Source organism: Tabrizicola sp. TH137 (assembly GCF_002855575.1).
Taxonomy (GTDB): domain Bacteria; phylum Pseudomonadota; class Alphaproteobacteria; order Rhodobacterales; family Rhodobacteraceae; genus Paragemmobacter.
Genome location: NZ_PKRQ01000002.1, coordinates 338,555 through 393,008, shown reverse-complemented (window position 1 = coordinate 393,008; position 54,454 = coordinate 338,555). Strand labels below are relative to the sequence as shown.

The window sequence follows — 54,454 nt, the reverse complement described above, 5'->3', positions numbered from 1 at the left end:
GATCCTCTGCCGTGATCCCGACGAGGATTGAGCGGGGCGACGGCAGGTCTGGACATTCCCGCGCCCGGGATGAACTGTCCTCGGCATGACGACACATCGCCCCATCGCCGCAGCGCTCTGGATGACAGGTTCCATCGTTTCCTTCACGGCCATGGCGATTGCTGCGCGGTCGGTGTCGGGGGTGCATGACACGTTCGAGATCATGATGTGGCGGTCGGTGGTGGGCCTGTCGCTTGTCCTGGTCATTGGCGGGATGCTGGGCCGCCTGGCAGAGATTCGGCGCGACCGGCTGGGCCAGCATCTGGTGCGGAATGCCATCCATTTCACCGGGCAGAACCTGTGGTTCTGGGCCCTGACGATGATCCCGCTGGCGCAGGTCTTCGCGCTGGAATTCACCTCGCCCGTCTGGGTCATCCTGCTGTCGCCACTGGTTCTTGGGGAAAGGCTGACACGACCGCGCCTGCTTGCGGCGGTGATGGGGTTCATCGGCATCCTGCTGGTGGCCCGCCCGGATTTCAGCGACCTTGATCCCGGCGTCCTGGCCGCGGCGGCGAGCGCGGTCTGCTTTGCCGCGACGAACATCCTGACGAAGAAGCTGACGCAGGGCGAAAGCATCGTGTCGATCCTGTTCTGGTTGACCGTGATGCAGTTTGTCTTCGGTCTGGTGACGGCCGGCTGGGACGGGATGATCCACCTGCCCACGGCAGAGACCCTGCCCTGGCTCCTGCTGATCGGCTTCTGCGGCGTCCTCGCGCATCTGTGCCTGACCACGGCCCTGTCGCTGGCCCCGGCAAGCTTTGTGATGCCGATCGACTTTGCCCGCCTGCCGGTGATCGCAGCCGTGGGGATGCTGTTCTATGCCGAACCGCTGGATCCCCTTGTCCTGCTGGGCGCGGCGATCATCTTCCTTGGCAACTGGGCCAATATCCGGGCCGAGACGCGCAAGCCTGCAACAGTGCCACCAGTCACAAATCCGTGACGTGGCGTCATGAATTGACCGTAATTCCGCCCGCACATACCGTTATCCCGAGGACGCTCATGGGGATGAGCGCGGGAGGAGTAAAGGGATCATGGTGATGATGAAAACAATGCTGGGGGCAACCACCGCGCTGGTGGTTGGAACCCTGACGGCGCAGGCAGGCGGCATCGACCGGTCGCGGATTGCTTACTCTGCCCTGTTCGAGGCGGGGCGGTATATCGAACTGGGTTTTTCCAATGTGCAACCCGATGTGACGGGCACCTATACGGGTGCCGCTGCCGCGCTGGGTACGCAGACCGGCAACATGGCGGGCAGCTACACGAACCTGTCCTTCGCCTACAAGTCGGACATCAATGACAGCCTGTCCTATGCGGTCTTCATCAACACGCCCTATGGTGCGGACTCGGCCTATTCGCAGGGCCTGTATAACGGCCTGACAGCCACCTGGGACAGCCAGCAGATTGCGGCCGTGCTGAAATACAAGTTCGACGAGAATTTCTCCGTCTACGGCGGCCTGCGCTATGTGGAGTCCGAGGCGCAGATCACTCTGCCCGACCAGTTCATCCGCGCGGGCCTTGCCGCTGCGGGCAATCCCCTTGCGGGTCTGGCTCCGGCCGGGACCCTTGCCTATTCGGCGCAGGGTGCGAAGGATGGTCAGGTCGGCGTGATCGTCGGGGCCGCCTATGAACGCCCCGATATCGCGCTGCGGATCGGTCTGACCTATGAAAGCGGCGTGACGCACAGCTTTGCCACGACCGAGACCTTTGCCGTCGCGGGCGCGATCAACGCGGCAGGCGTGACGACTGTGGAAATCCCGGATGCCTTCACGCTGGATTTCCAGACGGGGATTGCGGAAGACACGCTTCTCTTCGGTTCTGTCCGCTATGCGGAATGGACGGTCTGGGAAGTTCGCCCGCCGGTGTTCAACGCCAACTTCAACGACAACATCACCGATTTCGACAACAACGTCGTGACCTGGCAACTGGGCCTCGGTCGGCGGTTGAGCGACAACCTCTCGGTCTTCGCCCGCGCCACCTATGAAAAGGCGAATGGCGGCATCGCGTCGCGCCTGGCCCCGACCGACGGAACGAAGGGCTTCGGCATCGGTGCGACCTGGCGTCAGGACGGAATGAAGATCACCGGCGGCATCGAATATGCCGAGGTTGGCGATGCGGTCGATGGGTCCGGCACCCGTTTTGAGGGCAACTCGGCGGTGGGCTTCGGCCTGACGGTCGGCTACAGCTTCTGAACCGGTCCGATAGGACCGAAGGCCCCGCATCCCCGATGCGGGGCCTTTGCTTTTCCGCGTGAAATTCCCCGGGCGCTTCGCTATCACGCAGGGGCAGGATGGGAGAGCGGGCGATGATCTATGCAAGCGGGGCCGAGTTCCGGGCGGCACGGGAAAAGCGCGTGCTGCTCTTCGGGATGTCGGGGCTGGGCAAGACCCATCTTTCCAACCTTCTGCGCGATGCCGGTGGCTGGTTTCACTACTCCGTCGATTACCGCATCGGCACGCGCTACATGGGCGAATACATCGCCGACAACTTCAAGCGCGAGGCGATGAAGGTGCCGCTGCTGCGGGAACTGCTGATGACGGACAGCGTCTATATCGCCTCCAACATCACCTTCGACAATCTGGCCCCGCTTTCGACCTATCTGGGCAAGCCGGGCGATCCGGCGCGCGGTGGGGTGCCCTTCGCGGAATACTGCACGCGGCAGGCGCAGCACCGCGAAGCGGAAATCGCGGCGCTGCATGACACGCTGCGCTTCATTGACCGGGCGCGCGACATTTACGGATATTCCAACTTCGTCTGCGACAGCGGCGGTTCGATCTGCGAGGTCGTGGATGCGACCGACCGCAACGATCCGGTGATGGCGGCACTTTCCGGAACCCTTCTGATGGTCTGGATCAAGGGGTCCGAGGCGCATCGCGCCGAACTGGTGCGCCGCTTCGACCGCGCGCCGAAGCCGATCTACTACCAGCCCGATTTCCTGGCCGGACTCTGGGCGGAATACCTCGCGCAGGAGGGCAAGCCGGAGGATCAGGTCGATCCCGATGCCTTCCTGCGGTTCGGCTATGCCCGGCTGCTGGATCATCGCCAGCCGCGCTATGCCGCGATGGCCGAATGGGGCGTGACCGTCACGGCGGAAGAGGTGGCGCAGGTCACCGATGCTGTGGGCTTTGACGACCTGATCGCCCGCGCCATTGACCGCCGCAAAGCGCCCTGATCACCGACAACGCCCTTCGGCCTGGCCGATGGCAAGGGGCGCGCCTGCCATGGTAAACCGCCCGATCACCCGCCCTGCCCCATCCGCCACCTCGAACTCCGGACCAGAGGCCAGATGCAGGAAAAGCGGATCAGAAAGGCCGATGGGCGCGTATCCGGCCTCGCCCTCGATGACCAGATCGACCTCGCGCACCCGCCCATCCACCGTCACTGTCACCCGCGCGCCGCCCGCATAGGGCGACAGCGCCAGCACCGACGGGCGCCCCTTCCCACAAAGCCAATCCACCCGGACACCCGTGACCGGATCGCTGGTGCCGGCGAACATGCCTTGCCCGCCTTCCCCCGGCCCGAAGGTCCAACCCTCCGCTTCAAGGGGGGTCTCCGGCATCGGCGGCGGCACCGCCCCCGCCTCCTGCGGCAGGGACTGCGGCGGGCGGGGCTGCGGCCGCGGCGAAAGGGCCAGCCCCTCGGGCTCCGTCGCCGTTACCTGCCCCATCGCTTCACACAGACGGGCGACGCAGGCCGCATATTCGTCGCTCTCTGCCCCCGGCGAATTGGCCAGACAGGACCAGACGCAGCGTTGCTCTGCCATCGGGTCCACCTCCTGCGCCAAGACAGGCGGCGCGGCAAGCAGAGCGGTCAGCCAAAGGATCAGGCGCAGCATGGTCATATTCCCTGACGAAGCCTCAGCCTGCGGCGCCCTCTCCCCCGCGTCAAGCGGCCACCTCACCCTTCTTGATGTTCACAGCGTTTGCGATTACGTCACGGGGTCGCGCTATGCTGCCCGAGGATGCCATGCCCATCACCCTGCCCGAGACCCTGCCCGCCTTCGACGTTCTGCGGAACGAAGGCGTCATGGTCATGTCGCCCGAACGGGCGGCGCGGCAGGATATCCGTCCGCTCCGCATCGGCCTTCTCAACCTGATGCCGAAGAAGATCCAGACGGAGAACCAGTTCGCCCGTCTGATCGGCGCGACGCCGTTGCAGATCGACCTGCATCTGATCCGCATGACCGAGCATCAGACCCGCAACACCGCCGCCGAGCACATGGAAACCTTCTATCGCCCCTTCCAGGAGTTGAAGGCAGAAAAGTTCGACGGGCTGATCATCACCGGCGCCCCGATCGAGCATCTGCCCTTCGAGGAAGTGACCTATTGGGACGAACTTTGCGAGGTCTTCGACTGGACGCAGACCCATGTGCATTCCACCTTCGGTGTCTGCTGGGGCGGCATGGCGATGATCAACCATTTCCATGGGGTGGCAAAGCACATGCTGCCGAAAAAGGCCTTTGGCTGTTTCCGGCACCGCAATCTCGCGCCGACCTCGCCCTATCTGCGCGGCTTTTCGGATGATTTCGTGATCCCCGTCAGCCGCTGGACCGAGATGCGACAGGCCGAAATCGACGCGCGGCCCGGGCTGCGGACCCTGCTCGGCTCCGAGGAGGTGGGGCCCTGCCTCGTCGAGGATCCGGGCCACCGCGCGCTCTATATCTTCAATCACTTCGAATATGACAGCGATACGCTGAAGCAGGAATATGATCGCGACGTGGCGAATGGCACACCGATCAACGTGCCCATGAACTACTACCCCGAAGACAATCCGACGCGGCCGCCCCTCAATCGCTGGAGAAGTCACGCGCATCTTCTATATGGCAACTGGATCAACGAGATTTACCAGACCACTCAATATGAGATCGCCAAAATTGGCACTTAGCCTGATCCTTGCCGCCACCGTCCTCGGCGGCTGCGCCGTCGTGACCGATCGCCGTGCCGCAGCCCGCGAAGCCGCCGCCGAGGCCGCCTTCCCGCCGACAGGGCGCATTCTGGAGGTGGAGGGAAAGCGCATTCACGCCCATGTCCAGGGGGAAGGCCCGGATCTTGTGCTGATCCACGGGGCCAGCGGGAACACGCGCGACTTCACCTTCGCCCTCGTGGACCGCCTCGCAGAGGATTACCGCGTCATCGCCTTTGACCGGCCCGGCCTGGGATGGAGCGACAGCCTTGGTCGCGACGGCATCAGCCCGTCGATGCAGGCGGCCCTGCTTCAGAAGGCGGCAGACCAGCTTGGCGTTCGGCGGCCCATCGTCCTTGGCCATTCCTATGGCGGCGCGGTCGCGATGGCCTGGGGCCTGACAGACACGCCGGATGTGGCGGCGCTTGTGGTAGTCTCTGGCGCGACGATGCCCTGGCCGGGTGGCCTCGGCCCCTATTACGCGGTCACGGGCAGCCGGATCGGGGCGGCGACTGTCATCCCGGTGATCACGGCCTTCGCAAGCGAGCGGCAGACGGCGGGTGTGGTCGAGGCGATCTTCGCTCCCGATGCGCCACCGCCCGGCTATGCCGATTACGTCGGCATCGGCCTGACGATGCGGCGCGAGACGCTGCGCAACAATGCCTTCCAGGTGACGAACCTGCGTCCGCATGTGGTCCGCATGGCAGAGGCCTATCCGCGCCTCTCCATGCCGGTGGAGATCCTGCATGGCACGGCGGATGATGTGGTGCCGCATGACATCCATGCCCTGCCCCTGTCCAGGCTCCTGCCCGACGGGAACCTCGTGCTGATCGACGGCGCGGGACATATGCCCCACCACACCCATCCCGAGGCCGTGATTGCCGCCATTCACCGCGCAGCGCAGCGCGCCGGATTGCGCTGACCGGCCTGATCGCCATACTTGCCGCGACTTGGATGTGAGGGCCAGCATGACCGACCTACCCTTTGACGGCGCGATCAGCCGCTTCTTCCGCAAGGAAGCCCCGAAGGCCATCCGCAAGGCCATCGAGGCTGCGGGCAAGGATGATCTCATCACCCCCGGCTATCCCTATGCCGAAGAGATGAAGCGCAAGGATTACGAGGCGGTGATGGATGGGCTGCAACGGCAGCTCGTCCGGATGCAGGCCGATATCAAGGCGACCGGCAAGCGCGTCATCGTGATCTTCGAGGGGCGCGATGCCGCTGGCAAGGGTGGCACCATCGACGTGATGCGCGAGAACCTGAACCCCCGCGTCTGCAACGTGGTCGCGCTGTCGAAACCCTCCGACCGGGAGGCGGCAAGCTGGTATTTCCAGCGCTATGTCGATTGGTTGCCCGCCGCAGGCGAAATGTCGATGTTCGACCGGAGCTGGTACAACCGCGCCATGGTGGAACATGTCTTCGGCTTCTGTACGCCCGTGCAGCGCGAGACCTTTTTCCGGCAATTGCCCGAGTTCGAACACATGCTGGTCGATGAGGGGTTCGTCCTCGTGAAACTCTGGCTGGAGGTTGGACAGGCTGAACAGCTCCGCCGCTTCCTCGCCCGTGAACAGGACCCGTTGAAGCAATGGAAGCTGTCGTCGATAGATATCGACGGGCTGGGCAAATGGGATGCCTATTGCACGGCCATTGACGAAACCATGCAGCGCAGCCATTTCGAGTTTGCGCCATGGACGGTCATCCTTTCGGACGACAAGAAACGGGCACGGATCGCGGCGATCCAGTCGGTTCTGCACGCGGTGGATTATGCGGGCAAGGATGCCGCCCTGATCGGCAGCCGCGATCCGGCAATCTGCGGCGGGCCGGACCTGCGCCCGAAAGGATGAGATGAAGCACGGCTATCACCACGGCAATCTGCGTCAGGCTCTGGTCGAGGCGGCGCTGGCCCTGATTGCCGAACGGGGGCCGTCGGGCTTTACCCTTTCGGAGGCCGCGAAACGGGCGGATGTGACACCCGCCGCCGTCTATCGCCATTTCGCGGGCCGTGATGACCTGATCGCCGAGGTGGCACGGCAGGGCTATGACATCTTCGCCGCGCTGATGGAATTCGCCTATGCCGATGGCCAGCCTTCTGCACTGGCGGCCTTCGAGGCGACAGGGCGCGCCTATCTGGCCTTCGCGCGCAAGTATCCCGGCCACTACATGGCGATGTTCGAAAGCGGGCTGTCCTTCAACGCCCATCCCGACCTTGCGCTGGTTGCCGCAAAGGCGCGGGCCGTGCTGGAGAAGGCGGCAGAGAAACTGTCGGAACAGATGCCACCGGACCGCAGGCCGCCCGCCACCATGTTCTCGGCCCATGTCTGGGCAATGAGCCACGGGGTGGTGGAACTTTACATGCGCGGCGCGCCCGGCGCGAAGTCGCCTTTCACCCCCGAAGACCTGCTCGAAAGCGGGATCGGCATTTACCTGCGCGGTCTGGGCCTGCTGCCGCCGGATAGCTGATCGTCGCCACGGTCCAGGGTTCACCCCGCCGTACCGCACCGCCGTAGGGCGGGGTTAACCCCGCCTTACCGGAAAAGGACCAACGCCCCCGGCGACCAACCCACCCGCGCCCGCGCCCCGCGATCCAGAACCGGACGCCCGAACACGTTGCGCATGGAGATGCGGACGGGCGACTCCGTCCCGTCGATCTTCACGTCATAATAGGTCATGTCGCCGAAATAGACGACTTCCTCGATGGTTGCCATGCTTTCGCGGTCGGAGGCGGCGCTGCCTTCGTAGAGGATGGTCAGCGTCTCGGGGCGGAAGCCCACGGTCGCGCCTTCCGCCGTGGCACCGCCCATGACCTGCTTCGCCTCGATATGGATGCGGCCGAAACCCGCCGCGTCGATCTCCACCGCATCGGCCCCCTCTTCCAGCACCTTGGCCGGCAGGAAGTTCATGGTCCCGATGAAATCCGCCACCTTCCGGCTGTTCGGGCGACGGTAGAGCGTTTCGGGATCGGCAAGTTGCGCGATCTCTCCCTCGAACATCACGGCGATGCGGTCAGACATGACCAGCGCCTCTTCCTGGTCATGCGTCACCAGGATGAAGGTGATGCCGACCTGGCGTTGCAGCTTGATCAGTTCGACCTGCATCTGTTCGCGCATCTTCTTGTCAAGCGCCGAGAGCGGTTCGTCCAGCAGCAGGACCTTGGGCTTCAGGATCAGCGCGCGGGCCAGCGCCACACGCTGCCGCTGACCGCCCGACAGAGCATGCGCCGCGCGCTTGCCATAGCCCTTCAGCCCCACCATCTCCAGCGCCTCGGCCACGGCCTTGGCCTTTTCCTCCTTGGATCGCGCATCCCGCCGCAGACCGAAGCCCACGTTTTCCTCCACGCTGAGATGCGGGAAAATGGCGTAGGACTGGAACACCATATTCGTCGGGCGCTTGTTTGCGGGCACGCCCGCCATGTCGCGCCCGTCGATCAGAACCGCGCCGGAAGAGATGTCTTCGAACCCTGCGATGGTGCGCAGGAGCGTGGTCTTGCCGCAGCCGGACGGGCCGAGCAGGGAAAAGAACTCACCCGGACGGATGGTCGCCGTGATCCCGCGCAGCGCGTGATAATCCCCATAGTATTTGTGGACATCCCGGAACTCGATCATTGCATCGGACTTGGTCACAGGAAGCCTCCGGTATCCTTGCCGCCGGCTTTCGCGATGCCGCGACGGCGGAAATATTCAGCAGTTGCAAGAAGGGCGATGGACAGAAGGACAAGGATCGTCCCCAGCGCCATGATGGCGGGAACCTTGGCCGGGAAGCGGAACTGGCCATAGATATAGACTGACAGCACCGTATCCGTTCCACCAAGGAAATAGGCGATGATGAACTCGTCCAGCGAGATCGTGAAGCAGATCAGCAGCGACGAGATGATGCCCGGCATCACCAGCGGCAGGATGATCAGCCAGAAGGTGGAAATCGGCGTTTCGCCAAGGTCGTAGGCGGCTTCTTCCAGCGACTGGTCAAGCGACTGGAAGGCCGAGGACAGGATCGCCACGGCAAAGGGCGTGCAGACCAGAACATGTCCGAGGATGATGGTCAGCAGAGACAGTTCCACACCGATGGCCAGCAGCACCACCAGAAGCGCCATCGCAAGGATCATTTCCGGCAGGACCATCGGCAGCATGATCAGGCCCATGATCCCCGCCTTGGCCGGAAAGTTGAACCGCGTGCTGGACCGGGCGGCAAAGAGGCCGAGCAAGGTGGAAATCACCGCAACCGAGATCGAGATGATCAGGGAATTCTGCACCGCGTTCCAGAGGGTGACATCCTCCCACATCTCGCGGAACCAGGCCGTGGTAAAGCCCTGCAACGGAAAGGCGATGACCTTGCTGTCATTGAAGGCAAAGAGCGGCAGCAGGATGATCGGCGCGTAAAGGAAGATCAGATAGATGATCGCATAGCTGCGGAAGACGGGGGACTTCATTTCGCACCCCTCAGGAACCGGCGGTTCAGCAGCAAGAAGATGATGGTCACCGCCGCGACCACCAGCATGGCCGACACGGCAATGGCCGAGCCCAGCTCCCGATTGTTCTGTTTCAGCATCGTCCCTTCGATCCGGTTGGCGATCATGGGCAACTTGCCGCCGCCGATCAGGTCGGGCGTCACATAATCGCCCACCGTCGGGATGAAGACGATCAGCACGGCCGCGATGACACCCGGCATGGAAAGCGGCAGCGTCACGCGCAGGAAGGTCATGAACTGGCTTTCCCCAAGATCCCGCCCGGCTTCCAGCAGCGATCGGTCGATCTTTTCCAGCGCCACGAAGATCGGCAGGATGGCGAAAGGTGCATAGGCATGGGCCAGGGTCACCACCAGCGCCTGAACGTTATAGTTGATGGCTTGCAACGGCGCGTCGATGATGCCCAGCGACATCAGGCCGGAATTGATCACGCCGTTGAAGCCGAGGATCACCTTCCACAGGAAGACGCGGATCAGATAGCTGGTCCAGAAGGGAATGGTGATCAGGAACAGCCAGAGCGCCTTCTTGTCCGGCTTCACGTGGAAGCTCACGAAATAGGCCACGGGATAGGCGAGCAGAACCGTCACCAGCGTCACCGAGAGCGACACGGTCAGCGACCGCAGCATCAGCAACTGGTTGATGCGATCGGTCCAGACCGTGACGTAATTTCCGAAACCATAGCCGCCATCTTCAAGGGACAGCGAATAGACCACCACCATCAGCAGCGGCGCTGCCAGAAGCAGGATCACATAGACCAGCGGCGGGCTGATCAGCAAAAGGCCATTGGCCGCCTCGGAGCGGCCTGAACCGCCGCCCGTTCCCCCATTCGAAGCCATCGCGCCCCCTGTCGGCCCTTGCTGTGGTCGGTCTTGAAACCGATCTTTGATCAAATTTAGACGCAACGGACGCGAAGGCGCAAGCACAGACGCAGAAACATTGCGGCAAGATGGTGAAATGCACCGCACATGCCCGGAAATCAAGCGTTGGCTTCAGGTGATCCGCGACGTAAGGGGCTCAGCCGGCCACGCGTTCGATGGAAATCGACCGCTTTTTCAATTCATCATAAAGCGTGGGAACCACGCGCAGACTGCCGACAGCCGTGCGCAGGGCATCGGAGAGCTTGCCATCCTGCGGCTTGCCTTCCACCCGCCAGACCATGCGGCGCGCCACACCGTCATCATAGACGATCTCCGTCACGCCATTGCGCGACCGACGAATGCCGAGAAAATCCGCGCCACCATGCGGCGCATGAAAGAATGCCTGTTGTCCCATTTTCGGGTCCATTTATTGTGCTGCTCTTGTAGGCACAGAAAGGCCATGCAGGCGGCTTCAGGTCAATTCACCTTTTTGAAAACGCCTCCGGAACCCCCGAAACCGCGCCCGGAACGACACAGAATGGCCCCTTTCGGCGATGATTGTGGCAATGCCCCTCACAGGATTGCCACAATACTGCCGCAATTGCGGCCTGTCAGACGGCAGGCGGGTCATAGGGCGGCCGCGACAAGAGCCCGGCCAGTTTCTCCATCGCCAGGGTGAACCGCTCCTCCGGAATGTTGCCCGCCAGCGCGATCCGCACCGCATGGGGTGCCCGCCCGTGACTCAGCGCATATTCATCCGCTGATCGCACCAGAACCCCCTCCGCCTCCACCATCCGGGTAAAGGTCGAGGCCCGCCACCCCATTGGCAGGTTCAGAAAGGCAAAGCGCAGCCCCGGCTGCCAGGCCAGATCGAACCGCCCCAGATGGTTCACCATGATCCGGATGCGCCGGTCCAGATCCTCGCTCACCTTGCGGCGGATCTCCTGGGCGGCCCCGCTCTCGAACAGGTGCAGGCACAATTCGCTCACCGGCTTGGCCAGCGCGAAGAAGGCATGTTGCGCCGTCAACCGCCCCGTCTCGCCCATCCCCGCCGGGCAGACGATATAGCCGAACCGCAGCGCCGCCGAGATTGTCTTGGACAGGCTGCCCACATGCCAGACCCGCTCGGGCGCCAGCGCCCGCAAGGCAGGCCATTCACTTTCCGACAGGGTATAGCAATCATCCTCGATGATTTGCAGGTCGAAATGCCGGGCGATGGCCACGATCCGCTCGCGCCGTTCCAGCGTCATCCGCGCGGTCGTCGGGTTCTGCGCCTCGGTCGTCAGGCACAGAACCTGGGCGCCATGCCGCCGACAGGCCGCTTCCAGCGCCTCTGGGATCATCCCCTTGTCATCCGTCTCCACCCCCACAACCTCGGCCCGCGCCAGCCGCGCGGCATGGCGGAACCCCGGATAGGCCAGTTCCTCGGTCAGGACGACAGGCCGGTCCCCACGCAGACAGCACAGGAAGATCAGGGCGATGGCATTCTGCCCCCCCGCCGTCAGGGCGATGTCTTCCATACCCACCTTGCCCAGATTGCGATCCGCCAACCAGTCGCAGACCGCCCGCCGCAAGGGCAGCTCGCCCCGCTGGGTGGGGTAGTCGATCCAGTCATCGGCCAGATTCGCCATCCGGTCGCGCAGCGCCGCATCGAAGGCCCGCATCTGCCCCACATCCGGCAGGCGCGGCGCGCGCAGGTCGATCCGCCCATTCACCTGATCCGGTTCCCGCTCCAGAAGCAAAGGCTGCGTCGGCCCCAGCCTCGGCGCCCGCGCCGCGACAAAGGTTCCCCGCCCAACCGTCGCCGCCAGCAGCCCTTCCTGCGTGGCAAGGGCATAGGCGCGCGACACCGTGCCCGGCGTCACCCCCAATTCCCAGGCCAGATCGCGCACGGTGGGCAGTTGGGCGCCCTCGGCCAGTTCCCCCGACCGGATCGCCTCGCGCAGGGCGCGGGACAGGGCGAGGTATTTGGGGCCGGGATAGGCCGCGAGGTCGGGTTTCCATATTGTGTCTGTCACAATGTTCCTCTGGCCGGGACGCATGCGCTATTGTATCACTATCAATATCGGAAGCGATGTATTGTATCAACACAAAAGGAAGCCCCCCATGTCCGCCCGCGCCCTGCCCCGCGCCCTGCCCTCCACCTTGCCGCCGCTGGCCAGGCTTCTGGTGTCGGCCGCGCTGCTGCTGGCCGCCTGGGAGACCCGGCTTCGCAGTCGAAACGCCCTCGCCCGGCTGGATGACCACATGCTGCGCGACATCGGCCTGTCACAGGACCATGCGCATATGGAATGCGCGAAACCTTTCTGGCGGGACTGATCCCCCGCCACCGTTCCCCTGACTGGGCCGGGTGAACCCGGCCCTCTTTTTTTGCCCGGAAACGGAAAACGGCGGGCCAAGGCCCGCCGTTCCCGTCTGATATCTGCGTCGATCAGCTATTGGCCAGGATCGACCGGATCAGCGCAGCCGCACCGGTCGGGTCGCTATGGACGGCATTCGCGATGGCGCGGGCCTGGGCCGGGGTCAGGTTGTCCAGATCGGCATTCGGCACGAGCTGGCGCGCTTCCATCTTGGTGGACAGCGGCAGCGTGCCATCGGCGTTCATCGCGAAGGACGCGGTCGTCGTGCCGGCCAGCACTGCCGAGAGGAGAAGAACCTTTTTCATCATATGCCTCACTTACAAGGTTGTTTCAGGACCCCGCTTTCGGGGATCGGGCCGTGTCTGGCCCGGTGAGAGAGAGATGACATCCCGGCTTGTATTTGAAAAATCACAAGAAAATCGCATCGCCTCACGCGGAATTTGGCGATGTGAGTGAAACTAAACGCGATGAGGGGTTTTTCTGTCAATCCGGGTGAAAAAGACCTGCCGGGACGCGAAAGCCGTTCAAGTCCCGTCACGGCGCGGTGAGGTCTGGGTGAGATGCCGCAGAAATCGGGCTGGTGCAGGATTGTTGTGCAGATTTGCACAGAACCGAAAGGACTGGAAAAACGCGAAAGGCCCGCCACCGGGGCGGGCCTTTGCAACGAAGTTGGGTCCGATCAGCGCTTGGAGAACTGGAAGGACCGGCGCGCCTTGCGCTTGCCGTACTTCTTGCGTTCCACCACGCGGCTGTCGCGGGTCAGGAAACCGGCAGCCTTCAGCGCCGGGCGCAGCGACGGTTCATAGAGCTGCAACGCCTTGGAGATGCCGTGCTTCACCGCACCGGCCTGGCCGGACAGACCGCCGCCCGCCACGGTGGCATAGACGTCGAACTGGCCTTCCACATTGGCGATCTGGAAGGGCTGCTTCAGGATCATCTGAAGCACCGGGCGGGCGAAATAGGCCGCCATTTCCTTGCCGTTCACCACAACCTTGCCGGAGCCGGGCTTCACCCAGACACGGGCGACCGCGTCCTTCCGCTTGCCCGTGGCATAGGACCGACCCAGCGAGTCGCGGACCGGAGCCTTCGGCGCAGCCGCTTCCGCAGCGGCGGGGGCGGACGAACCGGCGACGGCCGATTTCAGATCGTCGAGGGATTTGATGTCGGCCATGATCAGGCGCTCCGCGTGTTCTTCGGGTTCAGGACGCGCAGGTCCAGAACGGTGGGCTGCTGGGCTTCATGCGGATGGGCGGCACCTGCATAGACGCGCAGGTTGGTCATCTGCTGGCGGCCCAGACGGTTGCGGGTGATCATCCGCTCGACGGCCTTGATCACCACACGCTCGGGGTGGTTGCCTTCCAGCACCTGCCGCGCCGTGCGCTGCTTGATCCCGCCCGGATGGCCGGTGTGCCAGTAATAGACCTTGTCGTTGCGCTTGTTGCCGGTCATCTGGATCTTGTCGGCGTTGATCACGATGACATTGTCACCCATGTCCATATGGGGGGTGAAGGTCGGCTTGTTCTTGCCGCGCAGGATATTGGCGACGATCGTGGCGAGGCGACCCAGAACGATGCCTTCGGCATCAATCAGGATCCACTTCTTCTCGATGTCCGCCGGCGTAGCCGTGAAGGTTTTCATCTCGAACCCTGTGAATTGAAGCGGGGGTCACCCCCCGGAATCTCGGATGGCGGCTTATCGCGTGAAGCGGGCAAGCGGTCAAGGGCAGCAGGAAACAAATAACCGTTTTAAACCATATGCTTAAAAAATAGGTATTATATTACCCCATTCATCGCAGCTTCGGCGGGCGCTGCGGATCGCTTCCGGGCGCGGCAGGTGCCTGACGTTCTGGCCGGGGCTGAACAGGCAGGTCGAACCTCTGCCCCACCCGGGCCACCTGCCCCGCTACCGGATCGTCGCCTTTCAGGAAGACGACATCTATCATCCCCGCCTCCACCCCGGAAAAGGCCAGCGCCTCGCGGATCGCGCGGGCCAGCGCGGCTTCGGCCTCTGGCGCGGCATCTATGAAGGCCATCAGATGGCCGGTCGCGCCGCCTTCATAGCGCACGCCCACCGCGAAGGCGGCGGCAGCCAGGCCTCCGGCGCGGGCCAGCTTGCCCAGCACCGCATCGACCAGCCGATCCGGCAGCACCCCCGGCGCGTGAAAGCCGACAGGCCGCGCCTCCATCTCTTCCGGGTCGTCGTCGAGCATCCCCGACAGCCAGTCCAGCGCCTCGGGCGGCAGCATCATCTGCGATGGCGCCACGCCCAGATTGACCCCCAGCCCGACGCCCTGCCCCGCCAGAACCTGCGCGATCACCCGCCCCGGCAGTGCCGCATAGGGCGCGATGCCACCGGTGAATTCGGCCATCCTCTCTTCCAGATCGAAGACCAGGACGACGGGCCCGTCCTCCAGCGGAAAGATGCGCGGTTTCAGGTCCGTCCCGACCGCCTCTTCCTCCAGCAGCAGGAAGAATTCGCCATCGGCGAGGCAGTCGAAGAACCGCAGGCGATCCGCCTCCTCCGCGCCGTCGCGCTCCATCGCGGCATGGGCAGCATCAAGCGGGGTCATGGCATCTCCTCCAGAAGGCTGCGGATGCGAAGGCGCAAGGCGGGGATCACCTCTGCCTCGAACCACGGGTTGCGGCGCAACCACCCGGTATTGCGCCACGACGGATGCGGCAAGGGCCAGATGCCCCGTTCCGCATGGCTGCGCCAGTCTGCCACGCGGTCGGCCACAGGCCCCTTGCCGATATGCCAGGCCTGCGCGGCCCCGCCGATGGCTAGCGTCAGCCGCAGCCCGGGCAAGGCCTCCATCACCCTGGCCCGCCATGTGCGCGCGCAGACCGGGGGCGGCGGCAGATCGGCCCCCTTCGCGTCGTAGCCCGGAAAGCAGAAGGCCATCGGCGCTATGGCCACGCGGGACTGATCATAGAACTCGTCTTCCGACAGGCCCGTCCAGTCGCGCAGCCGATCACCCGAGGCATCCGAAAAGGGCCGCCCCGAGGCATGGACCCGCGCGCCGGGGGCCTGCCCTGCGATCAGAAGCCGGGGCCCGGGGCGGAACCAGACCACCGGCCGCGGCTCATGCGCGGTGGCCGTCGCGGCGAAACGGTCGGCACAGATCCTGCAACGACGGATCGCGGCGATGAGGTCTTCGGCGGAAGGGGTGGCGATCATGGTCGGTTCGATCAGTCTGGGCGGGCGCGGCCGGTTGCAGAGGGGCAGGCCGCAAGGATGGGCGCAGGATGGCGCAGAGGCAACACCCGGACCGGCGGCTGCTGCGGATGACTTGCAGGACGCCCCTGCCGGGCATAGGCCGGATATCTGGCCCGCTGCCACGGGAGCTGCGAGAATGTACCGCGTATCCCCCTTCGTAAGACGCTTTGCCTGGGCGCTGCTGGGCGGCATCGGGCTGGCGACGGCTTGGGTCAACCTGTCTCCCGCCACCTATTACGATGCCGTCGAATACAGGCTGGTCGATTTTGCGAAACCGAGCTGGATCGCGGGCGAAAGCTTCGTCGTCACGCCGATGACCGTGGCCTCGGATCTGCTGATGGCCTTCTTCCTTTTCTTCGTGGGCAAGGAACTCTGGGAGGCGCTCATCCTCGAACGCGGCGCGCTGGCGGGGCGTCGGGCCATGCTGCCCGCCGGGGCGGCGCTTGGCGCGATCGCGGGCTCCGTCGCGCTGTGGTGGCTGCACAGCGCGCTTTTCGCGACGAGCGAATGGGTCCCTGCCGGGACGGGTTGGCCGCTGCCCATCGGATCGGACATCGTGATCGGCTATGTCGTCGGGCGTGCCGTCTTTGGCGCAGGCCACCCGGCGCTGCATCTTTTGCTGCTTCTGTCCATCGCCTCGAACGTCATCGGCATCACGCTGCTTGGCCTCGTCTATCCCTATGCCGGGCTGCAACTTCTCTGGCTCGGCCTGCCGCTTGCGGCGGCGCTGGCCGTGTGGCTCCTGCACGGGCGGCATGTCGGCACCGGCAGTTCCGAACTGTCCCGCAGGCGGGGTCTTGCCCTTTGGCCCTACTTCCTTGCGGGGGCGTTAAGCTGGTTCGGCGTCGTGGCGGCCGGTCTGCCCGGTGCGCTCGGCTTTCTGCCGATCATCCCGGCCATTCCCCATGCCGACCGCGCCTTCGGCCTTTTCGCCGAGGCGGAGGAGTTTCTGACCGATCCGCTGAACCGGATTGCGCATCTGATGGTCAAGCCCCTGTCCATCGCGCTGTTCCTGTTCGGCCTGACGCGCGGCGGCGTCGATCTTGCCGCCTTCGGCCCGACCACGGGCAGCGTTCTGGCCGCCATGTGGATCGGCAAGCCGCTGGGCCTTGTCCTGGGCGGCCTTGTCGCGGCGCAGCTTTTCCGGGTGCCGATGCCGGCCGGAATCCGCATCCGCGACCTTGTGCTGGTCGCGCTGATTTCGGGCATCGGGTTCACGGCCCCTGTCCTTGCGCTCGACAGTGCCTTGCCGGGCGGCGCGATGGCCGAGGCGGCGCGGCTCGGGCTGGCGCTGTCGCTGCTGGCCGCGCCCGTGGCGATCGGCCTGGCGCGCTTCATGCGGCGTTAGCGAAACAGTGCGAGGTTTCCATCTGCCATTGTCATGGGGCGGTAAATTCCGACATAATGTCGCCCAAAAGGGCAGTTAGCCGCACAATCGGTGGCAATGCGGATCATCCCCCCGGGGCCGTGATCCGCGATCCGGGGTGCGGCTTGCGGAAAGGGCAGGAATGATCGAGTTCGAAAACGTCTCGAAGTCCTTCTGGACCGGCCGGACGCGGAAGATCATCCTCGATCGGGCGACGTTTCGGGTCGAACTCGGCAATTCGCTGGGCATCCTTGCCCCCAATGGCGCGGGAAAGACGACCATCATCAACATGATGGCAGGGCTTGAACAGCCGGATGAAGGCACGATCCGGCGCTCTTCGCGCATCTCCTTTCCGCTGGGCTTCATGGGCGGCGTGGTCAACCGTCACAGCGGGACGGAAAACGCCCGCTACATCGCCAGGCTCTACAGCCTTGATCCGGACTACGTCGAAAGCTTCTGCCGCTGGCTCTGCGATATCGGCGAGTATTTCGACATGCCGGTGGGCACCTATTCTTCGGGGATGCGGGGGCGTTTCTCCTTCGCGCTGCTGCTGGCCCTGGAATTCGACATCTATCTGATCGACGAAGGCATGCCCGGCACCACCGATGCAGAGTTCAACCGCAAGGCGGGGGCTGTCCTGCGTCAGAGGCTACAGGATGCCACGGTGATCGTGGTGTCGCATCAGGCCTCGACGCTCGAGAAGTTCTGCAAGCAGGCCGCAGTCCTCAAGAATGGGCGGCTGCACATGTTCGAGACGTTGGAAGAAGCAAAACGGCTGTATGATTATGAAACTCAAGGTTAAGCGGTACAACACGCGGCGTCCCGATCCGCAGCCGGCAAACGCCGCCCCGCGGCCCGTTCCGCGCCCCGTGCCCAGCCTTGTGACAGAGCCGTCCCTTCCCGATCCCTCTGCCATGCCCATGGCGGCGGCGCCCGGCCCGTCCGCCGCAAGGGCCAGACCGCAGGATGAGGCGCTTTTCGCCCAGACCGAAGATGGGTTCGGCGCAGCCCCCTTCCCCACCGCCGCAGCAGCCCATGCCGATCTGGTGAATGGCGACAGCGTGACCCCAATCTCTGCCGCGTCCGGCAATGGCAATCCCAGCGCCGATCTCGATGCCATTCGGCGCGAAGGCCTGACCGGGCGGCAATTGCGCCTTGCCCGGCGGATGGCGCAGAAATACGGCCTGCCCGCCACGTCGGATTTCGATGCGGTCCGTCTCCTGCGGCAGGCCGGGCTGGACCCGTTCCGTCCCAATCCCGTCGTCGATATCGTGGCCGAAGAAGACGAGGCGGGCAGTCCCGGCACTGGCAGCACCATGCCCGTGCCGGCCGGGCAGCGCCTGCCGCAGACGATCAAGCCGGTGAAGATGCCCGCCGCCATGGACGAGGTGAACCACGCGGCAGAACTGCTGAAGATGCAGCAGGACCTGATGAAGCGGCGGCGGCGGCGGTCGCTTCTGCTGATGGCGCGGCTCTTCTTCTTCGTGCTGTTGCCCACATTTCTTGCGGGCTTCTACTACTACCGCGTGGCCACGCCGCTTTATGCCACCAAGACGGAATTCGTCATCCAGGTCGCGCAGCCGCCCAGCAGCAGCGGCACCTCGATGGGCGGCCTGATGAATACGCCTATGGCGAACATGCAGGATTCGATCACCGTCCAGGGCTATCTGCAATCGCGCGATGCGATGTTGCGGCTGGATCAGGATATCGGCTTCCGCGAGGTCTTCACCGATCCCGCCATCGACCCGATCCAGCGGCTGGAGCCCGACGCCACGAATGAAGCCGCCTACAAGATCTATCAGCGCAATGTCCGCGTCTCCTATGATCCGACCGAAGGCATCATCCGGATGGAGGTCATCGCGCCCGACCCGCAGACCTCCGTGCGGTTTTCCGAAGCGCTGATCGGCTATGCCGAAGAGCAGGTCGATCAACTGACCCAGCGTCTGCGCGAAGATGCGATGCGCGGGGCGCGCGAAAGCTATACCGAGGCCGAAGTCGCCCTGCGCGACGCCCGCCAGCGCGCGGTGCAGTTGCAAGAGACCTTCAAGGTCCTGTCCTCGGACCTGGAAGTGAACCTCATCACCAGCCAGATCGGCCAGCTTGAAGGGCAATTGACCGCCGATCGCCTGTCGCTGGCCCAGATGGAATCGAACGAGAACCCCAATCAGGCGCGGATGGACCCGCTCAAGCGCCGCATCGCCACGCTGGAGCAGGAAATCACCGCCCTGCGCGCGCGCCTGACGGAAGATGATGCCAGCGGCCAGTCGCTCGCCCGCGTGCAATCAGAACTGGCTTTGGCCGAAGCGGATGCCGAAACCCGGCAGATGATGCTGGCCGAGGCGCTTCAGGCCATGGAAACGGCCCGGATCGAGGCCAACCGGCAGGCGCGCTATATCTCGCTCTCCGTGGCCCCCGTTGCCCCGGACGAGGCGACCTATCCCCGTGCCTTCGAGAATACGGTGGTGGCGATGCTCATCTTCGCGGGTATATACCTGCTTCTGTCGATGACAGCGGCCATCCTGCGCGAGCAGGTCTCGGCCTGACCGAAATTCCGGGGGAATGATGAAGATTGTGAAGATCGGCCCGCTCGTGGCCGGGAATGACCGCCCGCTTCTGGTGATCGCGGGGCCGTGCCAGTTGGAAAGCCTCGATCACGCCCAGATGATTGCGGGTGCCATGGCCGAGGCCTGCGCGAAGGCGGGCGCGCAATATGTGTTCAAGGCCAGCTATGACAAGGCGAACCGCACCTCGCTCAAGGGCAGGCGCGGACTGGGGATCGACGCAGGCCTGAAAGTGCTCGAGGCGGTGCGCGCGATGGGGATGCCCGTGCTGACCGACATCCATGATGCCGATCAGGCCCGCGCGGCGGCACAGGTGGTGGATGTGATCCAGATCCCGGCCTTCCTCTGCCGGCAGACCGATCTTCTGCTGGCGGCGGGTGAGACGGGGGCAGTGGTCAACATCAAGAAGGGCCAGTTCCTTGCCCCTTGGGACATGGCCAATGTCGCGGAAAAGGTCGCGTCAACGGGGAACGAGAACATCCTCCTGACGGAACGCGGGGCCAGTTTCGGCTATAACACGCTGGTCGCCGACATGCGGTCGCTGCCGATCATGGCGCGGACCGGCTGGCCCGTCATCATGGACGCCACCCATTCGGTGCAGCAGCCGGGTGGCCAGGGCAATGCCTCGGGCGGCCAACGCGAATTCGCCCCCGTGATGGCCCGTTGCGCCGTTTCGGTGGGGATTGCCGGGGTCTTCATCGAAACGCATGAAGACCCGGATCGCGCGCCGTCAGACGGGCCGAACATGATCCCCCTCGCCCAGATGCCCGCCCTGGTGGACAGCCTGATGGCCTTCGACCGGCTTGCCAAGGCCGATCCTCTGCGCGTCTGACCGGGGTCAGAGGGCGGAGGGGTGCAGCGCGGGCCGCCAGCCCGCGCGCATCACTGCAACCATCGGCTCGGGTGTCAGCACAGTGACCGCGCCGCTCGGCACGTCCCGAAGCGGCCCATAGCCTGCCGGGCTGAAAGGCTGCACCGCCCCCTCGCGCATCAGATGCGCGCGCCCGTCCAGCAGGATCATCGCCCCGGGCGGCACCTCTGCCACCGGCGCAACATGGCGCCGCTGCGCCCGACGCTCGACCCTCGCGCGATGCAGGCTGCGGTCGATCGCGGCGGCGGGCATCTCGCCATACAACCCGACCCAGGCCTCGCGGAACAGCAGCCATTCCGCCCGCCGACATTCCGCGCAGGGCCGATGCCCTGCTGCACAGGCAACCGCCTCGTCCAGAAAGAACAGTTCGGTATAGCTCCCGGGCGCCATGAGGTTGCGCTTGCGGCCCTTGAATTCCAGCCGACAGGTGATCCAGTGCGGATGTTTCCAGCGCGCTACGCCCAGCCGCCCCTCCGCATCATGCAGGATGCCGCGATTGCCCATGAAAAGCCCCCGGTCGGGGATCGCGACGATGTCGCCGGTGGGCAGGACGCGGTTTTGCCGATGGGTCATGCCGCCTGACCCGCGACCCAGCCCGATGACCACGCCCATTGAAAATTGTATCCGCCCAGCCAGCCGGTGATATCCACCACCTCGCCCACGAAGAAGAGGCCCGGCACGCCCTTCGCCTCCATCGTGCGGGAGTCCAGCGCATCCGTCGCCACCCCGCCCAGCGTGACCTCTGCGGTTCGATAGCCTTCCGATCCTACCGGGCGCAGCGACCAGTCGGTGATCCCCCGCGCCACCTCCTCCAGCCGCGCCCGGCCCAATTCTGCCAGAGGCGATGAAATGCCTGACCGCGCCTCAACCAGCCGCGCCAGCTTTTCCGGCATCAGCCGTGACAGCGCGCTGCGCAGCGCGGCGCGACCGTTGGCCTGCTTCTCGGCGGCAAGGAAGGCCATCACATCGCGGTCCGGCGCAAGGTTCAGGGAGATCGCCTCCCCCTCGCGCCAGTAGGAGGAAATCTGCAAGATCGCAGGGCCCGACAGCCCGCGATGGGTGAAGAGCACCGCCTCGTCAAAGCGCGTCCGGCCATGGCTCACCCGGCCCGGCAGGGCCACGCCGGCCAGCGGCTGCATCCAGGCCAGTTCCTGTTCGGCAAAGGTCAGCGGCACCAGCGCGGGGCGGGTTTCGGTCACCGGAAGGCCGAACTGTTCGGCCAGACGATAGCCGATCCCGGTCGCCCCCATCTTCGGGATGGACTTCCCCCCTGTCGCCACGATCAGCGACGGGGCGGTGACAGGTCCACGGCCGGTTTCCACGACGAATCCCGCCGCCTCGCGCCGCACCTCGCCCAAGGCGCAGGAAAGCCAGAGATCGACCCCCGCCTTGGCCATGTCGCGCAGAAGCAGGGCGATGATTTCCGTTGCCGACCCATCGCAGAAAAGCTGCCCGAGCGTCTTTTCATGCCAGGCGATACCCGCCGCATCGACCCGGGCGATGAAATCCTGCGGGGTGAAGCGGCGCAGGGCCGAAAGGGCAAAGCGCGGGTTCCTGCCCAGAAAACGATCCACCGCAACGCCGGTATTGGTGAAATTGCAGCGCCCCCCGCCTGAAATGCGGATCTTCTCTCCCGCCGCCTTGGCATGGTCGATGACGAGGACGCGCCGCCCTCGGCGACCCGCTTCGATGGCGGCAAACATCCCGGCCGCCCCGGCCCCCAAGACGATGACATCACGCTGTTGCATGCCCCTCCCTAGCGCCTGCCCGCGCCCCTCGCAATCCGCCCCTGATTTTTGCGCGGCCCCCCTTGCACCCCCCCGAGGCCTTCGCTAAACACCGCCGCACGGTTGGGGCGTCGCCAAGTGGTAAGGCAGCGGTTTTTGGTACCGCCATACCTAGGTTCGAATCCTAGCGCCCCAGCCAGCCACCCGCGATGCCCGTGGCGTCCATGGTTTCCACCTCATCGTCGTAAGCGGTCCGTTCTGGATGCCCCAACGGGTGCCCCAGTGGTTGACCGCTAGATCGTGCCGAACAAGGATGTCCGAGCAGAGCTTTAGGACGGCAGACGATGACTGCAGATTGCAATACAGCCAAACAGCCCAGTTCAAGGACTTTGCATCCTCGGCGGGGTATCAGGTAACCAGCAAGACAGTCGTGGTCTGATTTCAGTCAGCCACAAGAGCGCGTCAGGCAGCTATTTGTCCTAGGATGGTCTTCCGGCGGCGAAGTGCAGCCATTGCGACTACAGCGCCCAGCAGTAGGAACCCGGCGGGAGGGAGTGGAACAACAGCCGTATCGTACTGCACCGACAATCCGGCGATCCGAACCTGATCTGTGTTACCCCTGATACCTATGCCAAAGAGCGATCCTACGGGGTTTGGGCTTGCAAACGAATAAACTCGTTGCCCTTGCGACGGTGTAAGGAAGTCGAACTGAAAGTCCAAGGGAGCGCCGATGAAGAAATCGAAGACATCGTTGGTGTCATTATTGAAGAAGGAAATGCTCAGCAGAGATACCGCCGACGAAAACGAGAATTTCAGAACCTCATTGTCATTCGCACCAGCACCACCATCAAGGAGAGGGGAGCGGCACCTACCCTCCTGCCCCACAGGAAGCGAGCCACACACTCCCAATCCATTTTGTCCGCGATCAACCTGAACGGCCGAGTTAATCGTTTCAGGTGCCGTATACAGATGGCCAGTAACGGTTAGGTCAACCCCGCCCTGCGAAAAAAGCAAGGAATCTGCGGTCGCGTTCCCGCCTGTAAAGTCATAAGAGAGGGTCACCGGCGCTGCGGATGCAGCACCTGCCTCAACCATCAGAGGGCAGCCAACCATCAGCAGAACCCGGAACATTTTGCCAAACATTGGAACTCCCCCCATCGCACTGCGGCAGCAGACTGCCCTTCCGTATACACCCGCAGAATCGTTCGGTGAGAGACGGAAAATCGCATGTGCTATGCTTTGCAACCCTCGGTTCGCGTTAGCGATTTTGCACGACCAGTGTGCTCGCGCCTTGCGTGTAACCCATGTTAACTTGCGCCACAAAAAACCCGCATTTCATTGACCCACTGCCGCGAATCGATTCGCGCCTACAGTTTGTTTATGAAAAAACTCCATTGCTGAACGCCATATCGCACAGCGCGGACCTGATGTTTAAGCACGGCGTGGGGGTCCGGGTGCGGGCCACCTACACGATCCAGACGGTCGATGAGGATTATTTCTCGTAGGTCACTCAGCCGCTCCGGCGCTGCGGCAGGTCGATCCAGAACCTTGTGCCGGCCTCCGTGCTGACATAGTCGATCTCGCCGCCGAGCGACGTCACCATGTGCTTGGCGATGGCAAGACCCAGACCGCTGCCCTGCTTGCGCCGGACATCGGTGGATTCGCCCTGCACGAAGGGTTTGAAGATATGGGCGCGCATCTCTTCGGGGATCGGCAGGCCGCCATTTGCCACTGCGACCCGGAGGTGACCTTCGGTCTGCGTCAACTCCACCGTGACCTCGCCACCCGGATCGGAATACTTCACCGCATTCGACAGCAGGATCCGCAGGACACGGCCCAGACGATCCGGATCGGTTTCGCAGATGACCCCGGCCTGCGCCGAAAGGATGCGGACGGGAATCCTGGCCGCTTCGGATTTCGGCCCAACCGCCTCTACCGCTGCGCGGATCATGTCCGCCATGTCCGTCTCCTGCCCCACCCAGAAGCTCTGGTCAGAGATCACCGTCTCCATTTCGAGGATGTCGTCGAGCAGCGACTTCAGCCGTGTCGCATTCTTCGCCGCCACACCCACAAGGCCCTGCGCCTTTTCCGGCAGCATCTGGGCGGCCATCACCTCCAGCAATCGCAAGGCCCCCATGATGCCGGTCAGGGGGGTGCGCAATTCATGGTTCACCGTGGTGATGAATTCGCTTTTCAGATGTTCCAGTTGCCGCGCGGCCGTGACATCGGTGATCTGCGAGATGTACATGATGGGCCTGTCATCGCTGTCCCGCACCACTGTCAGATGCAGAACGCCGACGATGATCCGCCCGCTGGAATGGATATAGCGCTTTTCCAGACGGACGCTCTTCTGATGGGAAGCGACCATCCGGCGTGCGGTCTGCACCGTCGCCTCGCGATCCTCCGGCAGGGTCACTTTCCGGAACCCTGCCTCCATCAGTTCCGCCTTCGAATAGCCGAGGAATTCGCAAAGCGCGGGATTGACGTCGATCCAGCTTCCATCCATCCGCGTCAGGGCCATGCCGATGGGGGAATGCTCCATCGAGGCGCGCAGCAACCGCTCGCTGTCACGCAGTTCGGCCAGGACCCTGGCCCGTGTCTGCCGGTCGGGTTCCGGCATGGCAGTGGCAGAAGAAGGCGAAGCGGCGCTATCGTACATGGCACACCGGGAAAATGGGAAATCGGAACCGGGGAGGCGTGGCTGTTGTCCTGCACCCTGTCAGGGTGGCCCTTTCAGCGATGCGGGACACGTCACCTTCTTCCCCCCGAGGTCTTGCACGACACCCTTCACCCTCAGGAACGGCCTGCCCGCCCCGGTTGTTAGCCCGTGACGCGCATCTGGCCCGCCCCCCGCGTCAGGGTCAGGCAAAGAGCGGAAATGTCACGCCAAGCGCCCAGGCCAGCATCAGGCCGAAACCGACACCGGCAATGGCGGGCCGCCCCGTGCGCCGACCGATCCAACCCGACATCGTGCCGAAGATCAGGAAGAACAGCAGGATGATCGGCAGGATCATCAGCAGGAACATCAGCCGATCGAAGTTCAGTGCGACTGCGATCAGAAGCGAGGCAAGGAACCCGCCCCGCGCAACGAGCACCCGCCAGAGCGGGGCGCGCCCGCCCTCTGTCAGGATGGCATCCAGAACAAGATAGGGAACCGTCCCAAGCGCGAGCCCGCCGATGATCAGCAGACGGCCCGGATGCGGCAGGAAGGACGCGACATAGTGGTCCAGCACCCAGCCGATCACCCCGATGGCAAAGACCGCCACCAGCGCGGCCATGGGCCAGATGCGGGCGGGGAATTGCCCGCGCAGATGACCGGCGCGCCCCAGCAGGACCAGGCCAAGCGCGCCAAAGGCCGCGAAATGCAGAACCAGGTAATCCGCCACCAGAACCGGCAGGATCTGCGTGCGCAACGGCGCAAGCAGCAGCGGCACCACGATGACCGGCAGAAGGGCCGCCAGCAGGAAATCCCGCCGCGCGATGGGCTTCGGCCCCGGCCCGGCAGGCAGGGCCCGCGCCAGCGGCCAGCCAAGCGTCGCCACCGACAGCAACAGCAGAAGGATCCACAGCCCGCGCGGCGCCGGATCGCCCCCTCCCTCGCGCCCGAAGGCAGCGTTCAGCCAGGCCACCGCCTCTGCCTGGGCCGGGCCCGAATACAGGATACCCACATGCTCCACCCCCGGCGCAAGGATTGCCCGGCGCCCCGTCCCCTGCCCCGGATCGCCGATCGTCTGCCCGAGGCTGGCCCCCGGATCGGCAAGATGCAGCATGTCCAACGCCGCATCGGCCAGACCGCCCTCCCATTCCCCAGTGATCAGCAGAAGATTCGGCGGAAACTCCGGCGTGACCGCCTTGGAGAAGGCCGAAAGCGCGACAACCGCGCCCGCCTCCGGGGCCTGCGCGGCCGCGCGGATGATGATGTCCGAGGCCATGGAATGCCCCAGATAGGCAAGGCGGCCATCGGCGCGCGGATGGGCCAGCGCGGCGCGGGCCACCAGGAGCGTTTCCTCCACCAGAAGCCGCGTCGTGCCGTCGATGGAGGTGACATCCCCCGTCATCGGGCGCGGATTGCGCCCATGCCCCATGAAATCGAAGCTGACGACGACATATCCCGCCCGCGCGACTGTCAGGGCGATGGGCTCCATCAGGGGGCGCGATCCGGCAAAGCCATGGGCGATCACGACAACCGGCGCGGGCCCTTCCCCCTCCGGCAGGTAAAGCGTCGCTGGCGGCCCTTCCGCCACCGTGAAAGGGGCGACGGTCACCCCGTCCCGGCCCGCCTCAAGCATCCAGACCGACAGACAACTGGCGATCAGCGCCAGAACCGCCACGACGATATGCACCCGGTTGCGCCCCCGAAACTTCTGCCCCGCCAGAACTAGCCCTGCACGCTTCAAGGCCCAGTCCGGATCACCGCCCGCGCAGCAACGCCTCTTCCAGAAGTCCGGTCACAAGGTCGGGCGGCACGTCCTCGGCCACGAAGGCCGCGCCGATCCCGCGTGCCAGGATGAACCGCAACCGGCCGTCGATCACCTTCTTGTCCTGCCCCATCAGCCGGACAAGGTCCTCTGCCCCCGGCAATTCGCCCGGAATGTCGGACAGATCGACCTTCATCCCCATCGCGCGAAGATGCGCCCGCACCCGGCTGGGCGCTTCCTGCGAACAGAGGCCCAAGCGTTGCGACAGTTCGAAGGCAAGCGCGCAACCGATCGCCACCCCCTCGCCATGCAACAGCCGATCAGAATAGCCCGTTGCCTTTTCCAGCGCATGGCAGAAGGTATGGCCAAGGTTCAGAAGGGCGCGTTCGCCCTCTTCCGTCTCGTCGCGTTCGACGATGCCTGCCTTCATCGCCACAGACCGCTGCACCGCATGTTGCAGATTGCCCGCATCGGCGGCCAGCGTCGGCCCCGCACCTTCCAGCCAGTCGAAGAAGGCCGCATCTCCCAGGAGACCGTATTTCACCACCTCGCCATAGCCGGCAAGGAAGTCGCGGCGCGGCAGGCTGTCCAGCACCGCGATATCGGCCAGCACCAGCGAGGGCTGATGAAAGGCACCAACCAGATTCTTGCCCTGCGCCGTGTTGATTCCGGTCTTGCCGCCCACCGAACTGTCCACCTGCGACAAGAGCGTTGTGGGAATCTGCACGAAGCGCACGCCCCGCCGCAGCACGGCCGCCGCAAAGCCGACCAGATCGCCGATCACGCCGCCGCCAAAGGCGATCACGATGTCGCGCCGCTCGATCTTCTGTTCCAGCAACCATTCGACGCAGCGCGTGAACTGCGGCCAGCCCTTCGTCGCCTCGCCCGCCGGCAGCGCCAGCGTGGCGACCGTCATGCCCTCCGCCTCCAGCGCGGCGACGAGGCGCGAAAGATGCAGCCCCGCCACAGTCTCATCGGTGACGACGGCGACGCGACGGCGGGCCAGCAGGGGGGCGATCTCGGCTCCGGCGCGGTCAATCAGGCCCGCGCCGATGCGCACCTCATAGGACCGCGCGCCAAGCGCCACGGGAACCACATCCAGGGCCATCGGCTATTCCTCTTCCAGGACATCGGGCCGGGCCGACAATGCCGCCACGACCTTTGCCGCCATCTCGTCAATCGAAAGGTCGGCGGCACTGTCAACCACGATATCGGCCAGGCTGTAGAGCGGCACGCGCGCCTCGTAAAGCTGGCGCAACGTCTCGCGCGGGTTGCCGGTCCGCAAGAGCGGCCGGGTCGTCTTGTGCCGCACGCGCTGCCAAAGAAGGTCCAGATCGGCGCGCAGCCAGACCGAGACACCCGCCTCCTGCACCAGCCGCCGGTTCGTCTCGGCAAGAAATGCCCCGCCACCGGTCGAGAGGATGCAAGGCGTCCCGCGCAGAAGCCGCGCCAGAACCTCGGTTTCGCGGGCGCGGAAGAAGGGTTCGCCGTCGCGTTCGAAGATTTCGGCGATGCTGCGCTGGGCGGCCTTCACGATCTCTTCGTCCGAATCGAGGAAGGGGACAGCGAGCGACCGCGCCACCGCCGTCCCGACGGCGGTCTTGCCGGCCCCCATCATGCCCACCATCACAACCGTCTTCTTCAGCCGACGCATCACCCGCTGCCCGCTTCACCTTTCCGTGTCCGGCGCAAATCCGCCCGCCGACATATGCTTCCCACCCCCTTCAATGGCGTGAACTTGCCGCGAAAGCCATATATAATCGTGGTCGGCCCTTGCGCTTTGCTGCAAAGCACATGACCTGCCGCTCTGCGGGGGGCCGCAACTATCAAGCGTCGCAGCAAGCGGCGGGAATAAGACGAGGCAAGGCGCATGGGTCGCATCTTCAAGGCAGTGCTGGTTCTGGCGATCCTCGGATTCGCCGGGCTCACGGGATTCGCCTATCTGGCCGATCTCAGCCCGGTGCAGGGCGAAGTGAAGGTTCCGGTGACGCTGAATGCCGATTGAGGCAAGCCGCCTTGGGCTCATCGCCGCAGTCTGCCTGCTGGCCCCGCTGGCGGGACGGGCACAGGAACCGCTTTCCGCCATCGACTGGCTGTCGCAATCCGTCGCGACCCCCGCCCCTGCCCCCGTCGATCCGGCCCGCCCGACGGCGACGACCGGGGCCACGCAGGGCTCCGTCGCCGTCACGGTGATCGGCGCACCTTCCGCCGATGCCGTAGGTCTGCTGCCACCGCAGGTGACGGGCCTGCCTGCCAATCTCTGGGGTCCCGGCCAGACGGAGGACATCGCCGCCCTCCTGACCGCCGAAAGGGTGGACAGCCTGCCCGCCCTGCGCGGCCTCCTGCTCACCGTCCTGCTTGCCGAAGCGCAACCTCCTGCCGATGCGGGGACGGGCGCAACCCTGCTGATGGCGCGGATCGACAAGCTGCTGGCCATGGGGGCGCTGGATCAGGCCCGTGCCCTGCTGGATGCGGCGGGCAGTCGCGATCCGGGCCTGTTCCGGCGCAGCTTCGACGTCGCGCTGCTGACAGGGGAAGAGGATCGCGGTTGCCGCATCATGGTGGAATCCCCCGGCCTTGCCCCCACCTTTCCGGCGCGCATCTTCTGCCTCGCCCGGTCCGGCGACTGGAATGCCGCCGCGCTCACACTGCGCACCGGCCAGGCCCTGGGCTACATCACGGATGAAGAGGACGCGCTGCTGTCCCGCTTCCTCGACCCCGATCTTTTCGAGGGCGAACCGCCCCTCGCCACCCCATCCCGCATCACCCCCCTCGCCTGGCGCATGTTCGAGGCGATTGGCGAGCCGCTGTCCACCGCGACCCTCCCCATCGCCTTCGCCCATGCCGAACTGCGCCCGCAGGCCGGATGGAAGGCGCAGGTCGAGGCGGCCGAACGGCTGGCCCGGGCCGGGGCCATTTCCCCCAACGCGCTGCTCGGCCTCTATACCGAACGCCGTCCTGCCGCATCCGGCGGTGTGTGGGATCGCGTGGCGGTTTTCCAGAAGTTCGAGGCGGCGCTGGACAAGGGTGACCAGACGGCCATCGCCCAGATCCTCCCCGAAATCTGGGCGCAGATGACGCAATCCGAACTCGAGGTGCCCTTCGCCGATCTTTACGGCAAGCGCCTCTCCGCCATCCCCTTCGAAGGAGAGGCGGCACAGGTCGCCTTTGCCCTCGGCCTTCTGTCGCCGGATTTCGAATCCATCGTCGCATCGCGCAAGCCGACCAATCCGCGCGAGGCCTTCCTGATCGGCCTCGCCCAAGGAAGGCTGGACGGCCTGACCCCGCCCGACAGCCTTGCCCGCGCAATCGCACCGGCCTTTCTTGGCCATGAGCCCGATGCCGATCTTTCCCGACTGGTCGAAGAAGGACGGATCGGCGAAGCCATCCTGATCGCCATCGAAAAGATCGAACGCGGGGTGCAGGGCGATCTCGACGGGGTGACGGACGGGCTCGCCCTCCTGCGCAAGGTGGGGATGGACAAGGCCGCGCGCCGCACGGCACTGGAACTCGTCCTGCTGGAACGGCGGGGCTAGCCATGCCCGCCCCGAGTGCCGACAGCCAATGGATTTCCACTTTCCTCGAAGCGGCGGCCGCAGAGCGCGATGCCGCCCGCAACACGCGCCTTGCCTATGGGCGCGACCTGGCCGATGCCATGGGATGGCTGGCGCGCCGGGGCAGCAGCTTCGCCGCCGCAACGCGCGAGGATGTGGAAGCCTATCTCGTCTCCTGCGAGGCCGCAGGCCTGTCGAAGGCCACGCGCGCGCGCCGTCTTTCGGCGCTGCGTCAACTGTTCCGCTTCGCGCATGAGGAAGGCTGGCGCGCAGACAATCCGGCCCTGCGCATCCACGGGCCCGGCGCGGCGCAGCGCCTGCCAAAGACCCTGTCGATGGACGAGGTCGAACGCCTGCTTGCCGCCGCCCGCGACAAGGGCAGGACCGAAGAGGAAAGGCTGCGCAACCGTTGCCTGATGGAATTGCTCTACGCCACCGGGATGCGGGTGTCGGAACTTGTGACCCTGCCGGTCGCGGCCGTCCGGGGCGATCCCCGGATGATCCTGGTGCGCGGCAAGGGGGGGAAGGAACGGATGGTCCCCCTTTCCCCCCCCGCCCGCGCGGCGCTAGCGGACTGGCTTGCCGAACTTGACCGCGCCGAAGAGGCGGCCCGCCGGAAGGGGCGCCCTCCGGGCCGCCACCTCTTCCCCGGATCGGGGGCAGACGGCCATCTGACCCGCCAGCATTTCCACCTGATGCTGAAGGACATGGCCCTGCGCGCCGGCATCGACCCGGCCCGCGTGACGCCCCACACCCTCCGCCACGCCTTTGCCACCCATCTGCTTGCCGGCGGGGCCGACCTGCGGGTGATCCAGACCCTGCTTGGCCATGCCGATGTGGCGACGACGGAAATCTACACCCATGTCCTGGACGATCACCTGAAAGACCTGGTGCTGGGCCATCATCCCCTCGCCCGCCCTCCCGGCAAGGCTTGAGCCTGCGCCCTTCCTTGCCCATCATGCCAGAGCAACCATGAACGGACCTTCGATGACCCTTGATGCCGCCTTCTGGATCACGGCGCTGGCGATCCTTCTGCTGCTTTGTCTTTCGGCCTTCTTTTCGGGTTCGGAGACGGCGCTGACAGCCGCCTCCCGTGGCAAGCTGAAAGCCCAGGCCGACAAGGGGTCGCGCGGGGCGGCCACGGCGATGAAGGTGACCGAAGACAGCGAACGCATGATCGGTGCGCTGCTTCTGGGCAACAACATCGTCAACATCCTCTCGGCCTCTCTGGCAACGGCTCTGTTCGTGCGGATGTTCGGGGAATCCGGCGTCGCCCTTGCCACGCTGGTGATGACGGCGCTGGTCCTGATCTTCGGCGAGGTGCTGCCCAAGACGCTGGCCATCACCTTCCCCGAACCGGTGGCCAGCCGTGTCGCCCCGGTGATCCGGGTCCTCATCCTGATCTTTTCGCCGGTCGTCTCGGTCGTGCGGGCCGTGGTCCGGCTGATCCTGCGCGGCTTTGGCGTGACCGGCAACGATGCCGGCCGCCTGACCGCCATGCGGGAAGAGATCGCGGGCACCATCGCGCTCGGCCATTCCGAAGGCGCGGTGGAAAAGGATGCCCGCGACCGGCTGCTTGGCGCGCTGGACCTGACCCACCGCACGGTGGACGAGATCATGCGCCACCGCCGCCAGATCGAGATGATCAACGCCGATGATCCCCCGGAACGCATACTCACCCAGGCGCTGGCCTCCCCCCATACGCGCCTGCCGATCTTTCGTGACAGTGATGACAACATCCTCGGCGTGATCCACGCCAAGGACCTGCTGCGCGAGGTGGACAGGCTGGTGCGCGGCGATGGCGATGGCGGGCTCGGCAACCTCTCCGACCTCGACATCGTGAAGGTGGCGATGAAACCCTATTTCATCCCGGAAACCACCACGCTCGACGAACAGATGCGCGAATTCCTCAAGCGGCGCACCCATTTCGCGCTGGTCGTTGATGAATATGGTGCCCTTCAGGGCCTCATCACCCTGGAAGACATCCTCGAAGAGATCGTGGGCGAGATCACCGATGAATTCGACGTCGTCGCCAAGGATGGCGGCCTGACCCCCACCGATGGCGGCGATTACCTCGTGGACGGGGCCATGACGATCCGCGACCTTAACCGCGCGATGGATTGGACCTTGCCGGATGACGAGGCCAACACCATCGCGGGCCTTGTGATCCACGAGGCGCAGATGATCCCCGCCGAAGGGCAGGCCTTCATCTTCCACGGCTTCCGCTTCGAAGTGATGCAAAAGCGCGAGAACCGCATCACCCGCCTGCGGCTTCGGGCCATCGACCGTTCCCCGCGCTAGCGGCTGCGGAACAACGACCCGAGAATGCCCCGCACCACGGCCTGCCCCGTCTTGGTGCCCAACTGGCGAGCAAAGCTCTTGGCGAAGGCGGTGCCGATGGAATCGCTGCGCCCGGAGGCGCTGCCACTGCGCCGCGGGGCCGCCTCCTCGCCGCGATCCCCGTCATAGCGCCGGGCGCGGCGATAGCCATCGGCCGCCTCTTCCGTCGCTGCCCCGCGATCCCAGGGCGAAGGCGCGGGGGGGGCGCTTTCCTGCGCCGCCTCGCGCGCCGCCGCATCCGCCCGGGCGCGCAGCTTCTCATAGGCGCTTTCCCGGTCCACCACCGCGTCATATTTCCCCTTCAGCGGCGACTGCACCATCAGTTGCGCCCGCAGCGCAGGGTCGATCGGGCCAAGCTGGCTTGACGGCGGGCGCACAAGCGTCCGCTCCACGATGCCCGGTATCCCCTTGTTCTCCAGCAGCGAGGTCACCGCCTCACCGGTGCCGACATCGCGGATCGCGTCCTCTGTCGCAAAGCGCGGGTTGGGGCGATAGGTCTCTGCCGCAAGTCGCAGGTCCTTCTGATCCTTCGCGGTAAAGGCCCGCAGCGCGTGCTGCACGCGGTTGCCCAACTGGCCAAGGATATTCTCCGGCACATCCGCCGGATTCTGGGTGATGAAATAGACCCCCACCCCCTTGGACCGGATCAGCCGCGCCACCTGTTCCACCTTGGAAACCAGCGCCTTGGGCGCATCGTTGAACAGCAGATGCGCCTCGTCGAAGAAGAAGACCAGCTTCGGCTTCTCCGGATCGCCCACCTCGGGCAAGGTTTCGAACAGTTCGGACAGAAGCCACAGCAGGAAGGTCGCATAGAGCCGCGGACTGTTCATCAGACGGTCGGCCGCAAGGATGTTCACCCGCCCTGCCCCATTCGCATCCAGCAGCATCAGGTCCGCCAGATCCAGCGCCGGTTCGCCAAAGAACTTTGCCCCCCCCTCGTTCTCCAGAACCAGAAGCCGCCGCTGGATCGCCCCGATCGACGCAGTTGCCACCAGACCATATCGCGTGGAAATCGTTTCGGAATTCTCGCCGATGAAGACCAGCAGCGCCTGAAGGTCCTTCATGTCCAGAAGCGGCAGCCCTTCCTCATCCGCCAGGCGGAAGGCGACGTTCAGAACGCCTTCCTGCGCCTCGGTCAGTTCCAGCAGCCGCGACAGCAGCAACGGCCCCATCTCGGCCACCGTCGCGCGGATCGGATGGCCCTGCTCGCCGAACATGTCCCAGAAGGTGACCGGAAAGCTGCGATAGGTCAGGGCATGGCCGATCCGTGCCGACCGTTCCGAGAAGGCCGCGTGCAGTTTGTGCGTCTCGGATCCTGCGGCCCCCAGCCCCGACAGATCGCCCTTCACATCGGCCATGAAGACCGGCACGCCGGCGGCGGAAAAGCCCTCCGCAAGGATCTGCAACGTCACCGTCTTGCCCGTTCCCGTCGCCCCGGCGATCAGGCCATGGCGATTGGCATATTTCAGCAAAAGCTGCTGCGGCACCGCATAGCCCTCGCCACCACCCCCAACGAAGATGCTCGCCTGATCCGTCATTCTCTTTGCCCCCAGCCCTGCGCCTGCCCTGCCCGGACGGCGATCCGGGCGGCAGGATACATGCTTCGCGCCCGCTTTCCAGCCTCTCGGACCCTGACCTTTCAACAGGGGTTGAACCGGCACAGAACCGCACAACCCGCGCGGTCCGATTTGACCGAAAGGACAGGAATTCCCCAATGTTTTCAGCCCCGGATCGGCTGAGATTCCCTGTTGACGGGCCGCGAATTCCCGCTTAGCGTCCCGTCATGAAGTCGGCCAGTCCGACAGGGAGCAAACAATACGATACAGATCAGGGCCGGGTGACCGGCCCTTTTCTATTGCCGCCTCGCGCCCCGGCTGGCCTTTGCCCATCACGCATTTGGGGCCTGACACTCTCCCCCGCGCATGGTAAGGCCCCGCCAAACCAAACGAGGTCAGACCGATGTCATTGCTCTCCCTTCCCCGTTCCGCTTCCCTCGCCCTGGCCCTTGGCCTTACCGCAGTCGGCGGTTCCATGGCGCTGGCGCAGGAAAGCACCGAAGCCCCTGCCGAAGGCGCGGCCGCCGAAGCTCCCGCCGACGGGCTGTCGATGGGCCAGGCACCGGCGGAAGGCCCCGGCTCCTCCTATGTGAAAGAGGCCTTCAACGATTGGGAACTGCGTTGCGTCCGGGTGGAAAGCGGCACCGAACCCTGCCAGCTCTACCAGCTTCTCCAGGATGGTCAGGGCACCTCGGTCGCCGAGATCGGCCTGTTCTCGCTTCCCGAAGGGGGCGAGGCGGCTGCCGGTGCCACGATCATCGTTCCGCTTGAAACGCTGCTGACCGCCGGTCTGCGCCTGGGCGTCGATGATGCCCAGCCGAAGATCTATCCCTTCACCTTCTGCTCGCAGGCGGGTTGCGTCGCCCGCGTCGGCTTCACCGCCGAAGAGGTGGACGCGTTCCGCAAGGGCGGCAAGGCCGTGATGACCATCGTCCCGGCCGTCGCGCCGGATCAGAGCGTGGCGCTGGACATCTCGCTCGCCGGCTTCACCGCCGGTTTCGAAGCCGTGGCCGCGACCCGCGCCGCCGAGCCCGAAGCACAGGAATGAACCTCTGAAAACTTGAAAGGCGCGCGGGGGCCTCCTCGCGCGCCTTTTTGCTGCGCGCTCAACCGCGCGAAACCACCAGAACCGCGTTCAGCCCGCCGAAGGCAAAGCTGTTGGACAGCGCCACCCGCACCTCGCCCTGCCGCGCCACATTCGGCACCACATCCAGATCGCAGTCGGGATCAGCCTCCTCATAGCCGATCGTCGGCGCGATGACAGAGTCGTTCAGCGCCATCAGGCAGGCCAGAAGCTCGATCGCGCCTGTCGCCCCCATGACATGGCCATGCATGGCCTTGGTGGAACTGACGGGCGGCACCGCCGCGCCAAAGACGGCGCGGATCGCCGCCGCCTCGGTCCGGTCATTCGCAGCCGTACCCGTGCCATGGGCGTTGATGTAATCCACGGCCGCAGGCTCCAGCCCCGCATCGGCCAGCGCCGCCCGCATCGCACCTTCCGCACCGGCCTGCGATGGCGCGACCAGGTCGCCTGCATCCGCCGTCATCGCCACCCCCAGGATTTCCGCAAGGATCGGCGCCCCGCGCGCCAGCGCCGCCGCGCGCTCTTCCAGCACGAAGACCGCCGCACCTTCCCCCTGCACCATCCCGTCGCGCGTCCGGCTGAAGGGGCGACAGGCGCGCTCCGACATCACGCGCAACCCCTCCCAGGCCTTGATGCCACCGAAGCAGAGCATCGCCTCCGCCCCGCCCGCCAGCATGGCCCGCACCATACCCGCCCGGATGAGCTGGCACGCCAGGGCGATGGAATGGTTGGAACTGGCGCAGGCGGAAGACAGCGAAAAGACCGGTCCGCGCAGCCCATGCGCCATGGAAAGCTGGCCCGCCGCCGCATTGGGCATCAGCTTCGGCACCGTGAGTGGGGCGACGCGGTTCTTCCCCTCGGCATAGACCGCGCGATAGGCCGCATCCGACGTGCTCAGCCCGCCGCCCGCCGTCCCGATGATCGCCCCGACATCCAGCCCGGCGTCGACCTCCAGCCCCGATTGCGCCATCGCCTGCGCCGCCGCCACCAGCGCGAACTGCGCGAAACGGTCCGTCGATGCCAGTTGCGCCCGCGTCAGATGCGCGCCCGCATCCCATCCGCGCACAGCCGCCCCGATCCGCACCGAAAGCCGGTCCACATCCGCAACGGCAAGCGGCGCGATGGCGCCCCGTCCCGCCGCCATGGCGGCAAGCGTTCCCGGCACATCCTGCGCTAGCGCATTCACCGTGCCCGCGCCGGTGATGACAACCCGCCTCATGTCACCTTCTGCGCCAGCAGATCCTCGACCGCCGCCACGATGCTGCCGACACTGGAAATGTCGAACCGCCCCTCCTCGGGGTCATTGGCATTGAATGGAATGGAGATGTCGAAACACTCCTCCATCGCAAAGATCGCCTCGACCATGGCCAGCGAATCCATCCCAAGCGCATCAAGGCTGCTGTCCAGCGTGACATCCGACGCATCCAGCACCGCCTTCTCGGCGATGATCGCGATGACCTTCTCGCGCACCGTCATCGCCACCTCCTACTCGTCCCCGCTCTTGCCGGGCCGGGGCGGCAGCACGATCCGCTCCATCTCGGCCACGCGGGCGGCAAGCCGCGGCAGGCGGCGCAGCGCCTTCTGCATTTCCACATGCGTCTCCATCTTCACCGCCGGATAGCCAAGCAGCACCCGCCCGGCGGGCGCATTGGTGAAGATCTTGGTCGCCCCCCCGGCGATCACGTCATCGCCGACAAAGATGTTGTCATTCACCCCGCATTGGCCGCCCATCACCACCCGATCCCCGATCCGCGCCGATCCCGCGATGCCCACCTGCCCGCAGAGCAGGCAATCCCGGCCCACCTGCACGTTGTGCCCGACATGGACAAGGTTATCGAGCTTGGTTCCCGATCCGATGACGGTATCGCGGATCGTGCCCCGGTCGATGCAGACATTGGCCCCGAGTTCCACATCATCGCCCAGCGTGACGGCCCCCAGCGAATGGATGCGAGTCCAGCTTTGCGCGCGTATCTCGCCACGCTCTCCCAGGGTTTCGCGAATCTCCTCCACCCCCGATTTCTCGGGTGTCACGAAGGAAAACCCATCCGCCCCCACCACCGCGCCGGGCTGGCAGATGAAGCGGTCGCCGATCGTGACCCGCGCCCCGATCCGCGCCCCCTGAAGGATCAGCGCATCCGCCCCGATCCGCGCCCCCTCGGCAATCGACACATGCGATGCGATGCGCGCGCGCGGCCCGATCACGGCCCCCTTGCCGATGGTCACGAAGGGGCCGATGGCCGCGCCTGCACCGATCACCGCCTCGGGGTCGATCACCGTCATGGGATGAATGCCGGGGGCGATGTCGGGGCCGCGGTCCATCAACACGCTCAGCCCTGCCATGGCCAGCCGTCCGCGCGGCGCAAAGATCGCGGCCTTCAGGCCAAGGCCCTGCCAATCCGCCCCCGGCCAAAGCAGCGCCGCCCGCGCCCGCCCCTGCGCGATGCCGGGCGCATATTTCGGATCCATCGCCAGGGCCAGTGCCTCGACCCCCGCCATCGACGGCTCGGCCGCGCATTCGACCACAAGATCAAGGTCGCCCGCCGCCTCGGCCCCAAGGGCTGCGGCGATGTCTCGGATCGTATGGGCCATGGTCAGGGTCTCCGGTCGGGCATCCTGCCCAAGGGATTACCCCTGAACATCGCCCAAGGCCACCCCGGCCTCGGTCAGCGCCTCGAAGATCCGCGCGTCACGGCCATAGACATCGCGCCGGTAGGTCATCTCGCCCTTGGCCGTCGGCCATGCGGTGAAATAGACCAGATGGACCGGCAGTTTCTCGTCGAACCGCACCACCGTCTCGCGGTCGCTGTCCAGATGCTCATGGAACAGCGCCTTGGGATCGGCGCTCTGCGCCGCCAGCAGCGCATAGGCGAAATCGAAGGGATCGCCCAACCGGATGCAGCCATGGCTATAGGCCCGGACATCATGGTCGAACAGTTCCTTCGCGGGCGTGTCGTGCAGATAGATGTTGTAGGGATTGGGGAACATGAACTTCACCTTCCCAAGCGCATTGCCATCCGAGGGCGGCTGACGCAGGCCGAAGGGGAAGCTGCGCGCCGAATAGGCGGCAAAGTTGACCGCGCCGCGCGGCACCACGTGACCATTGCGGTCGATCACCTGAAGATGGCTCACGGCATTCGGATTGCGCTGCAAGAGCGGCAGATATTCCTTCACGATGATCGACCGCGGCACCCCCCAGGACGGGTTGATGACCATGTGATCCATCTCGTCCGAAAACTCCGGGCTGCGCTGATCCGGCACATTCTTCCCGATGACCGAACGGGTCTGGAAGGTCACCTTGCCATGATCCACGATCTTGGCCGTGAAATCGGGCAGGTTCACCCAGATATGCCGCGCGCCGCGCTCCACGTCATGCATCCAGCGCAGGCGTTCCATCGCGACGATGATCGACTTCACCCGCGCCTCGGGCGCGACATTGATCTCCGCCAGCGTCACCTCATCGGCTGTGCCATCGGCACTCAGCCCGTGATCCAGTTGAAACCGCTGCACGGCGGCCTGCATCTCGCGGTCATAGACCGCTGTCACCGAACGGCGCAGATATCCCATGGCGACCAGACGGTCGCGCAGGGCCACCACCGCCGCGCCCTCGGCTCCGGCGGCAAGCGGCACCATCGCCAGCGGCTCGCCCCAGCCGCCCCGCGCGATCTGCGCCTCGATCTGAAGCTTTTCCTTCATCAGGCGGGCATATTCCGGCGCGTCCGGGGGCAGGTCGCGCAGCAGACCCTGCACATCCCCCGCCTCCACCCGCGCCAGAAGCCGCAACGGATCAAGCCGCGTCACCGTGCGATGAATGCCGGCATCGGCCTTTTCGGGGTCCAGCACACCTGTCGCCACGTCAGAGGCATAGGCGAGGAAGGCCCGCGTCATGCGCACTTCCAGACGCCCGCGATCCCCCTCCGTCACGGCGGCGGCAAAGGCCGCGCGCAGCGCAGCCGCATCATAGCGCGCCGTTGGCAGACCATGGGCCGCGGCCCCGTCCAATGCCGAAAAAAGGGCCGCACGGGCGGCGGCATCCTCGGGCCCGGCCCAGAGCGTGCGATAGTCGCGCGACGCGTAATAGGCCGACAGCGCCTCATCCTCGGACAGCGCGACGGCCACGGCCTGCGCGAATGGCGATGTGGCCGCCTGACCGACCAGCGGCGACAGGCCCAGGGTCAGGGACAGAAGAACCACAGCCCCGAGCCTGCGGCCCTGCCTCCCACCCGTACCATCGCAAAGCATCACGTTCCTCGAAATCCGTCAAAGTCCTTGTTCTTCCGCAATTTGTGCGATTCGAACCGGGGAGTCCATGAAGTTCCGCCTTGAAATCGCGGCGATCTCGCATCCGTGTCCCGAATTCGACAAGCCCGCCGCCCCGGCGCCCCTCCGCCCTGCGCGCAGATGGCGTTCAGCAAAAATTTGCCGATTGTCCCTGAAATGGCGACACCGCCCCAATCTGCACTTGGGGGACGAATCGACCTGTGCCATAACCATCCTGCGCTTGGGGGATAAGTGGCACGAAAGCTGCTCTGAAAAGGCGGCGACGACTTACCGGGGACAAACGTCAGAATGACAAATTCGAACGGACTTGGGGTCACGCGGCGGGGATTGCTGGGTGTCTTCGCGGCGACTGTCGTGGCAGCAGCGCCAACCTATTCCAACGCTTTCGGCCTCCTGCGCGGGGCTGGCGATATCCGCCGCATCCGCATGTATTCGGGCCGCACCGGCGAAAGCATCGACACGATCTATTGGATCGAGGGTGAGTACATCCCCGAAGTTCTCAAGGAAATCAATCACTTCATGCGCGACTGGCGGTCCAATGACCGCACCGACATGGATGCCCGCACCATCGACATCATGGCCGCCGCCCATAGCCTGATGGATGTGACCGAACCCTATACGCTGCTCTCCGGCTATCGCAGCCCGGCGACCAATGCCATGCTCCGGTCCAAGTCGCGCGGCGTCGCCCGCAATTCGCTGCACATGAAGGGTCAGGCCGCCGACCTGCGCCTGAAGTCCCGCTCCGTCAGCCAGATGGCCCGCGCGGCCGAGGCCTGCGCCTCTGGCGGTGTTGGTCGCTACTCCCGCTCGAACTTCGTTCACATGGATTGCGGTCCCGTCCGCCATTGGGGCGGCTGAGCGGGAAACCGCCGATCCCGCAGGGGCATCAGGGGGCGCTGACGGCGCCCCTTTTTCATGCCTCGGCGTCGCCCTCTTCGGCCTGTCGGCCCCGATATCCCATCGCGACCACGAACTTCTCGGAACTGTCCGACCGCGAGGCCGGCGGTTTCACATTTGCAACCTTGCGGAAATTCCGCTTCAGCACCGACTGCATCTCGTTCTCGGCCCCGCCAGCCAGAACCTTGGCCACGAAGGTCCCGCCATCCTCCAGCACGTCAAAGGCGAAGGCCAGCGCCGCCTCGACCAGCGCCACGATGCGCAGATGGTCCGTCGCCTTGTGGCCCGAGGCCGCCGCGGCCATGTCGCTCATCACCACATCGGCGCGACCGCCCAGCCAGCCCTTCACCTTTTCATCCGCCTCGTCCGACAGGAAGTCGAGCTGGTGCAGCTCCGCCCCCGGAATCGGCTCCACCTCCTGAAGATCCACGCCCAGGACCGTGCCCACCGGTTTCTTCGGGTTCTGCCCCAGCGCATTAACCCGCACCACCGCCACCTGGCACCAGCCGCCCGGCGCGCAGCCAAGATCCACCACCCGCGCCCCCGGCTTCAGGAAACCGTACTTGTCATCCAGTTCGATGATCTTGAAGGCCGCGCGCCCGCGATAGCCTTCCTTCTTCGCCCGCTGGACATAGGGATCGTTCAACTGCCGCTCCAGCCAGAGCGTCGAAGACAGCTTCCGCCCCTTCGCCGTCTTGACCCGCACGCGCAATTCGCGCTGCCCGCGCCCCGATGTGTTCTTGCCCGTCGTCATGCGTAAGGCCCGTCCTCCAGAACGCCATCCGCGCTCATCTGTGCGTAAAGCAGCCCCTCGCGCAGGCCGCGATCGGCCACCGACAGGCGATCCGTCGGCCATATCCGCATCAGCGCCTGAAGGATAGCCGCCCCCGACATGATCAGCGCATGGCGATCCCGCCCGATGCGCGGATCGGTGCGCCGTCCCTCGGGCCCGAGTTGCAGATACTCCCGGATCACCAGATCAATCTGGTCCGATGTCATCTGCAACCCGTCCACCTTCGTCCGGTCATAGCGGCGCAGGTTCAGATAGCTCGCCGCGACCGTCGTCACCGTCCCGCTGGTTCCGATGATCTGGAACCCGTCCCGCGCCTGCTGCGCGTTATAGGGCGAGAAACTCGCCAGATTCTCCTCGAAGAACCATGACATCAGCGCGAATCGCGCCGCGTCATCCTCGACATCGCCGAACTGGTCCTTCAGCGTCGCCACGCCCAGCGGCACGGAAATCCAGTCCACCACCCGCGCCGCATGTTCGCCCTGCGGCTGGAACCCGCGATGCAGCCGCATGATCGACCGCGCCCGCTCTTCCGGCGGCACGCCCGACAGGTCGATCCAGACAAGTTCCGTGGACCCGCCGCCGATATCCACGACCAGCAATTGCTCCGTCCGCGGGCTCACCAGCGGCGCGCAGGAAATCACCGCCAGCCGCGCCTCTTCCTCCGGCGCGATGATCTCCAGCGAAAGCCCGGTCTCCCGCCGCACCTGCCGGATGAAATCCTTGGCATTGCGCGCGCGGCGGCACGCCTCCGTCGCCACGAGGCGCATCCGCTTCACCCCGTGCTTCTCGATCTTCTTCTGGCAGATGCGCAGCGCCTGCACCGTCCGCCCCATGGACGCACGCGACAGGCGGCCCGAGGCTTCAAGCCCCACGCCCAATTGGACAGTCTTGGAAAAACTGTCCACGACCTGAAACTGACTGCCCCTCGGCTGGGCAATCAGCATCCGGCAACTGTTCGTGCCAAGGTCGAGCGCCGCATAAAGCGCGCCCGCCCCCGGCGGATGGGAGGCTGACGGTTCAACCGCAGGCAATGCGCCCTCGGGCACAGCCATGCGCTGCGGGATCGCGTCCGCCCCCTGGGGACGCTCGGGCGTCATCACCGCCCTCCATCTGTGGTTGCTCTGATCGTAGCCGCCTTTCGCCCCCCAAGGCAAGCGAAGGTGACAGGCCGATGCCGCTTTCGTTTCACCTCATCATTTGAATGAAAACTTTTCACGCCTCCCGCCCCCGTCCAGCATCGCCAGCGTGGCGCATTTGCGCTACCTCCGCCCTGCCGGAGGCCGGGGTCGCCTTCCGCGCGCACCATGTCGAAAACCGACATCGGCTGTCGGGGATCGGCGCTATCAACAGGGTCAGCAACCGCGAGGGAATCGAATGCCCGAAGTCACCATCGTCTATTGGCGCGACATTCCCGCCCAGGTCATCGTGGGCAAGGGCCGCCGGGGCGCCAAGGTTCAACTGACCGAACGCTTCGAACAGGCCATCGACCGCTGCGCCATGAAGGTCGGCGCCCGCGATACCGACAGCTACCTTGCCGAATGGCGCAAAGCCGCCCCCTATGAGGTGGAAGGCGATCAGGATGACATCGCCAAGTCCGAAGCCGCCCGCCTTGAAGCCGAATATGACACTGCGCGCCTCAAGGCGCTGATCGATTCCGAGGGTTGGGCGAAAGCCTGACCCGCCCCCGATGCCCATGACCCTGAGGGAGAGCCTGATGGCCCTGTTCAACTTCCGCCGCGAGGCCGCCGCCCCCGCCTCCGACAGCACCGCCGAACTGGAAGCCTTCCTCAAGGGCTTTTCCATCGAGGTGATGCCCCGCACCGCCGAAAAGGTGGAAAACTTCCGCGACATCCTGCCCGCAGGCACCCGCGTCTATATCGCCCATATCGACGGCACGGACATCGAAGACATGGTGGCCACGGCGCGGCGGCTGAATGCCGAAGGTTTCCCGGTGATGCCGCATTTCCCGGCCCGCATCATCAAGGACAAGGCCACGCTCCAGGATTGGGTCGCCCGCTACAAGGGCGAGGCGGATGTGAAACAGGGCCTGATCCTTGCCGGCGGCGTGTCGCAACCGGTGGGCGACTTCCACACCTCCATGCAACTCCTTGAATCGGGGGCCTTCGACGGCTTCGAACGGCTCCATGTCGCGGGCCATCCCGAAGGCAACAAGGACATCGACCCCGACGGATCGGACAAGATGGTGATGGAGGCCGCGCGCTGGAAATCCGCCTTCGCCGAACGCACGGATGCCAAGATGGCCATGGCAACCCAGTTCTGCTTCGAGGCCGAACCCGTCATCGCCTGGGTGGATCGGCTGAAGGCCGAGGGGATCGCGCTGCCGGTGCATATCGGCGTGGCAGGCCCCGCGAAACTCCAGACCCTCATCAAATTCGCCATCGCCTGTGGCGTCGGCCCGTCGCTTCGGGTTCTCCAGAAGCGCGCGATGGACGTGACGAAACTTCTTCTTCCCTACGAACCCACCGAATTCGTGGCGGCGCTGGCCGCGCACAAGGCGAAGAACCCCGATTTCGGGATCGAATCCGTCCACTTCTTCCCCCTCGGCGGCATCAAGACCAATGCCACCTGGACAACTGAAAACGGCGGCGCCTCCGGCCGCCCCGCAAACGCCTGAGAAAAGGTTCAACGATGACCCGTACCGTTCTGGAATCAAAAACGAAAACCGTGATCATCGGCTTCGATGAACCGTTCTGCGTGATCGGCGAACGCATCAACCCGACGGGCCGCAAGAAACTCGCCGCCGAACTGGAGGCGGGGAATTACGAAACCGTCATCAAGGACGCGCTGGAACAGGTCGCCTGCGGGGCGACGGTGCTGGACGTGAACTCCGGCGCGGTCTTCACCAACAAGATGGCCGAAGACCCGCGCTATGCCGACAACAACTTTGTCGAACCCCCGCTGATGAAGGCCCTCATCGAAATCGTGCAACAGACGGTCGACGTGCCGCTCTGCATCGACAGCTCGGTTCCCGCCGCGCTGGAAGCGGGCCTCGCCGCCTGCGAAGGCCGCCCCCTCCTGAACTCCGTCACCGGCGAGGAAGAGCGTCTGGAACTCGTCCTGCCGCTGGTCAAGAAGTACAACGTCCCCGTCGTCGCCATCTCGAACGATGATACCGGCATCTCGCCCGATCCCGATGTCCGCTTCGCCGTGGCCAAGAAGATCGTAGAACGCGCCGCCGACCATGGCATCCCGGCGCATGACATCGTGGTCGATCCGCTGGTCATGCCCGTGGGCGCCATGGCCTCGGCCGGTCAGCAGGTCTTCGCCCTCGTCCGCCGCCTGCGCGATGAGCTTGGCGTGAACACCACCTGCGGCGCCTCCAACATCTCCTTCGGTCTGCCCCACCGCCATGGCATCAACGGGGCCTTCCTGCCGATGGCCATCGGCGCGGGCATGACCTCGGCCATCATGAACCCCGTCCGCCAGCAAGAGATGGAGGCGATCCGCGCCGCCAACTTCCTGATGAACCACGATCCGAATGGCGGCGAATGGATCCGCTTCGCCAAGGTGCTGGAGGCCGTCGAAGGCGGGATGAGCTTTGCCGAAGCCTCCGCCGCCGCCTCGCAGGCCGCCAGCGGCCGCCGCGGCGGCCGTCGCGCCCGCGGCTGATCCGCCCGCACCAATGATAAAGGCCCTGCCATCGGCAGGGCCTTTTGCTTTTCCCGCAGGCAAGCGCCCTATTCGACGACGGTCACGCTGGCCATGTAATCCGGCGCATCCACCGCCCCGTTGGCGGCCTGATCGCCCTTCTTGATGGCATCGACCACCTCCATCCCCGACACGACACGCCCGACGACGGTGTATTGCCCGTCCAGATGCGGCGCGGGGGCGAACATTATGAAGAACTGGCTGTTGGCGCTGTTCGGGTCCATCGACCGCGCCATGCCCACCACGCCCCGGTCAAAGCTGACGGAGGAAAACTCCGCCGCAAGGTCGGGCATGGCCGATCCGCCCATCCCCGCCATCGACATGTCACCGCCCTGACGGCCGAATTCCACATCGCCCGTCTGCGCCATGAACCCGTCGATCACCCGATGGAAGACGACGCCATCATAGGCCCCTTCCTTGGCCAGCGCCGTGATCTGCGCCACATGGTTCGGTGCCACGTCCGACGCCATGTCGATGACGATGGTTCCCGTGGTGGACCCGGCCACCTCGATCACCAGATTCGGGCCCGGACCATCGACCACATCCTGCGCCTCGGCGCTCTGCGACAGGGCAAAGCCGCCAATCGCGGCCAGACCAAGGGCGAAAAACCCCGCGACGATGAAACGATCAGAGGACATCGGCAGCCACCCGCACCGTCACCATGCGATCGGGATTTGCCGGCGGCTCGCCCCGCGTGATCTTGTCCACATGCGCCATGCCCGAGATCACCCGGCCATAGACCGTGTATTGCCCGTTCAGGAAATGGTTGTCGGTAAAGTTGATGAAGAACTGGCTGTTGGCCGAATTCGGATTGGCCGACCGCGCCGCGCCCAGCGTGCCGCGATCATGCGGGATGCGGCTGAACTCGGCCGGAAGGTCAGGATGGGCAGACCCGCCCGTGCCAGCCCGGCGCAGGTTGAAATCCTTCTCCATATTCCCGTTCTCCACATCGCCCGTCTGCGCCATGAAGCCGTCGATGACCCGATGGAAGGCCACGTTGTCATAGGCCTTCTCGCGGGCCAGAACCTTCATGCGCTCGCAATGTTTGGGGGCGATATCGGTAAGAAGCTCGATCACCACCTCGCCGTCCTTCAGCGTGAGGATGATCGTGTTCTCGGGATCCTTGATCTCGGCCATAGGGCTTTCCTTCCGGTTTTGTCTGGCCGGGAACCTAATGGCGCCGGGGCGGCAAGGAAAGGGCGAATGGCGATTCCCGCCTGCGGCACGGTTGACGACCGGGCCGAAGCAACGGAAAGAGGGGCAGGACCCGATGACGGAGGCAATCATGGGCTGGAAGACGCTCGACGACGTGGCGCTGGCGGGCAAGACCGTGCTCCTGCGCGTGGATATCAACGTGCCGATGGAGGATGGCCGCGTCACCGACGCCACGCGGATCGAAAAGATCGTCCCCACTGTCGAAGACATCATCGCCCGCGGCGGCAAACCCGTCCTGCTCGCCCATTTCGACCGGCCCAAGGGCAAGGTCGTCCCGGAGATGAGCCTGCGCCACGTCCAGCCCGCGCTTGAATCCGCGCTTGGCCGCAAGGTCGTCTTCGGTGCGGATTGCGTGGGCGATGCCGCAAGGGACGCCATCGCCGCCGCCGGTCCGGGCGAGGTCGTGCTGCTGGAAAACACCCGTTTCCACGCCGGCGAGGAAAAGAACGATCCCGCACTGGCCGAAGCCATGGCCGCGCTCGGCGACATCTATGTGAACGATGCCTTCTCCGCCGCGCACCGCGCCCATGCCTCCACGGCGGGCCTCGCCCATCTGCGCCCCGCCGCCGCTGGCCGCCTGATGGAGGCGGAACTCAAGGCCCTCGAAGCAGCGCTCGGCACGCCCGTCCGCCCCGTCGTCGCCGTGGTCGGCGGTGCCAAGGTCTCCACCAAGCTGGACCTGCTCGGCAACCTCGTGACCAAGGTCGATCATCTGGTGATCGGCGGCGGCATGGCCAACACCTTCCTCGTGGCGCAAGGCATCGAAGTCGGCAAATCCCTCGCCGAACGCGACATGGCCGATACCGCCCGCGAAATCCTGCACAAGGCCAAGGCGGCAGGCTGCACCATCCACCTGCCCGTGGATGTGGTCGTCGCCCGCGAATTCAAGGCAGGCGCCGCCAGCGAAACCGTCGCCGCCACCGCCTGCCCGGCCGATGCGATGATCCTTGACGCAGGCCCCGCAACCGTCGCCGCCCTGACCGCAGTCTTCGAGTCCGCAAAGACCCTGATCTGGAACGGCCCCCTCGGCGCGTTCGAGATCAAGCCCTTCGACACCGCCACCAATGCCGCGGCACAGGCCGCCGCCCGCCTGACGCAGGCAGGCAAGCTCGTCTCGGTCGCGGGCGGGGGCGACACCGTCGCCGCCCTCAACGCCGCAGGCGCTGCCGACAGCTTCACCTTCATTTCCACCGCCGGGGGCGCCTTCCTCGAATGGATGGAAGGCAAGGAACTGCCCGGCGTCGCGGCCCTGATGGGCTGACGCGCGGCACGGCGGGAAAAACCGCCCCAACGTTGGCGCTAACTGCATTGCGGGCCCGGCAGGGCCTGCGATATGTGCGGGATCAACGCAGTTCACAGGGAGAAAGCCATGACCACCGCCGCAATGACCGCAAAAATGCGCGAAGGACATGGCTTCATCGCCGCGCTCGACCAGTCCGGCGGCTCCACCCCCAAGGCCCTGCGCCAATACGGCATCGCCGAAGACGCCTGGACGACCGAAGCCGAAATGTTCGACCTGATGCATGCCATGCGCGCCCGCATCATGACCTCGCCCGCCTTCACCGGCGAAAAGGTGATCGGGGCGATCCTCTTCGAACAGACGATGGACCGGATGGTCGAAGGCATCCCCACAGCCACCTTCCTGTGGCAGAAGCGCGGCGTCGTCCCCTTCCTCAAGATCGACAAGGGGCTGGAGGCAGAGGCCGACGGCGTGCAACTGATGAAACCGATTCCGGGGCTGGAGGCGCTGCTGGCGCGGGCCGTGGCGGCGGGAATCTTCGGCACCAAGGAACGGTCGGTCATCAGCGCCGCGAACCCGAAAGGGATCGAGGCGATCGTTGCCCAGCAGGTCGCCCTTGGCCATCAGGTCATCGACGCCGGGCTGATGCCGATCCTGGAACCCGAAGTCACCATCTCGATCCCCGACAAGGCCGAGGCCGAGGCGATTCTCCGCGATGCCCTGATCGCGGCACTGGATGCCCTGCCGCAGGACCGGCAGGTGATGCTCAAGCTTTCCCTTCCCACGGTGGACAATTTCTATCTGCCGCTGGTCAAACACCCCCGCGTGCTGCGCGTCGTGGCCCTGTCGGGCGGGCATGCACGCGATGCGGCCAATGCCATCCTGGCGCGCAACACGGGCGTCATCGCCAGCTTCAGCCGCGCCCTGACCGAAGGGCTCAGCGCGCAGCAATCCGATACCGCCTTCAACGCCACCCTTGCCGCCGCGATTGAAGGAATCTGGTCCGCCTCCGTCGCGGGCTGACCGCCTTCCTCCACGGCCCGGCACCCTGCCGGGCTGTGGCACGGATGCCCCAGATGCGCCTCCGTCGGCGGCCCGTCGGCCCCTCGCTCTTGGTCTGCGGCGGTCTTTGTGATCCATTATCCCCAAAGCGTCCCCGACAGAGGGGCGAATGATGGCGAGAGCAGATGAACCAGACTTCCAACCGCCCCTCCCTTGGCGCCATGGTCTATGTGCTGATGGCATTCACGCTGGGCAGCTATTTCACCTTTGCCGCCGTGCAGGGGGATTATGGCGTGTTTCGCCAGGTCGAAATCGCCGCAGAGGCCGAGGTGCTCAAGGCGGAACGCGACCGGCTCGCCGCCGAACTGGCCGACATGCAGAACCGCACCCAGCGCCTTTCCGACGATTATCTCGACATCGACCTCCTCGACGAACAGGCCCGCAGCGTGCTGGGCTATGTCCGCGCCGATGAGATCGTGATCCAGTAACCCCCCCTTCCCACCCTTTCCTCCGCTGCATGGCAGCCATGCGCCGCCCCCTTTTCCGGGCGGCGTTTTTGCTTTGACCCAGCATTCCCCGATATCGTATAGGTCGTTTAACGTTGAACTACTTTTGCAGCCTGCCAGGGGAGGACACCGCCGATGGCCGCGAAGAAGCCAGCCGATCGACCGAACGTGTCGAAGGACGATCTTCTGAAATACTACCGCGAGATGCTTCTCATCCGCCGCTTCGAGGAGAAGGCGGGTCAGCTTTACGGCATGGGCCTGATCGGCGGTTTCTGCCACCTCTATATCGGGCAGGAAGCCGTGGTCGTCGGCCTCGAAGCCGCGACGAAGGAAGGCGACAAGCGCATCACCTCTTACCGCGACCATGGCCACATGCTGGCCTGCGGCATGGATGCCAAGGGCGTGATGGCCGAACTCACGGGCCGCATCGGCGGCTATTCCAAGGGCAAGGGCGGCTCCATGCACATGTTCTCGAAGGAGCGCCACTTCTACGGCGGCCACGGGATCGTGGGCGCGCAGGTCCCGCTGGGGGCGGGCCTCGCCTTCGCCGACAGGTATCTGGGCAATGACAACGTCACCTTCGCCTATTTCGGCGACGGCGCCGCCAACCAGGGCCAGGTCTACGAGACCTACAACATGGCCGAACTCTGGTCGCTTCCCGTGATCTTCGTGATCGAGAACAACCAATATGCGATGGGGACCAGCGTGAAACGGTCCACCAAATCCACCACCCTCTTCGGCCGCGGCCTCGCCTATGGCATCCCCGGCGAACAGGTGGACGGGATGGATGTTCTTGCAGTCAAGGCCGCCGGCGAAAAGGCCGTCGCGCACTGCCGCGCCGGCAACGGCCCCTATATCCTTGAAATGATGACCTACCGCTATCGCGGCCATTCCATGTCCGACCCGGCCAAGTATCGCACGAGGGAAGAGGTGGAAAAGATGCGCTCCGAAAAGGACGCCATCGAACATGTGCGCGACCTCCTCTTGCAGGGCGGTCTCGCCTCGGATGACGACCTGAAGGCCATCGACAAGGAGATCAAGGCGCTCGTCAACGAAAGCGCCGAATTCGCCAAAGACAGCCCGGAGCCCCCGCTGGAGGAGCTCTGGACGGATATCTACGCGTAAGGGGGGAACGACAGATGGCAACGCAAGTACTCATGCCCGCGCTTTCCCCGACGATGGAGGAAGGCACCCTGGCCAAATGGCTGGTCAAGGAAGGCGACACCGTCAAATCCGGCCAGATCATCGCCGAGATCGAAACCGACAAGGCCACGATGGAATTCGAAGCCGTCGATGAAGGCATCATCGGCAAGCTGCTGGTCGCCGAAGGCACGGCCTCGGTAAAGGTCAACACGCCCATCGCCGTGCTGGTGGAGGAAGGCGAATCCGCCGACGCCGCCCCTGCCCCGGCTGCCACCGCCGCCGCAGCCCCCGCCGCGCCCGTGGCCGCCCAGGCCGCAGCCCCCGCCCCGGTCGCCGCACCGCAGGCCGCCCAAGGCTGGCCCCATTCCGACCTGCCCGAAGGCGTGCCGACCAAGACCATGACTGTCCGCGAAGCCCTGCGCGAAGCCATGGCCGAAGAGATGCGCGCCGATCCTTCCGTCTTCCTGATGGGCGAAGAGGTCGGCGAATATCAGGGCGCCTACAAGATTTCTCAAGGTCTCTTGGATGAATTCGGCGCCAAGCGCGTGGTGGATACGCCCATCACCGAACACGGCTTTGCCGGCATCGCGGTCGGCGCAAGCTGGGGCGGCCTTCGCCCCATCGTGGAATTCATGACCTTCAACTTCGCCATGCAGGCCATCGACCACATCATCAACTCCGCCGCCAAGACGCTCTACATGTCCGGCGGCCAGATGGGCTCGCCCATCGTCTTCCGCGGCCCGAACGGCGCCGCCGCCCGCGTGGCGGCCCAGCACAGCCAGGACTACGCCGCCTGGTATGCCGCCATTCCCGGCATCAAGGTCGCCATGCCCTATTCCGCCGCCGATGCGAAGGGCCTGCTGAAATCCGCGATCCGCGATCCGAACCCCGTGATCTTCCTGGAAAACGAAATCCTCTACGGGCGTTCGTTCGAGGTTCCGGCCGAGGGCGATTTCACCATCCCCTTCGGCAAGGCCTCCATCCTGCGCGCAGGCAGCGATGTCACCATCGTCTCCTTCGGCATCGGCCTGACCTATGCGCTTCAGGCCGCCGATGACCTGGCGAAAGACGGCATCAGCGCCGAGGTCATCAACCTCCGCACCCTGCGCCCCATCGACTATGACACGGTCCTCGCCTCGGTGATGAAGACCAACCGCTGCGTCACGGTCGAGGAAGGCTTCCCCGTCGGCTCCATCGGCAACCACATCGCCGCCACCATCATGCAGAAGGCCTTCGATCATCTCGACGCGCCGGTGGTGAACTGCACCGGGAAAGACGTGCCGATGCCCTATGCCGCGAACCTCGAAAAGCTCGCGCTCACGACGACCGCCGAAGTGGTCGCCGCGGTCAAATCCGTCTGCTACCGGTAAGGGAGGGGATCATGGCAACCGAGATTCTGATGCCCGCCCTCTCTCCGACAATGGAGGAAGGCACGCTGGCGAAATGGCTGGTCAAGACGGGCGACACCGTCAAATCCGGCCAGATCATCGCAGAGATCGAAACCGACAAGGCCACGATGGAATTCGAGGCCGTGGATGAAGGCATCATCGGCAAGATCCTCGTCGCCGAAGGCACGGCGGGCGTGAAGGTCAATACCCCCATCGCCGTGCTGGTCGAGGAAGGCGAAAGCGCCGATGCCGCCCCGGCCCCGGTCAAGACAGCAGCCCCGGCCGCCGCACCCGTGGCGGCCCCGGTTGCGGCGGCGGCCCCTGCCCCTGCCGCGCCCAAAGTCGCAGGCACCCGCGTCTTCGCCTCCCCCCTCGCCCGTCGCATCGCGGCGGAAAAGGGGCTGGACCTGACCAAGGTGCAAGGCTCCGGCCCCCATGGCCGCATCGTCAAGGCCGATGTGGAAGGCGCGAAACCCGTGGCGGCTTCCGCGGCTCCGGCTGCGGCCCCGGCCGCCCCGGCCCCTGCCGCCGCCCCGGCAGCCATGCCCACTGGCCCGGCCACGGAAACCGTCCTGAAAATGTATCAGGGCCGGACCTTCACCGAGGTTCCGCTTGATGGCATGCGCCGCACCATCGCGGCGCGCCTGACCGAAGCCAAGCAGACCATCCCGCATTTCTACCTCCGGCGTGAAGTGCGTCTGGATGCGCTGATGGCCTTCCGCGAACAGCTCAACAAGCAGCTTGAAACCCGTGGCGTGAAGCTCTCGGTCAATGACTTCATCATCAAGGCCTGCGCGCTCGCGCTTCAGGCCGTGCCGGATGCCAATGCCGTCTGGGCGGGCGACCGGATGCTGAAGCTGAAGCCTTCCGACGTGGCCGTCGCCGTCGCGGTGGAAGGGGGCCTCTTCACCCCCGTCCTCAAGGACGCCGACCAGAAGTCGCTCTCCACCCTCTCGGCGGAAATGAAGGACCTCGCCACCCGCGCCAAGACGAAGAAGCTCGCCCCCCATGAATATCAGGGCGGCAGCTTCGCCATCTCAAACCTCGGCATGATGGGGATCGAGAATTTCGATGCCGTCATCAACCCGCCCCATGGCGCGATCCTCGCCGTCGGCGCGGGCCTTAAGAAACCGGTGGTGATGAAGGATGGCAGCATCGGCGTGGCCACGGTCATGTCCATGACCCTCTCGGTCGATCACCGCGTCATCGACGGAGCGCTTGGCGCGCAATTGATGCAGGCTATCGTGGACAATCTGGAAAACCCGATGGCCATGCTCGCCTGAGACGGCTTCGGAAAAGGAAAAAGCCCCCGAAAGCAATGGCTTCCGGGGGCTTTTTCGTAAATTGCGTCAACCGCGCCGCAGGGACGGAAACCGTCAGTCGCAGTCCACGCAGCCCGTCAGCTTGTGATCCATCGACACGGCAGGTTGCGAACAGCCCGCCTCGCCCACGATCTTGGCCGGAACACCCGCCACCGTCTTCATCGGCGGGATGTCCTGCAACACCACCGACCCCGCCGCGATGCGCGAGCAGTTGCCGATGGTGATATTGCCCAACACCTTCGCCCCTGCCCCGATCAGCACGCCATTGCCGATCTTGGGATGCCGGTCGCCATCCTCTTTGCCCGTCCCGCCCAGCGTCACGGAATGCAGCATCGACACATTGTCGCCGACCACCGCCGTCTCGCCGATCACGATGGAATGGGCATGGTCGATCATCAGCCCCTTGCCCACCCGCGCCGCCGGGTGGATATCCACGCCGAACACTTCCGAAACCCGCATCTGCACGAAATAGGCAAGGTCCTTGCGCCCCTGCATCCACAGCCAATGGCCGATGCGATAGGCCTGCACCGCCTGATATCCCTTGAAGAACAGGATCGGCTGGATGAACCGGTGGCAGGCCGGGTCGCGGTCATAGACCGCCATCAGGTCCGCCCGCGCCGCCGCACCCAGTTCCGGGTCGCTGTCATAGGCGCGATCCGCGATCTCGCGCAGGATCTGCTCGCTCATCTCGCCCGAGGCCAGCTTCAGCGAAAACCGATAGGCCAGCGCCCGTTCCATGCTGGAATGGTGCAGAAGGCTCGAATGGATCAGCCCACCCAGCAGCGGCTCGGACGCAATCGCCTCCCGCGCCTCGTCGCAGACCCGCGACCAGACCGGATCAACCGTGGTGACTTTCGCCTTCACTTCGGCCATGACGCGCCCTCCATATCGAAACACCCGCATATCATATAGACACGGCGCTGGACAGGCCAACCATGGTCTAAGCTTCCACCGCGCCAGCGCCGCACAGGCCGCCCCCATCGCCAGCAGGGCCGGGGCGTCCAGCGCGACCGGCAACCGCCCCGGTCCCAGCCGCGCCATCACGCTGCCATTGCCCCAGACCGGATGCCCCCGCCCGAACCGCCGCGCATAGCGATGCGCCGCATGGGCCTCGGCCAGCACCCGCTCCGCCTGCGCGTGATGACCAGCGCGCAGATACGCCGCCAGCGCCAGCACATCCCCGATCAGCACCCGCCGCATCAGAGCGCGATCCGCCGAACCGGTCCCGCCCCGAACCGCGCCGAAAGCTGCGCCACCGCCACCTCCACCGGCCCATCCGCCGCCCGCCAAGCCGCCGGATAGACCCATTCCGCCACCGTCACTTCCACCCGCCGCAGCACCGCAGCCCCCTGCCGCACCTCCACCAGATAGGCCTCCCGCTCCTCCCCCAGCGGCACCTCGACCGACTCCCAGCTATCCCCGTCGATCCGCGTCCGCCGGATCCAGGTCAGCCGCACCCCGCCCGCCACCGCCTCGGCCCGCAGATGCGCCACCGCATAGGGCCGCAGGCCCAGCCCGGCAAAGGCCAGCCGCCGCTCCACCACATCGGCATCCTCCACCCCGCGCGCCGCTGCCCCCACGCGCCAGACCCGCTCCAACCCCCGCGCAGACAAAGGCAGCGACAGTTGCGCCACCGCCCCCGTCATCAGCACCACCCGGCTGCCCGCAGGCCAGAAGGCCGGCATCGCCCCTTC

General features: G+C 65.3%; 57 protein-coding genes and 1 tRNA gene (2 of these 58 cut by a window edge). 29 read left to right on the top strand and 29 right to left on the bottom strand.

Translation table 11 applies throughout. The features are described from left to right. The 4 genes from C0V75_RS07280 to C0V75_RS07265 form a co-directional block, all read left to right on the top strand. Positions 1 to 31, top strand: the 3' portion of a protein-coding gene (locus C0V75_RS07280; RefSeq protein WP_101920242.1) for a hypothetical protein. Its footprint begins 227 nt before the window's first position; the window shows 31 of its 258 coding nt (coding positions 228–258); the start codon falls outside the window, past its left edge; it ends in the stop codon at positions 29 to 31. 90 nt (positions 32 to 121) lie between these two features. Then, positions 122 to 979 (top strand): DMT family transporter, encoded by an 858-nt coding sequence (locus C0V75_RS07275; protein ID WP_101920747.1) that lies wholly within the window; start codon positions 122 to 124, stop codon positions 977 to 979. A gap of 97 nt (positions 980 to 1,076) precedes the next feature. Continuing rightward, positions 1,077 to 2,228, top strand: coding sequence for an OmpP1/FadL family transporter (locus tag C0V75_RS07270; RefSeq protein ID WP_158241796.1), 1,152 nt, complete (start codon positions 1,077 to 1,079; stop codon positions 2,226 to 2,228). A gap of 113 nt (positions 2,229 to 2,341) precedes the next feature. Then, a complete protein-coding gene (locus tag C0V75_RS07265) occupies positions 2,342 to 3,208 on the top strand; it encodes an ATPase (RefSeq protein WP_101920240.1) in 867 nt (288 codons plus the stop codon). On the opposite strand, the gene C0V75_RS07260 is transcribed toward C0V75_RS07265, so the two are convergent. Continuing rightward, positions 3,209 to 3,871 (bottom strand): hypothetical protein, encoded by a 663-nt coding sequence (locus C0V75_RS07260; protein ID WP_143710395.1) that lies wholly within the window; start codon positions 3,869 to 3,871, stop codon positions 3,209 to 3,211. A gap of 131 nt (positions 3,872 to 4,002) precedes the next feature. Here C0V75_RS07260 and metA point away from each other — a divergent pair, with 131 nt between their 5' ends. From metA to C0V75_RS07240, 4 genes are read left to right on the top strand one after another with little or no spacing between them, the layout of a single operon-like run. Then, positions 4,003 to 4,920, top strand: a complete 918-nt coding sequence (gene metA / locus C0V75_RS07255; RefSeq protein WP_101920746.1) for a homoserine O-succinyltransferase — start codon at positions 4,003 to 4,005, stop codon at positions 4,918 to 4,920. Then, the gene (locus tag C0V75_RS07250) at positions 4,895 to 5,860 is read left to right on the top strand and encodes an alpha/beta fold hydrolase (protein ID WP_101920238.1); all 966 of its coding nucleotides are present in this window, start codon (positions 4,895 to 4,897) and stop codon (positions 5,858 to 5,860) included. The genes metA and C0V75_RS07250 overlap by 26 nt, the downstream gene beginning before the upstream one ends. A 46-nt stretch (positions 5,861 to 5,906) precedes the next feature. After that, on the top strand, positions 5,907 to 6,782 hold the full coding sequence (gene ppk2, locus C0V75_RS07245; protein ID WP_101920237.1) for a polyphosphate kinase 2: 876 nt from the start codon (positions 5,907 to 5,909) through the stop codon (positions 6,780 to 6,782). A gap of 1 nt (position 6,783) precedes the next feature. Further along, positions 6,784 to 7,398, top strand: a complete 615-nt coding sequence (locus C0V75_RS07240; RefSeq protein ID WP_101920236.1) for a TetR/AcrR family transcriptional regulator — start codon at positions 6,784 to 6,786, stop codon at positions 7,396 to 7,398. Positions 7,399 to 7,463: 65 nt separating this feature from the next. On the opposite strand, the gene C0V75_RS07235 is transcribed toward C0V75_RS07240, so the two are convergent. From C0V75_RS07235 to C0V75_RS07215, 5 genes are all read right to left on the bottom strand, one after another. Continuing rightward, a complete protein-coding gene (locus tag C0V75_RS07235; RefSeq protein ID WP_101920745.1) occupies positions 7,464 to 8,540 on the bottom strand; it encodes an ABC transporter ATP-binding protein in 1,077 nt (358 codons plus the stop codon). A 14-nt stretch (positions 8,541 to 8,554) separates the two neighbouring features. After that, positions 8,555 to 9,361: an ABC transporter permease gene (locus C0V75_RS07230; RefSeq protein ID WP_101920235.1), complete on the bottom strand. Its 807-nt coding sequence runs from the start codon at positions 9,359 to 9,361 to the stop codon at positions 8,555 to 8,557. Then, positions 9,358 to 10,233 carry an ABC transporter permease gene (locus C0V75_RS07225; protein WP_101920234.1) on the bottom strand — a complete coding sequence of 292 codons (876 nt, stop codon included), beginning with the start codon at positions 10,231 to 10,233 and terminating at the stop codon, positions 9,358 to 9,360. The genes C0V75_RS07230 and C0V75_RS07225 overlap by 4 nt, the downstream gene beginning before the upstream one ends. A 178-nt stretch (positions 10,234 to 10,411) precedes the next feature. Continuing rightward, positions 10,412 to 10,669 carry a hypothetical protein gene (locus C0V75_RS07220; RefSeq protein WP_143710394.1) on the bottom strand — a complete coding sequence of 86 codons (258 nt, stop codon included), beginning with the start codon at positions 10,667 to 10,669 and terminating at the stop codon, positions 10,412 to 10,414. 196 nt (positions 10,670 to 10,865) lie between these two features. Continuing rightward, complete coding sequence (locus C0V75_RS07215) at positions 10,866 to 12,272, bottom strand: PLP-dependent aminotransferase family protein (RefSeq protein WP_101920232.1); 1,407 nt, start codon at positions 12,270 to 12,272, stop codon at positions 10,866 to 10,868. Positions 12,273 to 12,360: 88 nt separating this feature from the next. Here C0V75_RS07215 and C0V75_RS07210 point away from each other — a divergent pair, with 88 nt between their 5' ends. Further along, complete coding sequence (locus C0V75_RS07210; protein ID WP_101920231.1) at positions 12,361 to 12,573, top strand: DUF1127 domain-containing protein; 213 nt, start codon at positions 12,361 to 12,363, stop codon at positions 12,571 to 12,573. 112 nt (positions 12,574 to 12,685) lie between these two features. On the opposite strand, the gene C0V75_RS07205 is transcribed toward C0V75_RS07210, so the two are convergent. The 5 genes from C0V75_RS07205 to C0V75_RS07185 all read right to left on the bottom strand — a co-directional run bounded on the left by C0V75_RS07205 (position 12,686) and on the right by C0V75_RS07185 (position 15,791). Beyond that, positions 12,686 to 12,919: a hypothetical protein gene (locus tag C0V75_RS07205; RefSeq protein WP_143710393.1), complete on the bottom strand. Its 234-nt coding sequence runs from the start codon at positions 12,917 to 12,919 to the stop codon at positions 12,686 to 12,688. Positions 12,920 to 13,293: 374 nt separating this feature from the next. Continuing rightward, a complete protein-coding gene (gene rpsI, locus C0V75_RS07200) occupies positions 13,294 to 13,785 on the bottom strand; it encodes a 30S ribosomal protein S9 (RefSeq protein ID WP_101920229.1) in 492 nt (163 codons plus the stop codon). A gap of 2 nt (positions 13,786 to 13,787) precedes the next feature. Beyond that, complete coding sequence (rplM, locus tag C0V75_RS07195; RefSeq protein WP_101920228.1) at positions 13,788 to 14,252, bottom strand: 50S ribosomal protein L13; 465 nt, start codon at positions 14,250 to 14,252, stop codon at positions 13,788 to 13,790. Positions 14,253 to 14,400: 148 nt separating this feature from the next. Continuing rightward, positions 14,401 to 15,183, bottom strand: coding sequence for an SseB family protein (locus C0V75_RS07190; RefSeq protein WP_101920227.1), 783 nt, complete (start codon positions 15,181 to 15,183; stop codon positions 14,401 to 14,403). Beyond that, positions 15,180 to 15,791, bottom strand: a complete 612-nt coding sequence (locus tag C0V75_RS07185) for a uracil-DNA glycosylase family protein (RefSeq protein ID WP_101920226.1) — start codon at positions 15,789 to 15,791, stop codon at positions 15,180 to 15,182. Before C0V75_RS07185 ends, C0V75_RS07190 begins: the two co-directional genes overlap by 4 nt. A 175-nt stretch (positions 15,792 to 15,966) precedes the next feature. Between C0V75_RS07185 and C0V75_RS07180 the strand changes: the two genes are divergently transcribed. From C0V75_RS07180 to kdsA, 4 genes are all read left to right on the top strand, one after another. Then, on the top strand, positions 15,967 to 17,178 hold the full coding sequence (locus C0V75_RS07180) for a Na+/H+ antiporter NhaA (protein WP_158241795.1): 1,212 nt from the start codon (positions 15,967 to 15,969) through the stop codon (positions 17,176 to 17,178). Positions 17,179 to 17,338: 160 nt separating this feature from the next. After that, positions 17,339 to 17,998, top strand: a complete 660-nt coding sequence (locus tag C0V75_RS07175; RefSeq protein WP_101920224.1) for an ABC transporter ATP-binding protein — start codon at positions 17,339 to 17,341, stop codon at positions 17,996 to 17,998. After that, on the top strand, positions 17,982 to 19,739 hold the full coding sequence (locus C0V75_RS07170) for a capsule biosynthesis protein (RefSeq protein WP_254216399.1): 1,758 nt from the start codon (positions 17,982 to 17,984) through the stop codon (positions 19,737 to 19,739). The genes C0V75_RS07175 and C0V75_RS07170 overlap by 17 nt, the downstream gene beginning before the upstream one ends. Positions 19,740 to 19,758: 19 nt before the next feature. After that, positions 19,759 to 20,589 (top strand): 3-deoxy-8-phosphooctulonate synthase, encoded by an 831-nt coding sequence (gene kdsA, locus C0V75_RS07165; RefSeq protein WP_101920744.1) that lies wholly within the window; start codon positions 19,759 to 19,761, stop codon positions 20,587 to 20,589. Positions 20,590 to 20,595: 6 nt separating this feature from the next. Here the strand turns inward: kdsA and C0V75_RS07160 are convergent, their stop codons facing one another. Together C0V75_RS07160 and C0V75_RS07155 are read right to left on the bottom strand one after the other, a co-directional pair. Beyond that, a complete protein-coding gene (locus tag C0V75_RS07160) occupies positions 20,596 to 21,201 on the bottom strand; it encodes a hypothetical protein (protein WP_101920743.1) in 606 nt (201 codons plus the stop codon). Next, the gene (locus C0V75_RS07155) at positions 21,198 to 22,376 is read right to left on the bottom strand and encodes an NAD(P)/FAD-dependent oxidoreductase (protein ID WP_101920222.1); all 1,179 of its coding nucleotides are present in this window, start codon (positions 22,374 to 22,376) and stop codon (positions 21,198 to 21,200) included. Before C0V75_RS07155 ends, C0V75_RS07160 begins: the two co-directional genes overlap by 4 nt. Positions 22,377 to 22,479: 103 nt before the next feature. Here C0V75_RS07155 and C0V75_RS07150 point away from each other — a divergent pair. Further along, positions 22,480 to 22,554: transfer RNA gene (locus C0V75_RS07150), tRNA-Gln, on the top strand. 263 nt (positions 22,555 to 22,817) lie between these two features. Here C0V75_RS07150 and C0V75_RS22715 read toward each other — a convergent pair. The 5 genes from C0V75_RS22715 to C0V75_RS07130 form a co-directional block, all read right to left on the bottom strand. Then, positions 22,818 to 23,498, bottom strand: a complete 681-nt coding sequence (locus C0V75_RS22715) for a VPLPA-CTERM sorting domain-containing protein (RefSeq protein WP_143710392.1) — start codon at positions 23,496 to 23,498, stop codon at positions 22,818 to 22,820. A 367-nt stretch (positions 23,499 to 23,865) separates the two neighbouring features. Beyond that, positions 23,866 to 24,975, bottom strand: coding sequence for a HAMP domain-containing sensor histidine kinase (locus C0V75_RS07145; protein WP_158241794.1), 1,110 nt, complete (start codon positions 24,973 to 24,975; stop codon positions 23,866 to 23,868). Positions 24,976 to 25,216: 241 nt separating this feature from the next. Continuing rightward, the gene (locus tag C0V75_RS07140) at positions 25,217 to 26,752 is read right to left on the bottom strand and encodes an alpha/beta hydrolase family protein (protein ID WP_371410674.1); all 1,536 of its coding nucleotides are present in this window, start codon (positions 26,750 to 26,752) and stop codon (positions 25,217 to 25,219) included. A 13-nt stretch (positions 26,753 to 26,765) separates the two neighbouring features. Next, on the bottom strand, positions 26,766 to 27,881 hold the full coding sequence (aroB, locus tag C0V75_RS07135) for a 3-dehydroquinate synthase (protein WP_101920220.1): 1,116 nt from the start codon (positions 27,879 to 27,881) through the stop codon (positions 26,766 to 26,768). Between the two features lie 3 nt (positions 27,882 to 27,884). Continuing rightward, positions 27,885 to 28,430 (bottom strand): shikimate kinase, encoded by a 546-nt coding sequence (locus tag C0V75_RS07130; RefSeq protein ID WP_173861051.1) that lies wholly within the window; start codon positions 28,428 to 28,430, stop codon positions 27,885 to 27,887. A 213-nt stretch (positions 28,431 to 28,643) separates the two neighbouring features. On the opposite strand from C0V75_RS07130, the gene C0V75_RS23930 reads away from it, so the two are divergent. From C0V75_RS23930 to C0V75_RS07115, 4 genes are read left to right on the top strand one after another with little or no spacing between them, the layout of a single operon-like run. Continuing rightward, positions 28,644 to 28,778: a hypothetical protein gene (locus C0V75_RS23930; RefSeq protein ID WP_256377155.1), complete on the top strand. Its 135-nt coding sequence runs from the start codon at positions 28,644 to 28,646 to the stop codon at positions 28,776 to 28,778. Then, positions 28,768 to 30,309, top strand: a complete 1,542-nt coding sequence (locus tag C0V75_RS07125) for a hypothetical protein (RefSeq protein WP_101920218.1) — start codon at positions 28,768 to 28,770, stop codon at positions 30,307 to 30,309. Before C0V75_RS23930 ends, C0V75_RS07125 begins: the two co-directional genes overlap by 11 nt. 2 nt (positions 30,310 to 30,311) lie before the next feature. After that, a complete protein-coding gene (locus tag C0V75_RS07120; RefSeq protein ID WP_101920217.1) occupies positions 30,312 to 31,262 on the top strand; it encodes a site-specific tyrosine recombinase XerD in 951 nt (316 codons plus the stop codon). Between the two features lie 37 nt (positions 31,263 to 31,299). Then, on the top strand, positions 31,300 to 32,628 hold the full coding sequence (locus C0V75_RS07115; RefSeq protein WP_371410673.1) for an HlyC/CorC family transporter: 1,329 nt from the start codon (positions 31,300 to 31,302) through the stop codon (positions 32,626 to 32,628). On the opposite strand, the gene C0V75_RS07110 is transcribed toward C0V75_RS07115, so the two are convergent. Continuing rightward, a complete protein-coding gene (locus C0V75_RS07110) occupies positions 32,625 to 34,205 on the bottom strand; it encodes a helicase HerA-like domain-containing protein (RefSeq protein ID WP_101920215.1) in 1,581 nt (526 codons plus the stop codon). The two genes, C0V75_RS07115 and C0V75_RS07110, sit on opposite strands and share 4 nt — an antisense overlap. Positions 34,206 to 34,626: 421 nt before the next feature. On the opposite strand from C0V75_RS07110, the gene C0V75_RS07105 reads away from it, so the two are divergent. Then, a complete protein-coding gene (locus C0V75_RS07105; protein ID WP_101920214.1) occupies positions 34,627 to 35,271 on the top strand; it encodes an invasion associated locus B family protein in 645 nt (214 codons plus the stop codon). Positions 35,272 to 35,329: 58 nt separating this feature from the next. Here the strand turns inward: C0V75_RS07105 and C0V75_RS07100 are convergent, their stop codons facing one another. The 4 genes from C0V75_RS07100 to C0V75_RS07085 are packed head-to-tail and all read right to left on the bottom strand — an operon-like array spanning position 35,330 to position 39,546. Further along, a complete protein-coding gene (locus C0V75_RS07100) occupies positions 35,330 to 36,526 on the bottom strand; it encodes a beta-ketoacyl synthase (RefSeq protein WP_101920213.1) in 1,197 nt (398 codons plus the stop codon). After that, on the bottom strand, positions 36,523 to 36,783 hold the full coding sequence (locus C0V75_RS07095; RefSeq protein ID WP_101920212.1) for an acyl carrier protein: 261 nt from the start codon (positions 36,781 to 36,783) through the stop codon (positions 36,523 to 36,525). Before C0V75_RS07095 ends, C0V75_RS07100 begins: the two co-directional genes overlap by 4 nt. Positions 36,784 to 36,792: 9 nt before the next feature. Beyond that, positions 36,793 to 37,896, bottom strand: a complete 1,104-nt coding sequence (locus C0V75_RS07090) for a UDP-3-O-(3-hydroxymyristoyl)glucosamine N-acyltransferase (protein WP_101920211.1) — start codon at positions 37,894 to 37,896, stop codon at positions 36,793 to 36,795. A 36-nt stretch (positions 37,897 to 37,932) separates the two neighbouring features. Further along, positions 37,933 to 39,546 (bottom strand): murein L,D-transpeptidase, encoded by a 1,614-nt coding sequence (locus C0V75_RS07085; RefSeq protein ID WP_101920210.1) that lies wholly within the window; start codon positions 39,544 to 39,546, stop codon positions 37,933 to 37,935. 327 nt (positions 39,547 to 39,873) lie between these two features. On the opposite strand from C0V75_RS07085, the gene C0V75_RS07080 reads away from it, so the two are divergent. After that, positions 39,874 to 40,443 carry a DUF882 domain-containing protein gene (locus C0V75_RS07080; protein WP_101920209.1) on the top strand — a complete coding sequence of 190 codons (570 nt, stop codon included), beginning with the start codon at positions 39,874 to 39,876 and terminating at the stop codon, positions 40,441 to 40,443. A gap of 55 nt (positions 40,444 to 40,498) precedes the next feature. On the opposite strand, the gene C0V75_RS07075 is transcribed toward C0V75_RS07080, so the two are convergent. Then, on the bottom strand, positions 40,499 to 41,236 hold the full coding sequence (locus C0V75_RS07075) for an RlmE family RNA methyltransferase (protein ID WP_101920208.1): 738 nt from the start codon (positions 41,234 to 41,236) through the stop codon (positions 40,499 to 40,501). After that, a complete protein-coding gene (locus C0V75_RS07070) occupies positions 41,233 to 42,372 on the bottom strand; it encodes a Ppx/GppA phosphatase family protein (RefSeq protein WP_101920207.1) in 1,140 nt (379 codons plus the stop codon). Before C0V75_RS07070 ends, C0V75_RS07075 begins: the two co-directional genes overlap by 4 nt. 277 nt (positions 42,373 to 42,649) lie before the next feature. On the opposite strand from C0V75_RS07070, the gene C0V75_RS07065 reads away from it, so the two are divergent. From C0V75_RS07065 to C0V75_RS07055, 3 genes are read left to right on the top strand one after another with little or no spacing between them, the layout of a single operon-like run. Then, complete coding sequence (locus C0V75_RS07065; RefSeq protein WP_101920206.1) at positions 42,650 to 42,952, top strand: virulence factor; 303 nt, start codon at positions 42,650 to 42,652, stop codon at positions 42,950 to 42,952. Between the two features lie 37 nt (positions 42,953 to 42,989). Beyond that, positions 42,990 to 43,910: a 5,10-methylenetetrahydrofolate reductase gene (locus C0V75_RS07060; RefSeq protein WP_101920741.1), complete on the top strand. Its 921-nt coding sequence runs from the start codon at positions 42,990 to 42,992 to the stop codon at positions 43,908 to 43,910. Positions 43,911 to 43,924: 14 nt separating this feature from the next. Then, the gene (locus C0V75_RS07055) at positions 43,925 to 44,905 is read left to right on the top strand and encodes a methyltetrahydrofolate cobalamin methyltransferase (RefSeq protein WP_101920205.1); all 981 of its coding nucleotides are present in this window, start codon (positions 43,925 to 43,927) and stop codon (positions 44,903 to 44,905) included. 68 nt (positions 44,906 to 44,973) lie between these two features. Here the strand turns inward: C0V75_RS07055 and C0V75_RS07050 are convergent, their stop codons facing one another. Then, positions 44,974 to 45,582: a peptidylprolyl isomerase gene (locus tag C0V75_RS07050; RefSeq protein ID WP_101920204.1), complete on the bottom strand. Its 609-nt coding sequence runs from the start codon at positions 45,580 to 45,582 to the stop codon at positions 44,974 to 44,976. After that, positions 45,572 to 46,081 (bottom strand): peptidylprolyl isomerase, encoded by a 510-nt coding sequence (locus C0V75_RS07045; RefSeq protein WP_101920203.1) that lies wholly within the window; start codon positions 46,079 to 46,081, stop codon positions 45,572 to 45,574. Before C0V75_RS07045 ends, C0V75_RS07050 begins: the two co-directional genes overlap by 11 nt. A 148-nt stretch (positions 46,082 to 46,229) precedes the next feature. On the opposite strand from C0V75_RS07045, the gene pgk reads away from it, so the two are divergent. The 6 genes from pgk (at position 46,230) to C0V75_RS07015 (ending at position 52,721) form a co-directional block, all read left to right on the top strand. Next, positions 46,230 to 47,420 (top strand): phosphoglycerate kinase, encoded by a 1,191-nt coding sequence (gene pgk, locus C0V75_RS07040; protein ID WP_101920740.1) that lies wholly within the window; start codon positions 46,230 to 46,232, stop codon positions 47,418 to 47,420. Between the two features lie 108 nt (positions 47,421 to 47,528). Beyond that, positions 47,529 to 48,422 (top strand): fructose bisphosphate aldolase, encoded by an 894-nt coding sequence (locus tag C0V75_RS07035; protein WP_101920202.1) that lies wholly within the window; start codon positions 47,529 to 47,531, stop codon positions 48,420 to 48,422. A gap of 164 nt (positions 48,423 to 48,586) precedes the next feature. Next, positions 48,587 to 48,889, top strand: a complete 303-nt coding sequence (locus C0V75_RS07030; protein ID WP_101920201.1) for a septum formation initiator family protein — start codon at positions 48,587 to 48,589, stop codon at positions 48,887 to 48,889. Between the two features lie 153 nt (positions 48,890 to 49,042). Continuing rightward, positions 49,043 to 50,032 carry a pyruvate dehydrogenase (acetyl-transferring) E1 component subunit alpha gene (pdhA, locus tag C0V75_RS07025; RefSeq protein ID WP_101920200.1) on the top strand — a complete coding sequence of 330 codons (990 nt, stop codon included), beginning with the start codon at positions 49,043 to 49,045 and terminating at the stop codon, positions 50,030 to 50,032. A gap of 14 nt (positions 50,033 to 50,046) precedes the next feature. Continuing rightward, a complete protein-coding gene (locus C0V75_RS07020; RefSeq protein ID WP_101920199.1) occupies positions 50,047 to 51,420 on the top strand; it encodes a pyruvate dehydrogenase complex E1 component subunit beta in 1,374 nt (457 codons plus the stop codon). 11 nt (positions 51,421 to 51,431) lie between these two features. Beyond that, positions 51,432 to 52,721 (top strand): pyruvate dehydrogenase complex dihydrolipoamide acetyltransferase, encoded by a 1,290-nt coding sequence (locus C0V75_RS07015; protein ID WP_101920198.1) that lies wholly within the window; start codon positions 51,432 to 51,434, stop codon positions 52,719 to 52,721. 93 nt (positions 52,722 to 52,814) lie between these two features. On the opposite strand, the gene cysE is transcribed toward C0V75_RS07015, so the two are convergent. Both cysE and C0V75_RS07005 read right to left on the bottom strand, forming a co-directional pair. Beyond that, positions 52,815 to 53,633: a serine O-acetyltransferase gene (gene cysE / locus C0V75_RS07010; RefSeq protein WP_101920739.1), complete on the bottom strand. Its 819-nt coding sequence runs from the start codon at positions 53,631 to 53,633 to the stop codon at positions 52,815 to 52,817. A gap of 326 nt (positions 53,634 to 53,959) precedes the next feature. Then, a protein-coding gene (locus tag C0V75_RS07005) for a glycoside hydrolase/phage tail family protein (RefSeq protein WP_101920197.1) crosses the window boundary here: on the bottom strand, positions 53,960 to 54,454 show its 3' portion. The gene runs 3,426 nt beyond the window's last position; the window shows 495 of its 3,921 coding nt (coding positions 3,427–3,921); its start codon lies off the right edge, out of view; its stop codon occupies positions 53,960 to 53,962.

What these genes read in the sequence shown, in the direction of transcription:
- C0V75_RS07275 (WP_101920747.1), top strand. Translation starts at nt 122, where the DNA reads ATGACAGGTTCCATCGTTTCCTTCACGGCCATGGCGATTGCTGCGCGG.
- C0V75_RS07270 (WP_158241796.1), top strand. Translation starts at nt 1,077, where the DNA reads ATGATGAAAACAATGCTGGGGGCAACCACCGCGCTGGTGGTTGGAACC.
- C0V75_RS07265 (WP_101920240.1), top strand. Translation starts at nt 2,342, where the DNA reads ATGATCTATGCAAGCGGGGCCGAGTTCCGGGCGGCACGGGAAAAGCGC.
- C0V75_RS07260 (WP_143710395.1), bottom strand. Translation starts at nt 3,871, where the DNA reads ATGCTGCGCCTGATCCTTTGGCTGACCGCTCTGCTTGCCGCGCCGCCT.
- metA (WP_101920746.1), top strand. Translation starts at nt 4,003, where the DNA reads ATGCCCATCACCCTGCCCGAGACCCTGCCCGCCTTCGACGTTCTGCGG.
- C0V75_RS07250 (WP_101920238.1), top strand. Translation starts at nt 4,895, where the DNA reads ATGAGATCGCCAAAATTGGCACTTAGCCTGATCCTTGCCGCCACCGTC.
- ppk2 (WP_101920237.1), top strand. Translation starts at nt 5,907, where the DNA reads ATGACCGACCTACCCTTTGACGGCGCGATCAGCCGCTTCTTCCGCAAG.
- C0V75_RS07240 (WP_101920236.1), top strand. Translation starts at nt 6,784, where the DNA reads ATGAAGCACGGCTATCACCACGGCAATCTGCGTCAGGCTCTGGTCGAG.
- C0V75_RS07235 (WP_101920745.1), bottom strand. Translation starts at nt 8,540, where the DNA reads ATGATCGAGTTCCGGGATGTCCACAAATACTATGGGGATTATCACGCG.
- C0V75_RS07230 (WP_101920235.1), bottom strand. Translation starts at nt 9,361, where the DNA reads ATGAAGTCCCCCGTCTTCCGCAGCTATGCGATCATCTATCTGATCTTC.
- C0V75_RS07225 (WP_101920234.1), bottom strand. Translation starts at nt 10,233, where the DNA reads ATGGCTTCGAATGGGGGAACGGGCGGCGGTTCAGGCCGCTCCGAGGCG.
- C0V75_RS07220 (WP_143710394.1), bottom strand. Translation starts at nt 10,669, where the DNA reads ATGGGACAACAGGCATTCTTTCATGCGCCGCATGGTGGCGCGGATTTT.
- C0V75_RS07210 (WP_101920231.1), top strand. Translation starts at nt 12,361, where the DNA reads ATGTCCGCCCGCGCCCTGCCCCGCGCCCTGCCCTCCACCTTGCCGCCG.
- C0V75_RS07205 (WP_143710393.1), bottom strand. Translation starts at nt 12,919, where the DNA reads ATGAAAAAGGTTCTTCTCCTCTCGGCAGTGCTGGCCGGCACGACGACC.
- rpsI (WP_101920229.1), bottom strand. Translation starts at nt 13,785, where the DNA reads ATGGCCGACATCAAATCCCTCGACGATCTGAAATCGGCCGTCGCCGGT.
- rplM (WP_101920228.1), bottom strand. Translation starts at nt 14,252, where the DNA reads ATGAAAACCTTCACGGCTACGCCGGCGGACATCGAGAAGAAGTGGATC.
- C0V75_RS07190 (WP_101920227.1), bottom strand. Translation starts at nt 15,183, where the DNA reads ATGACCCCGCTTGATGCTGCCCATGCCGCGATGGAGCGCGACGGCGCG.
- C0V75_RS07185 (WP_101920226.1), bottom strand. Translation starts at nt 15,791, where the DNA reads ATGATCGCCACCCCTTCCGCCGAAGACCTCATCGCCGCGATCCGTCGT.
- C0V75_RS07180 (WP_158241795.1), top strand. Translation starts at nt 15,967, where the DNA reads ATGTACCGCGTATCCCCCTTCGTAAGACGCTTTGCCTGGGCGCTGCTG.
- C0V75_RS07175 (WP_101920224.1), top strand. Translation starts at nt 17,339, where the DNA reads ATGATCGAGTTCGAAAACGTCTCGAAGTCCTTCTGGACCGGCCGGACG.
- C0V75_RS07170 (WP_254216399.1), top strand. Translation starts at nt 17,982, where the DNA reads ATGAAACTCAAGGTTAAGCGGTACAACACGCGGCGTCCCGATCCGCAG.
- kdsA (WP_101920744.1), top strand. Translation starts at nt 19,759, where the DNA reads ATGAAGATTGTGAAGATCGGCCCGCTCGTGGCCGGGAATGACCGCCCG.
- C0V75_RS07160 (WP_101920743.1), bottom strand. Translation starts at nt 21,201, where the DNA reads ATGACCCATCGGCAAAACCGCGTCCTGCCCACCGGCGACATCGTCGCG.
- C0V75_RS07155 (WP_101920222.1), bottom strand. Translation starts at nt 22,376, where the DNA reads ATGCAACAGCGTGATGTCATCGTCTTGGGGGCCGGGGCGGCCGGGATG.
- C0V75_RS22715 (WP_143710392.1), bottom strand. Translation starts at nt 23,498, where the DNA reads ATGTTTGGCAAAATGTTCCGGGTTCTGCTGATGGTTGGCTGCCCTCTG.
- C0V75_RS07145 (WP_158241794.1), bottom strand. Translation starts at nt 24,975, where the DNA reads ATGCCGGAACCCGACCGGCAGACACGGGCCAGGGTCCTGGCCGAACTG.
- aroB (WP_101920220.1), bottom strand. Translation starts at nt 27,881, where the DNA reads ATGGCCCTGGATGTGGTTCCCGTGGCGCTTGGCGCGCGGTCCTATGAG.
- C0V75_RS23930 (WP_256377155.1), top strand. Translation starts at nt 28,644, where the DNA reads ATGGGTCGCATCTTCAAGGCAGTGCTGGTTCTGGCGATCCTCGGATTC.
- C0V75_RS07125 (WP_101920218.1), top strand. Translation starts at nt 28,768, where the DNA reads ATGCCGATTGAGGCAAGCCGCCTTGGGCTCATCGCCGCAGTCTGCCTG.
- C0V75_RS07120 (WP_101920217.1), top strand. Translation starts at nt 30,312, where the DNA reads ATGCCCGCCCCGAGTGCCGACAGCCAATGGATTTCCACTTTCCTCGAA.
- C0V75_RS07115 (WP_371410673.1), top strand. Translation starts at nt 31,300, where the DNA reads ATGAACGGACCTTCGATGACCCTTGATGCCGCCTTCTGGATCACGGCG.
- C0V75_RS07110 (WP_101920215.1), bottom strand. Translation starts at nt 34,205, where the DNA reads ATGACGGATCAGGCGAGCATCTTCGTTGGGGGTGGTGGCGAGGGCTAT.
- C0V75_RS07105 (WP_101920214.1), top strand. Translation starts at nt 34,627, where the DNA reads ATGTCATTGCTCTCCCTTCCCCGTTCCGCTTCCCTCGCCCTGGCCCTT.
- C0V75_RS07100 (WP_101920213.1), bottom strand. Translation starts at nt 36,526, where the DNA reads ATGAGGCGGGTTGTCATCACCGGCGCGGGCACGGTGAATGCGCTAGCG.
- C0V75_RS07095 (WP_101920212.1), bottom strand. Translation starts at nt 36,783, where the DNA reads ATGACGGTGCGCGAGAAGGTCATCGCGATCATCGCCGAGAAGGCGGTG.
- C0V75_RS07090 (WP_101920211.1), bottom strand. Translation starts at nt 37,896, where the DNA reads ATGGCCCATACGATCCGAGACATCGCCGCAGCCCTTGGGGCCGAGGCG.
- C0V75_RS07085 (WP_101920210.1), bottom strand. Translation starts at nt 39,546, where the DNA reads ATGCTTTGCGATGGTACGGGTGGGAGGCAGGGCCGCAGGCTCGGGGCT.
- C0V75_RS07080 (WP_101920209.1), top strand. Translation starts at nt 39,874, where the DNA reads ATGACAAATTCGAACGGACTTGGGGTCACGCGGCGGGGATTGCTGGGT.
- C0V75_RS07075 (WP_101920208.1), bottom strand. Translation starts at nt 41,236, where the DNA reads ATGACGACGGGCAAGAACACATCGGGGCGCGGGCAGCGCGAATTGCGC.
- C0V75_RS07070 (WP_101920207.1), bottom strand. Translation starts at nt 42,372, where the DNA reads ATGACGCCCGAGCGTCCCCAGGGGGCGGACGCGATCCCGCAGCGCATG.
- C0V75_RS07065 (WP_101920206.1), top strand. Translation starts at nt 42,650, where the DNA reads ATGCCCGAAGTCACCATCGTCTATTGGCGCGACATTCCCGCCCAGGTC.
- C0V75_RS07060 (WP_101920741.1), top strand. Translation starts at nt 42,990, where the DNA reads ATGGCCCTGTTCAACTTCCGCCGCGAGGCCGCCGCCCCCGCCTCCGAC.
- C0V75_RS07055 (WP_101920205.1), top strand. Translation starts at nt 43,925, where the DNA reads ATGACCCGTACCGTTCTGGAATCAAAAACGAAAACCGTGATCATCGGC.
- C0V75_RS07050 (WP_101920204.1), bottom strand. Translation starts at nt 45,582, where the DNA reads ATGTCCTCTGATCGTTTCATCGTCGCGGGGTTTTTCGCCCTTGGTCTG.
- C0V75_RS07045 (WP_101920203.1), bottom strand. Translation starts at nt 46,081, where the DNA reads ATGGCCGAGATCAAGGATCCCGAGAACACGATCATCCTCACGCTGAAG.
- pgk (WP_101920740.1), top strand. Translation starts at nt 46,230, where the DNA reads ATGGGCTGGAAGACGCTCGACGACGTGGCGCTGGCGGGCAAGACCGTG.
- C0V75_RS07035 (WP_101920202.1), top strand. Translation starts at nt 47,529, where the DNA reads ATGACCACCGCCGCAATGACCGCAAAAATGCGCGAAGGACATGGCTTC.
- C0V75_RS07030 (WP_101920201.1), top strand. Translation starts at nt 48,587, where the DNA reads ATGAACCAGACTTCCAACCGCCCCTCCCTTGGCGCCATGGTCTATGTG.
- pdhA (WP_101920200.1), top strand. Translation starts at nt 49,043, where the DNA reads ATGGCCGCGAAGAAGCCAGCCGATCGACCGAACGTGTCGAAGGACGAT.
- C0V75_RS07020 (WP_101920199.1), top strand. Translation starts at nt 50,047, where the DNA reads ATGGCAACGCAAGTACTCATGCCCGCGCTTTCCCCGACGATGGAGGAA.
- C0V75_RS07015 (WP_101920198.1), top strand. Translation starts at nt 51,432, where the DNA reads ATGGCAACCGAGATTCTGATGCCCGCCCTCTCTCCGACAATGGAGGAA.
- cysE (WP_101920739.1), bottom strand. Translation starts at nt 53,633, where the DNA reads ATGGCCGAAGTGAAGGCGAAAGTCACCACGGTTGATCCGGTCTGGTCG.